Raw genomic sequence first — 55,959 nt, 5'->3', positions numbered from 1 at the left:
GCTCGTGCACCACCCCGTCGAACGGGATCGGCAGCTCCACCGCGGCCTTGGCCGTCTCGACCTCGCAGACCACCTGGCCGTCGGTGACGGTGTCACCGGGCTGGACGAACCACTTGAGGATCTCCGCCTCGGTCAGTCCCTCGCCCACGTCGGGCATCTTGAACTCACGGAAACGAGCAGACGTTTCGGTCATCGTCGTCACGACCCTCTCCTCAGTACGCCAGCGAGCGGTCGACGGCGTCGAGCACCCGGTCGAGACCCGGCAGGTACTCGTCCTCGAGCCGGGCCGGCGGATACGGGACGTGGTAGCCGCCGACCCGCAGCACGGGCGCTTCGAGGTGGTAGAAGCAGCGCTCGGTGATCCGGGCCGCGATCTCGGCCCCGGAGCCGTAGAACACGGGTGCCTCGTGGACCACCACCAGCCGGCCGGTCTTCTCGACCGAGGTCTGTACGGCGTCGAAGTCGATCGGGGACATCGACCGCAGGTCCAGGACCTCGACCGACTTGCCCTCCTCCTGCGCCGCGGCGGCCGCCTCCAGGCAGACCTTCACCATCGGGCCGTACGCGACGAGCGTGAGGTCGGATCCCTCGCGGGCCACGGCGGCCTTGTGCAGCGGGCCGGGGATGGACTCGGTGTCGAGCTCACCCTTGTCCCAGTAACGCCGCTTCGGCTCGAAGAAGATGATCGGATCGTCGCTCTGGACGGCCTGCTGCATCATCCAGTAGGCGTCGCTCGCATTGGACGGCGAGACGACCTTCAGGCCCGCCACATGCGCGAACAGCGCCTCGGGCGACTCGCTGTGGTGCTCGACGGCCCCGATGCCGCCGCCGTACGGGATGCGGATGACGACCGGCATCTTGACCTTGCCGAGCGCGCGGGCGTGCATCTTGGCGAGCTGCGTGACGATCTGGTCGTACGCGGGGAAGACGAAGCCGTCGAACTGGATCTCGACGACCGGGCGGTAACCGCGCAGGGCCAGGCCGATCGCCGTACCGACGATGCCGGACTCCGCGAGCGGGGTGTCGATGACCCGGCCCTCGCCGAAGTCCTTCTGGAGCCCGTCCGTGATGCGGAAGACTCCGCCCAGCTTGCCGACGTCCTCCCCCATGATGAGGACCTTGGGGTCGGTCTCGAGAGCCTTGCGCAGCGACTCGTTGAGCGCCTTCGCGATGGACATCTTCGTGGTGGCCATGGCTAGTTGCCCTCCTCGGCGAACGATGCCTGGTAGGCGGCGAACTGGGCGCGCTCCTCGTCGACGAGCGGACTTCCGTCGGCGTAGGCGTGGTCGAAGATCGCCAGCCGGTCCGGGTCGGGCATGGCCCGTACCGCTTCGCGCACCCGCTTGCCGAGGGCCTCGCTCTCCTCCTCCAGCGCGGTGAAGTACGCGGCGTCGGCGAGGTCCTGCTTCTCCAGATAGGTGCGCAGCCGCAGGATCGGGTCCTTGGCCTCCCAGGCCGCCCGCTCCTCGTCCGCCCGGTACTTGGTCGGGTCGTCGGAGGTGGTGTGGGCACCCATCCGGTAGGTGAACGCCTCGACGAGGGTGGGCCCCTCGCCCCGGCGGGCCCGCTCCAGCGCCGACCTGGTGACGGCCAGGCACGCGAGTACGTCGTTGCCGTCGACCCGTACGCCCGGGAAGCCGAAGCCCTGCGCGCGCTGGTAGAGCGGCACGCGCGTCTGCTTCTCGGTGGGCTCGGAGATCGCCCACTGGTTGTTCTGGCAGAAGAACACGACGGGGGCGTTGTAGACGGCGGAGAAGGTGAACGCCTCCGCGACGTCGCCCTGGCTGGAGGCGCCGTCGCCGAAGTACGCGACGACCGCCGAGTCCGCGCCGTCCTTGGCGACGCCCATGGCGTAGCCGGTGGCGTGCAGGGTCTGCGAGCCGATGACGATCGTGTACAGGTGGAAGTTGTTGCTGTTCGGGTCCCAGCCGCCGTGGTTCACCCCACGGAACATCCCGAGCAGATTGGTCGGGTCCACGCCCCGGCACCAGGCGACGCCGTGCTCCCGGTAGGTCGGGAAGACGTAGTCGTCGTCGCGCAGCGCCCGGCCGGAGCCGATCTGCGCGGCCTCCTGGCCCAGCAGCGAGGCCCACAGGCCCAGCTCGCCCTGGCGCTGCAGCGCGGTGGCCTCGGCGTCGAAGCGACGGGTCAGGACCATGTCCCGGTAGAGACCACGGAGCTCGTCCGCGCTCAGGTCGATCTCGAAGTCCGGATGCTCGACGCGCTCGCCCTCCGGCGTCAGCAGCTGAACCAGCTGGGGGCCGGAACTCTCGGGTGTCTTCGCGGGCGTCTTCGCGGCGCTTGTCCGCTTACTGCTGCGTCGCGGTTTGCTCGCGGCAGTGCTCTCCACGGTCACGTGCGTGCTCCTCCGTCGGTCCGGCCCCCGGGATGGCCGGGAACCAGTGCGGCTCGCCTGTGTCCGGACCCGTGCACGGGGTGGGTGCCGCTCGGCCGGGAACAGGCGTGACAGGTGCCCCGGCGAGCGTCCTGTCATACGCACGTTACCCAGTGCACCGCATAACTGCGAAACACCTTGTGACCTGCGATTTTGCTTGGATTTCCAAGTAAATCCAGAAAAGCGCGAACTCCCGCTGGTCACAGCACTGGTAACAGCCTGGCAGGCGGCCGGAACAACGGCACGTTATCCCGGCCGGGAGTCGCAGGGAAGGGCGGACGACAAAGGAGTGTGTGAGACTGCGAATGTGCGCGAAGAAGGAAAAATCACGGTATTCCTGCTCGATGATCACGAAGTTGTCCGGCGCGGCGTCCACGAGCTGCTCGCCGCCGAGGAAGGCATCGAGGTGGTCGGCGAAGCGGGCACGGCCGCGGACGCGCTCGCACGGATCCCGGCGACCCGGCCCGACGTCGCCGTCCTGGACGTGCGACTGCCGGACGGCAGCGGGGTGGAGGTCTGCCGGGAGGTCCGCTCGAAGGACGAGAGCATCAAATGCCTGATGCTCACGTCGTACGCCGATGACGAGGCCCTCTTCGACGCGATCATGGCGGGCGCCTCGGGGTACGTACTGAAGGCCATCCGCGGCAACGAGCTGATCGGCGCGGTACGCGACGTGGCGGCGGGCAAGTCCCTGCTGGACCCGGCGGCCACCGCCCGCGTGCTGGAACGGCTGCGCGAGGGCAAGGACGGCAAGGGCGACGACCGTCTCGCCGGGCTGACCGAGCAGGAGCGCAAGATCCTCGACCTGATCGGCGAGGGGCTGACGAACCGGGTGATCGGCGAGCGGCTGCACCTCGCCGAGAAGACCATCAAGAACTACGTCTCCAGCCTGCTCTCCAAGCTGGGCATGGAGCGGCGCTCGCAGGCGGCGGCGTACGTGGCGAGGCTGCAGGCCGAGAAGCGCTGAGAGCCGGAGAGCGCCGAGGGGGAGCGGGGCGGGGACTTTGGTCCCTGGCCGGTCGGGGCGGCGGACTCTTACACGGCCCCTACCTGTGACGGAGAGTGGAGCACATGCTTTCTCCCCGTCCCTCCGGCACCGGAACCGCGGAACGCGGCCCTTCCGGCTCCACCGGCTCCTTCAGCTCCTCCGTCGCCTCCGTCGCGGACAAGCTCCGGGCCATCGAGCTGCTCGCCAGCGTCCGCTACGGCCGGCTGGCCATGAGCATGCGGGCCCTGCCCTTCCTGGCGGTGGCCCGGCACCTGGTGATCGAGGGGCGGGTCGTCCTGCGGATGCACAGGGGGCTCGGCTTCCACGAGTCCTGCGACGGCAGCGTCGTCGCCTACGGGGCGGACAACTTCAACTCCCCCGCGCCCGGTGGCGTGGAGGACCTCTGGTCGGTGCAGTTCACCGGTCCCGCCGAGATCGTGCATCTGGCCTCCGACCAGCGGAAACGCTTCGGTGCGGGCCCGGCCGAGGTGAACGGCGAACACTTCGATCCGGTGTATCTGCGGCTCGATCCGCACCTCGCCCATATGCACACTCTGACCTTCGACGCAAGTCCGTAAAACCGGCCACTCAGCGTCACCTAACATGTGTCGCGTGCTGCGCTCATCTGTGACCCTCCCACCCGTCCCTCCGGTCGGCGAGGTCCTGCGCCGCTACCCGGACGCCGGTGAACCCCTCGCGTGCGAGCCCATCGGCAAGGGCCTGCTCAACCACGGTTACCGCGTGTCCACCACCCGAGGCTCGTACTTCCTCAAGCACCATCTCGACAAGCACCACCTCGACGACGCCAGCGGCGATCACGCCACGATCGTCCGGCAGCACCGGGCGACCCAGCAGCTGCACTCCCTCGGTGTGCCGGTGGCCCCGCCTCTTTCGGACACACAGGGTGACACGGTCACGGTGATCGACGGGCAGCGCTACGCCCTGCACCGGTGGGTGGACGGCCTCCACCGGGACGGCACCCAGCTGACGACCGCCCAGTCCCGCCGGCTCGGGGCGCTCCTCGGGGTCGTACACATGGGCCTGGAGCAGGTCATGGAGGCGGACCCGCCGCCTCCCGTACGGGGGCAGAGCCCTGATGCCGCCGACACGTTCACGCTGATCGACGAGCTCCTGACGGCCGCGCGGCGCTTGGGCCCCCGCGACGCGTTCGACGAGCTCGCCGTGCACCGTCTCGTCGAACGCCGTGCCCTGCTGGAGCAGCACGCGCACCGCCGCCCGCCCACGCCCGAGGGCTCTGCCCGGGGCTGGGTGCACGGCGACTTCCACCCGCTGAATCTGCTCTACCGGGGCGCCGACCCCGTCGCGATCGTGGACTGGGACCGGCTCGGCGTGCAGCCGCGCGCCGAGGAGGCCGTACGCGCGGCGGCGATCTTCTTCGTCCGGCCGGACGGGAAGCTGGCCCTGGAGAAGGTGCGGGCGTACGCCCGCGCCTACCGGCGGTCGGCGGGCGCCGGGGCGGCCGAGCTGGCGGCGGCGGTGCACCGGGTGTGGTGGGAGCGCCTCAACGACTTCTGGATACTGCGCTGGCGCTACCGCCTGCACGACCGCAGGGCCGACCCGCAGTTCCCTGCGGTGTCGGCCCTGGCAGTGTGGTGGACGCGCGAGTACGAGGCGGTCGGCGAGGCCTTCACGGGGTGAGGGCCGGGGCCGCTACCCGGTGGTGCCGGTCGCCCCTGCGGCGGTGCCGGCCGCGGCGCCGGCCGAGGTGCCGGCCGCGGTCCCCTCCGTCGTTGCCCCCTCGTCGTCGCCGGTGCCGCCGTCTTCGGTGCCGCCGTCGGTGGCGCCACCGTTGTCACCGGTTCCGCCGTCCGTAGTCGTGCTACCACCGTCGCTCGTGCCCGGGACAGGCGACGTGGGCGTGTCCGTCGGCTCCGTGGTCGGCTCGGTCGGCTCGGTCGTCGGGGTCCACGTGGGCTCCTTGGTGGGCCACGTCTGACCGCCCGAGGAGGTGTCGGGCTCCTCGGTCTCGTCCGTCTCCTCGTCCGTCGGCTCCGGTGAGGACGGGGTCGGCGAAGGGGAGACGCTGGTGGTGGGCGAGGTCGGGGACTTCTTGTTGCCGGCGTCGTTCGCCGCCTGGAGGGCGAACGCGACGCCCGCACCGATCGCGATCAGCGCGAGCAGGACGAACAGCCACATCTTGCCGCGGCCGCCGCCGTTGTGCTGACCGCCCGCGTACGCCCCGTCGTCGGGGTTCATGGGCGGCAGGATCGGGCCCTGCGAGGTGTCCCCGTGCATGGGGTGGCCCATGGCCGCCGTGCTGCCGCCGACGTTCATCGCCGCCGTGTGGCCGCCGTCCTGCACGTTGACCGGGCCGGTGTTCCACGTCCCCGTGTGCCCGCCCTGGACCTGCAGCATCTGCAGGCTGTACTGGACGAGGCCACGCATCTCCTCGGCGCTCTGGAACCGGTCGTCCGGGTCCTTCGCGAGGGAGCGCATGACGAGCCCGTCCAGCTCCGGCGGAACGGCCCCGACCTGGGAGGGCGGGACCGGGATGTCCTGGACGTGCTGATAGACGACGGAGAGCGGGGTCTCGCCCGTGAACGGGGGCCGCAGGGCCAGCAGTTCGTAGAGCAGGCAGCCCGTGGCGTACAGGTCCGAGCGGTGGTCGACCGCCTTGCCGAGGGCCTGCTCGGGGGAGAGGTACTGGGGCGTGCCCATGACCATGCCGGTCTGGGTCATCGTCGACTGGGCGCCGTGCAGCGCGCGGGCGATGCCGAAGTCCATCACCTTGACCGCGCCGGAGTGCGTGATGATCACGTTCGCCGGCTTGATGTCCCGGTGCACGATGCCGTGCTGGTGGGAGTAGGCCAGAGCCTCCAGGACGCCCGAGACGATGATCAGCGCCTGCTCGGGCGGCGGGGCCTCGGCCTCCAGCAGCAGGTCGCGGATGGTGTTGCCCTCGACGAGCTCCATCACGATGTACGGCACGGTCGACCCGCCCACGACGTCCTCGCCGGAGTCGTACACGGCGACGATCGCGTGGTGGTTGAGGCCCGCGACCGACTGTGCCTCGCGCGTGAACCGGGCCTTGGAGACCGGGTCTTCGGCAAGATCGGAACGGAGCAGCTTCACCGCCACCGTGCGCCCCAGACGGACGTCCTCCGCGGCGTAGACCTCGGCCATGCCGCCGCGGCCGAGCCGGTGGGTCATGCGGTAACGGCCGTCCCCGACCACACCGCCGACACCCCAGGAGTCGGTGCCATCCGAGACTCCGCCGCCGTTTGCTTCGGAATCGGGTGCCATCAGTCCTCGCCGTCGTATCTGTCCGCGCGTCCGCGGGTTCTCACGGTGCCTTGCTGCATTGCCACGTCACGCTACAGCCTCTGCCCGACACACCGGTTCACAGAGTGACCGGCCATCCAATCGGCTCGCGCGTCGTCCACGCAAATTCCATGCGCGTCCTGTAACGCTTCCGAGACGCTTCTTGTGCGTAGGGTCACGGAACGGGCACCCGGCTTGACGTGTCGTACCCCTCGGGCAGACTTGGCGCGTAATAGGGATGATCGCGTCCGTCGGGCGCCGAGGGGGATGCAGTCATGAGCCACGACGGCGCACAGGGGCGTTACGCGGGCGGTTCCGTGGCCGGCGGCCGCTACCAGCTGCGCGACCTGCTCGGTGAGGGCGGCATGGCGTCCGTCTACCTCGCGTACGACTCGGCTCTCGACCGCCAGGTCGCCATCAAGACGCTGCACACGGAGCTGGGGCGCGAGCAGTCCTTCCGCGAGCGCTTCCGGCGCGAGGCGCAGGCCGTCGCCAAGCTGCAGCACACCAACATCGTCTCGGTGTTCGACACCGGCGAGGACGAGCTCGGCGGCGCGCTGATGCCGTACATCGTCATGGAGTACGTCGAGGGGCAGCCCCTCGGCTCCGTGCTCCAGTCGGACATCCAGCAGTACGGCGCGATGCCGGCCGAGAAGGCGCTCAAGGTGACGGCCGACGTTCTCGCGGCCCTGGAGACCAGCCACGAGATGGGCCTGGTCCACCGCGACATCAAGCCCGGCAACGTGATGATGACCAAGCGCGGCGTCGTCAAGGTCATGGACTTCGGCATCGCACGGGCCATGCAGTCCGGCGTCACCTCGATGACCCAGACCGGCATGGTCGTCGGCACCCCGCAGTACCTCTCCCCCGAGCAGGCGCTCGGCCGCGGGGTCGACGCGCGCTCCGACCTGTATTCGGTCGGCATCATGCTCTTCCAGCTGCTCACGGGGCGCATCCCGTTCGACGCGGACTCCCCGCTCGCCATCGCGTACGCGCATGTGCAGGAGGAGCCGGTCGCCCCGTCGAGCATCAACCGGTCGATCACGCCGGCGATGGACGCCCTCGTCGCCCGCGCGCTGAAGAAGAACCCGAACGAGCGCTTCCCGAGCGCCGCGGCGATGCAGGACGAGATCACGCGCGTGCTGAGCGCGACCGGCCCCGCGGGCGCCCCGGTGATCATCGGCGGCGGCACCCCGGCGAACAGCGGCTCGGGCGTGGGCTCGGCGGTCTTCCCGCCCGTCGACCAGGCCACCCCGGCCCCGCACAGCGTGCAGACGCCGTACCAGCCGCACCCGCACCAGCCGGGCCCCTACGGCGTACCGACCCCCGCCCCCACGCCGGGCTACGGCTACCCGCAGGCGGCCCAGCCGTACGGGACCCCGGCGCACCTGGCGCACCAGACCCCGCCGCCATACACGATGTCGCCGCAGACGGCGACCAGCCCCAGCGGCTCCAGGCACAACATGCCGGTCGTCGTGGGCTCGATCGTGGTCGCCCTGGTCGCGATCGGCGGCCTGGTCGCCTTCCTGAACATGGACGACGACCCGGAGAACGGCAAGGGCGGCGACCCGGGCTCCAGCGATTCCGCCGTCGCGGGCGAGCACAAGCCGCCGGAGCGCAACCGGACGATGGAGACCACGAAGTGCACGGACGCCTCTGAGGACAGCAACGACCCGGCGAAGGTCCAGGCACCGAAGTTCGTCTACAAGGACATCCTTTCGGTGAAGGACTGCTTGAACGCCGCGGGTTGGACCGTCAAGGTCATCGACGAACCGGGCAACACCTACGCCGAGGGCCAGGTCGTCGGGCAGTTCCCCTCGGCGGGCACAGCCGTTTCGGAGACCGGAGCCCACTTCGAACTGCAGGTCTCCACGGGCGACCCGGCCTGATCGGCCGCTCCGGGACCGACCCCGCACGGATGAGGTGCGGCCTACGGACGCACTCGGAATGCCGGACATATCAGACCGTGTGACCCTGGTCCCATGCCTCCAGGACTCCCGGCTTCACGGTCGTCACGGTGTGTCGTCTGTCTGGTGATGGCGGCCGGGGTGGCACTCGGACCGCCCGCCTGGGCATACGGGGACGGCGGGCCCGCGGCGTACGCACATCCGGCGCAAGCGGCAGGACCGGCTCCGGCCCATCCGGCTCGGGCTCCGGCTGAGCCGTCGGGCTCCCCTTCCCCCGTCTCTTCCGCCGCTGAGTCACCCCTGGCCGGGCGGCAGGCAGGGGAGGGACGGGCGCGCCCGGGGCGGTCGCTGTCCCCCCTGGAGGACGCGGACTCCGACGCGGCGGCGGACGAGATGCCGCCGGAGCCCGATCCCGCGAAGGTGCCGGAGTTCACCCCGCCGCCCGAGGCGTTCCCGGAGCCCGGGGAAACGGCCCGGCAGCGGCGGGCGCTGGACGAGCCCGCCCTGAAGCAGGTGCGCGACGTGTCGCTGGGCAGCGGCATCGCCCTGGTCGGGCTGGGGCTGGCGTTTCTGGCGCTCCGTATGCGCCGCGCGAACTGACCCGGCCACCCCGGCCGACAGTTTTGTTCCCGTGCCCCTGAAAAGGGTGGATCATCCCTTTCCAGGGGCACCACCGTGATGTGTGCAGCAGGTGTGCGAGACAATGGCGACATGGAGATGCCGAGGAATGACCGGTCGCAGGAGCACCCACAAGTCCTCGTGGTGGGGCAGGACGGAATGGCTATCGGCGGTGGCGGTGACGACGAGTCGCGCGAGGTCCCGGTGACGGAGATGGTCGAGCAGCCCGCGAAGGTCATGCGCATCGGCAGCATGATCAAGCAGCTTCTGGAGGAGGTCAGGGCGGCTCCTCTCGACGAGGCGAGCCGGGTCAGGCTGAAGGAGATCCACGCGAGCTCGGTGAAGGAGCTCGAGGACGGTCTGGCGCCGGAGCTCGTGGAGGAGCTGGAGCGGCTCTCGCTGCCGTTCACCGAGGAGTCCGTCCCCTCCGAGGCCGAGCTTCGGATCGCACAGGCCCAGCTGGTCGGCTGGCTGGAGGGCCTCTTCCACGGCATCCAGACGGCGCTGTTCGCCCAGCAGATGGCGGCCCGTGCGCAGCTGGAGCAGATGCGCCGCGCCCTCCCTCCGGGCGTCGGTCATGAGGACGAGGAAGGCGGGATCGACCCGCACGGGCCGGCGCGCTCCGGTCCGTACCTCTGATGACCTGAGTCCACACCGACCGCGGTACGCACCGGGGCCCGGCACACGTCGTGTCGTCGTGTGTGCCGGGCCCCGCGTCCGTCCCCGCCGGTCGGCCGTGAGCGCGTCCCTGCCCTGCGCGTCAGGCCTTCGGCGCGGCCAGCAGGATCTTGCCGATGTGGCTGCTGGACTCCATCAGCCGGTGGGCTTCGGCCGCCTCCGGCATCGGCATCGTGCGGTCCACGACCGGGCGTACGACGCCGTCGGCGAGCAGTGGCCACACGTGCTCACGCACCGCCGCGATGATCGCGGACTTCTCCGCGAGCGGGCGGGCGCGCAGCGACGTCGCCGTGACGGCGGCCCGCTTGCTCAGCAGGGCGCTCAGGTTCAGCTCGCCCTTGGCGCCGCCCTGGAGGCCGATGATGGCGAGCCGGCCGTTCACCGCCAGTGCCCGTACGTTCCGGTCCAGGTACTTCGCGCCGACGATGTCGAGGATCACGTCCGCCCCCGCACCGTCCGTCGCCTGCCGCAGCTCCTCGACGAAGTCCTGTTCGCGGTAGTCGATGAGAATGTCGGCGCCGAGCTCCTGACAGCGTGCCAGCTTCTCGGGGCCTCCCGCCGTCACCGCGACACGGGCGCCGACGGCCTTGGCGAGCTGGATCGCCATCGTGCCGATACCGCTGGACCCGCCGTGGACCAGGAGGGTCTCACCGGGCCGCAGGTGGGCCACCATGAAGACGTTGGACCAGACCGTAGCCGCCACCTCGGGAAGTGCCGCGGCCTCGGCCAGGTCCACTCCGTCGGGCACGGGCAGCAGCTGACCGGTCGGCACGGCGACCTTCTCCGCGTATCCGCCGCCCGCGAGCAGTCCGCACACCTCGTCGCCCACGGACCACCCGGTCACCCCGGGGCCGAGCTCCACGATGCGGCCCGCGCACTCCAGGCCGGGGTAGGGCGAGGCGCCGGGCGGGGGGTTGTAGAAGCCCTGCCGCTGCAGGACGTCGGCCCGGTTGACCGCGCTGGACACGACCTCGACGAGAACTTCGCCCTCGCCTGGTACGGGATCGGGGACCTCGGCCCATACGAGCGCTTCGGGGCCGCCGGGTTCGGGGATCGTGATCGCATGCATGGCCGCGAGGCTACTCCGTGCGGAGTCCCGGACGGGTCCGGACGGGCCTGCGCCGCGTCCGGACCCTCGTCCCTAAGGCCACTGGTTGGGCTGCTGCGACGGGTTCACCGGCGGTGTGTAGGGCGGAGAGGCACGCACGATCGTGATCACCCGGTCCGTCAGCTGCAGCGGGCTGGCCGCCGGATCGTCGTAACCGAGCAGCCGATGACCACGCAGGACGGTGACCACCAGGTCGTCGGTCTCCCGGACGCTCTTGCCCACCTCGGCCTTTATCACCGGCCGTTCGACGAGATCCAGCCCGCTGCCCTGCTGGATGAGGTCCTCCATCACCGTGCCCGCGCTGGGACTGAGGACGGAGAGGCCGAGCAGCCGGCCCGCCGCGCTCGCGCTGGTGATCACGGCATCGGCACCGGACTGCCGCAGCAGAGGAGCGTTCTCCTCCTCGCGCACGGCGGCCACGATCTTCGCGCCCCGGTTGAGCTGACGCGCGGTCAGGGCGACCAGCACCGCGGTGTCGTCGCGCTGGGTGGCGATGATGATCTGACGGGCCTTCTGGACCTCGGCCCGCAACAGCACGTCGCTGCGCGTCGCGTCACCCAGCACACCCACGAACCCCTCGGCGTTGGCCGCTTCGATCACCTTGCTCGCCGGGTCGACGATGACGATCTGGTCCTTCTTCAGGCCGGTGGCACAGAGCGTCTGTATGGCCGAGCGGCCCTTCGTGCCGAAACCGACGACGACGGTGTGTTCACGCAAGTTGGTTCTCCAACGATTCAGCCGGAAGTCCTCCCGGGTCCGTTCCGTCAGGACCTCGAGGGTGGTGCCGACCAGGATGATCAGGAAGAGCACGCGCAACGGCGTCACCAGCACCACGTTGACGAGGCGCGCCGGATCGCTGTACGGGACGATATCGCCGTAGCCGGTCGTCGACAGGGTCACCGTCGCGTAGTAGACGGCGTCGAGGAAGTCGACCTTGCCGTCTGCGTTGTCGTGGTACCCGTCCCGGTCGGCCCAGACGATGAAGACCGTGGCGGCCAGCACCGTGAGAGCCATCGCCAGCCGCTTGGCCACCTGGCGCAGCGGTCTGTCGACCACCCGCCGCGGCAGAAGCACCCGGGTCGGCACGACATGTTCGTCGGCCCGCCGGGCCATCGCGTCGTGGCCGGGAAGTTTCACGTGAAACACCCTTCCGTCCACGGCGATGCCGAGGCCCACGGTAGATCGAGGATCTCCACCTCGGTGCCGGACCGTACCCCGCCGGGCGGGACCACGGCCAGCCCGTCCGCGGCGGCGATCCCCCGGAGCATGGCGGGGCCGTTGTAATGGAGCGGGACGACGCTGTCGTTCCGGTGGACCACGGGGATCAGCCGGGTGTCATGCGGATGTCCGTGCACCTCTTCGTGGACGGGCGCGCGGAAGCGGTCCAGGGCGGGCCGGCCGGCGATCCCCCGGAGCAGGGGCTCGGCCAGTGTCAGCAATCCGGATACCGCGGCGAGGGGGTTGCCGGGCAGGCCGACCAGGCAGGGGCCGCCCTCGGGGAGCCGCGCAAGCAGCATCGGATGGCCCGGACGTACAGCCACCCCGTCGACCAGCAGCTCGGCCCCGATGCCGGCCAGGACCGGGTGGACGTGGTCCACCGGGCCGGCGGCTGTCCCGCCCGTGGTGAGGATCAGATCGGCATCGGAGGTGACGAGGGCCTCACGGAGCGCGTCGGCGTCGTCTCCGATCCGCCTGGGCTCGGCGACTTCCGCGCCCAGGGAGCGGAGCCAGGGGGCGAGCATGGGGCCGAGGGCGTCCCGGATCAGCCCTTCGCGTGGAAGGCCCGCCGTGAGGAGCTCGTCACCGAGTACGAAGACGTCCACCCGGGGCCGGGGCACGGCGACGAGGGCGTCGTACCCGGCGGCTGCCGCCAGTCCGAGAACGGGCGGGGTCACCACGGTTCCCGCGGGCAGGAGCTCGTCGCCGGACCGGCATTCCTGGCCCCGGGGCCGGATGTCCTGGCCCGGCACGACTTCGCGGGTGGCGTGCAGCAGCCGCTTGGCCTCGTCGCAGTGCGCGTGCTCGCTGCGGATCACGGCGGTGGCATCCGCGGGGAGGCGCGCGCCTGTGGCGATCCGCAGGGCGTACCCGTCGGGGAGCGGCTCCGAGGATCCGCGTCCGGCGAGCAGCCCTTCCCCCTCCCGTACGGTCCAGGGGCCCGGGCCGGCGACGACCCAGCCGTCCATGGCGGAAGTGTCGAACGACGGCAGGTCGGTGAGCGCGACGACGGCCTCGGCCAGGACATGCCCGAGGGCACGGTCCAGGGGGAGCCGGTGGGCGGCCAGGGGAGCGGCGCGGCCGAGGCGCTCGGCCAGGGCACACGCCCGGTCCCAGGCAGCGGCCCGAGCGCGGTGGGCATGCGGGGAGGGCGGGGAGGACGAGGGGCCCGAGGCGGGGCCGGGGCTCGTGCCCTGACCTGCCGACGGCGGCGGCGAGGTGGTGGTGGCAGGGGAGGTGGAGGTGGAGGACGGACCCGCCGTATCGGGCCGGTCCGTTGCGGGGTGCGAGGCCCGCGGCTGATGCCCGACGAGAGCGAGAGCCTGTTCGACGGCCCGCTCCTCCTCGGCCGTCCGTTCTTCCTCGGCCGCCCGGGCATCGGCGGCCCGTGCATCGCCTCCGTGGGGGGTCATGGCGTACCGGGCCCGCTTCCCGCCGCCGTTTCCTCCTCCCACCGGAGCGCGAGGGCGGTGGCCTTACGGGAGGCTTCAGCCACTGCTTCGGCCGCGTCCTCCGGGCTCTTGCCGCTGCTCGCCAACGCCGCCGCGTACCCCACCAGGAAGGTTGTCAGCGGCGCGGCGGGCCGGGCCACGCCGTGCGCGGCATCACGGGCGAGGTCCAGCAGGACGCCGGTGTCGACGTCCAGCTCGATGCCCAGTTCGTTCTTGACTGCGGTGATCCATTCGTCCAGCACGGTCCCATGCTCCCTGATCCTCGCCCTGGCGGCAGCAATGTCTTCCCAGGTGTCGCAGTCGAACGAAGCCATCGGATCCGCAGGCACCCGGGCCAGGTCCAGTTCGGCGGTCAGCAAGCGCAGGGGAAGACCGGCGAGACTGCCGTGTTCGGTGGCGAGAAGGGCGAGTTCGCGGCGGAGCGGCTCGGCCCGGTAGACCGCGACCAGCGGCTGGTCCCGGCCGTCCTGGTCGGTGCACAGGGCACCCTCGCGGCCCGCCGGCTCCACGGCGGCCAGCAACGAGCGGACGGTCGCCTCCCCCAGGAACGGCAGATCCGCGGAGAGCACCAGAACGCGCTCCGCGACCGTGTGCCGCGCCCCGGCGCCGAGGGCCGCCAAGGGGCCGCCGCCCTCAGGCACTTCACGTGTCCAGGTGACCGGACGCACGGTGGGCCTGCGTCCGCCCACCACCACGGTGGACCCCGCGTCGGCGCACACGGCGAGCACCCGGTCGAGCAGCGCACGGCCGCCCACGCGGAGCCCGGGCTTGTCGGCTCCCCCGAGGCGCTTCGCAGCCCCTCCGGCCAGAACGATGGCGTCATACGCGGTCATGCCCCGAGTATGGGGGCCGCCCGCCCAGGACGGCCCCCCGGGGACCGAACTCACAGGCCGCCGGATCCGGGGGTGCCGGGCTTTCGCGATTACAGCGTGCGCAGCAGCACCGCCGGCTGTTCCACACAGTCGGCGACGTACCGCAGGAAGCCACCGGCCGTGCCACCGTCGCAGACCCGGTGGTCGAAGGTGAGCGAGAGCTGGACGACCTGGCGGACCGCCAGCTCCCCTTCGTGCACCCAGGGTTTGGGCACGATCCGGCCGATGCCGAGCATGGCCGCCTCCGGGTGATTGATGATGGGCGTCGAGCCGTCGACGCCGAACACCCCGTAGTTGTTCAGCGTGAACGTGCCTCCGGTGAGCTGCGCCGGGGTCAGCTTCCCGTCCCGGGCGGCCTCGGTCAGCCGGGCGATCTCCGCCCCGATCGACTCCGCGTTACGCGTATGCGCGTCCCGGACGACCGGAACGACCAGGCCTCGCTCCGTCTGGGCGGCGAAGCCCAGATGGACCCCGGGCAGCCGCACGATCTCCCGGGCCTCGGCGTCCACCGTCGAGTTGAGCTCGGGGAACCGCGCCAGGGCGGCCGTGCAGATGCGGGCCAGCAGTGCGAGCACCGAGACCTTCGGTCCGGCGGTGTTCATCGCGGCCCGGGCCGCCATCAGCTCGGTGGCGTCGGCATCGACCCAGCACGTGGCGTCGGGAATCTCCCGCCGGCTGCGCGACAGCTTCTCGGCGACGGCACCCCGGACCCCGCGCAGCGCGACCCGCTCGCCCGAGGCGTCCGGCTCCGGCCGGGCGGGCACGGACGTCCCGGCAGTGGCCTGCTCGTCCGTGGCTCTGATCGCTGACTCCACATCGGTGCGCAGAATCAGCCCGTCCCGACCCGAGCCGACGACCTGCCGGAGATCGAGACCGTGCTGCCGCGCCAGCTTCCGTACCAGAGGAGAGATGACGGCGACGGGCCCCTGAGGGTCCACCACCCCGAGTACCGGAACCGCGGTCGGAACCGGGGCTGAAGCCGGGGCCGGCGTCGGGCGCCCGGTTGTTGCGGGGACCTGCACCGAGACCGCTGCGGGCCTGACCCGGCGACGCCGCGCGGCCGGCGCGCCCGTGCCGTAGCCGACCAGCACATTGCCGGAAGCCTCACTCCCGGCGCCGTTGCCGGAGGGCTCGCCGGAGGCACCCCGGCTCTCCGTGGCCTCCACCGATCCGACGGCCACCGTCAGCAGCGGTGCGCCGACGGGAAGTTCCGCGCCCTCCTCACCGAAGCGCGCCGTCACCACACCCCCGTAGGGGCAGGGCACCTCCACCATGGCCTTGGCCGTCTCGACCTCGACGACCGGCTGGTCGACGGCGACGACATCGCCGACCTCCACCAGCCAGCGCACGACCTCGGCCTCGGTCAGTCCCTCGCCCAGGTCCGGCAGCTTGAATTCGAGCACCTGCGCCATCAGCTCTCGGCCTCCCACTGAAGACGGGCGACCGCGTCGAGCACCCGGTCCACACCCGGCAGATGGTGCCGCTCCTGCATCGGCGGCGGATAGGGGATGTCGAATCCGGCGACCCGCAGGACCGGCGCCTCCAGGTGGTGGAAGCACCGCTCGGTGACCCGTGCCGCGATCTCACCGCCCGGACCACCGAATCCGGAGGACTCGTGGACGACCACCGCACGCCCGGTGCGACGCACCGACGCGGCGACGGTCTCGTCGTCGAAGGGCACCAGCGAGCGCAGGTCGACCACCTCGAGGTCCCATCCCTCGGCCGTGGCGGCCTCGGCGGCCTCCAGGCACACCGGGAGGGACGGCCCGTAGGTGATCAGGGTCGCGCTGCGGCCGGGCCGACGGACCACGGCCCGCCCGATCGGCTCGACCGGGGCCGGTGCGTCCGGCGACCAGTCGGCCTTGGACCAGTAGAGCCTCTTCGGCTCCAGGAAGACCACGGGGTCGTCGGAGGCGATCGACTCCCTCAGCAGTCCGTACGCGTCCTCGACCGTGGCCGGCATGACGACGTGCAGGCCGGGGGTCGCCATGTAGTACGCCTCCGAGGAGTCGCTGTGGTGCTCGACCCCGCCGATCCCGCCGCCGTACGGCACCCGCACCGTGATCGGCAGGGGCATGGCGCCCCCGGTCCGGTTCCGCATCTTGGCGACATGGCTGATCAGCTGCTCGAACGCCGGGTACGCGAAGGCGTCGAACTGCATCTCCACCACGGGCCGCAGCCCGTACATCGCCATGCCGACGGCCGCTCCGAGGATGCCCGCCTCGGCCAGCGGTGTGTCCGTACAGCGGTCGTCGCCGAACTCCTTCGCCAGGCCATCGGTGACGCGGAAGACGCCGCCGAGCGTGCCGACGTCCTCCCCGAGGACGTGCACCGCCGGGTCCTCGGCCATAGCGTCACGCAGCGCCCGCCCGAGGGCCTGCGCCATGGTGGCCGGCCTGGTCCTGGCGGTGCGTTCACCGGCCGTCGCGGCAGCGGTGCTCATCGGCCCTCCTCGGCGGGGCTCTCGCCGTCCGCACCGTGCTCGGCGTCCAGTTCGGCCCGCAGGCTCGCCGCCTGCTCCCGCAGCTGGCCGGTCTGCTCCTCGTAGACATGGGCGAACAGATCCATCGGGTCGAGCACCGGGTCGGCGTTCATCTGCTCCCGCAGTCCCTCCGCCATCCGCTCGGCCGCCTCCCGCACCGTCCCGATGCCGTCCTCGTCCAGCAGCCCTCGCCCGGTCAGCTCCCGTTCGAGAAGGCTGATCGGGTCGTGCGCGCGCCAGGCCTCCACCTCGCCGTCCCCGCGGTAGCGGGTGGCGTCGTCGGCGTTCGTGTGAGCCTCCATGCGGTACGTGACGGCCTCGACCAGCGTCGGGCCCCCGCCCCGCCGGGCCCGGGCCACCGCCTCGCTCAGCACCTGGTGCATCGCGGCCGCGTCGTTCCCGTCGACCAGGCGGCCCGGCATCCCGTAACCCACGGCCTTGTGGGCCAGCGACGGCGCCGCGGTCTGCTTGGCGAGGGGCACCGAGATCGCGAAGCCGTTGTTCTGCACGAGGAACACCACCGGGGCCCGCCAGACGGCCGCGAAGTTCAGCGCCTCGTGGAAATCTCCCTCGCTGGTCCCGCCGTCGCCGACCATCGCGAGGGCCACCACGTCGTCGCCCTTGAGGCGCGCCGCGTGCGCCAGGCCCACGGCATGCGGCAACTGGGTGGCCAGCGGGGTGCAGAGCGGGGCGATGCGGTGCTCACGCGGGTCGTACCCGGTGTGCCGGTCGCCCCGGAGCAGGGTCAGCGCCTCGACCGGGTCCAGGCCACGCGCCACCGCGGCAAGGGTGTCGCGATAGCTGGGGAAGAGCCAGTCCCGGTCCTCCAGCACGAGCGCCGCCGCGACCTCGCAGGCCTCCTGGCCGGTGCTCGACGGATACACCGCGAGCCTGCCCTGCTTGGTCAGCGCGGTGGCCTGCGCGTTGTACCGACGGCCGCGCACCAGCTCGGCGTAGAGCCTCAGCAGCAGCTCGGGGTCCACGTCGGCCACGGCGTCCGTACCGAGCACGCGGTACGGCTCGGGGTCCGGGAGCAGCGGCGCGGGATCGGTGAGCGGCTTCCAGGCCGGGGGCGGCGTGGGCCGGTAGGCGGCTGCGCCGGGCAGCTCCTGAACCGTCATGACAAGCACCTCCTGGCATCGAGATATATCGAGGGTGTCGAAATCTGCAGGAATGTGGAGCGTGGGCAGGGCACGGGTGTGGTGTGCCTCACCTACCGATTGTTCGGTCGCGGGGGCAATTTGGCTACAGGCACCTTCAGCCTGTGGACAAACGGTTCTCCACAGCCTGGGATAGGGGCAGGTCGTCCACAACAGGGAGGCGCGGGCAGATGGCAGCTGAACAAATGGCCGACGGGGCCGGGGGCCCGGACCGCACTCCGCCCGCACGGCCGCTGGACTCCATCGACCGCGCCATCCTGCGCATCCTCCAGACGGACGGCCGCGCCTCGATACGGGCCGTCGCGGAGCGCGTCCACGTCTCGCGGGCCAATGCGTACGCCCGGATCAACCGGCTGGTCGAGGACGGGGTGATCCGCGGCTTCAGCGCGCGCGTGAATCACGAACGGGCAGGACAGGGGGCCTCCGCCTACATCACGCTCAAGATCGTCCAGAACTCCTGGCGCACCGTGCGCGAACAGCTCCAGGCGCTTCCCGGTGCCACCCACATCGCACTGGTCAGCGGCGACTTCGACGTCCTGCTCCTGGTGCACACCCCGGACAACCAGGCGCTGCGCGAGCTGGTCCTGACCAGGATCCAGGCCATACCCGAGGTGCTGTCCACCCGCACGCTGCTGGTGTTCGAGGAGACCGACCTGGGGCCGCGTCCGGACCGCCCCGCAGAGCTCGCCTAGGGCCTTGCGTCCGAGGTCAGGCGGCCCGCATCCCTTCGAAGGCGAGCTGGACGACCGTGTCGGCGAGCTGCTCGGCCTCCGCGGAGCCGCCCGGCTGCGGGCGGTACCACTCGACCAGCGAGTTCACCATGCCGAAGAGCAGCCGGGTCGCCAGGCGTATGTCCACGTCCGCGCGCAGGTCCCCGTCCGCCACCGCGGCCTTGAGCAGCTCGGACACCCTCTGGTCGAACTCGCGCCGGCGCTCCAGGGCCCAGCGCTCCGTCTTCGTGTTGCCGCGCACACGCAGCAGCAGCGTGACGTACGGCAGCTCCGCCATGAGCACCTCGACCGTCCGGCGCGTGACGTACTCGACCCGGGTGATCGCCCGCCCCTGCGTGGCCCCGGCCTCGTCGAGAATGCCGAAGAGCCCGTCGAGCGCCCGGCTCACCGCACGCCTCAGGAGCTCTTCCTTGCCCGCCACGTGGTGATAGATGGACGATTTGGAGATGCCCGCCGCCTTGGAGAGGTGCTCCATGGACGTGCCGTCGTATCCGCGTTCGTTGAAGACACGGACGGCGACGGTCAGGAGTGTCTCCGGGGTGTACGTGTCCCGCTTGGCCGTGGTCATGACCGCGATCCTCCCCCATGAGTTGTCCACAGGTTTCTCGGGGCCCTTGTCCCGACCGATCGTTCGGTTACTCTAACTCCGTCAGCACATCCCTGCCCGGCTCGACGAGGAGTTGGTCCGTCATGGCCGCCGAGCTTTCCCCCGAGAAGCTGTCCGAGATCCACCGCCCGACGCTCGACCAGGCCCTCGACGCGATCCGTACGCGCGCCTACTGGTCCCCGCACCCCGAGCACCCGAAGGCCTACGGCGAGGGAGGTCTCCCCGGCAGCCTCGGCGCAGCCGAGGGCAAGGCCGCGTTCGACGCCGTGCTCGGCACCAGGCTGGATCTCGGCCAGCCCGGCACCGACGGCTGGACCGGCGGAGAGGTCTCGCCGTACGGTCCGGAGCTCGGCGTCGAGTATCCGCACGCCGACCCGGAGGTCCTGCTCCCCACGATGGGTGCCGCCATGGGCTCCTGGCGCGCCGCGGGGCCGGAGACGCGGGCCCTGGTCTGTCTGGAGATCCTCGCCCGGATCAGCGCGCGTACGCACGAGCTGGCCCATGCCGTGATGCACACCAGCGGGCAGGCCTTCGTGATGGCCTTCCAGGCGGGCGGCCCGCACGCCCAGGACCGCGGCCTGGAGGCCGTGGCGTACGCCTACGAGGAACAGACGCGTACCCCGCGCAGCGCCGACTGGTCGAAGCCCCAGGGAAAGCGCGACCCGCTGCGGCTGCACAAGTCGTACACGGCGGCGGGACGCGGGATCTCCCTGCTGATCGGCTGCAACACGTTCCCCACGTGGAACGGCTACCCGGGCCTCTTCGCCTCGCTGGCGACCGGCAATCCCGTGCTGGTCAAGCCGCACCCGCGGGCGGTCCTCCCGCTCGCGCTGACCGTGCAGCTGGCGCGCGAGGTGCTGACCGAGGCGGGCTTCGACCCGAATCTCGTCGCGCTGGCGGCCGAGCGGCCCGGCGAGGGCATCGCCAAGACCCTGGCCATCCGCCCGGAAATCAAGATCATCGACTACACGGGCTCCACCGCCTTCGGAGACTGGCTGGAGACCAACGCCCGGCAGGCCCAGGTCTACACGGAGAAGGCGGGCGTCAACACGATCGTCATCGACTCCACCGACGACTACCGGGGCATGCTCTCCAACCTGGCCTTCTCGCTCTCCCTCTACAGCGGCCAGATGTGCACGACCCCGCAGAACCTGCTGATCCCGCGCGACGGCATCACGACGGACGCGGGCGCCAAGTCCTACGAGGACGTGGTGGCGGACATCGCCGAGGCGGTGAACGGGCTCCTCGGTGACGACGCCCGGGCCAACGGTCTGCTCGGCGCCCTGGTCAACCCGGACGTGAGGGCCCGGCTGGAAGGGGCCGCAGCCCTGGGCGACGTCGCACTCGCCTCGCGCCCGGTGGCCAACCCCGACTTCCCCGACGCCGTGGTCCGTACGCCGGTCCTCGTCAAGCTCGACGGCACCAAGCCCGACGATGGGGCGGCCTACCTCTCGGAGTGCTTCGGCCCGGTCTCGTTCGCGGTCGCCGTCGACTCGACCACCGACGCGCTGGACCTGCTGCGCCGCACGATCCGCGAGAAGGGTGCAATGACCGTCGGCGCGTACACCACCTCCCCCGAGGTGGAAAGCGCGGTGGAGGACGTCTGCTTCGACGAATCGGCCCAGCTCTCGCTGAATCTCACGGGCGGCGTGTTCGTCAACCAGACGGCGGCCTTCTCCGACTTCCACGGTTCGGGAGGCAATCCGGCCGCCAACGCGGCGCTCTGCGACGGCGCGTTCGTCTCCAACCGATTCCGGGTGGTGGAGGTCCGCCGCCAGGCCTGAGCGAGGACCGGCAGGCCTGAGCGAGGACCGGCCGGCCACATCCGGTGGTGCGGATGCCCATGTCCGGGCTTCCGCACCACCGGTCACGTGTCGCGTGGATCCGGGACGTCCGCGTAGCGCTGGACCCAGGCGTGCATCGCGATGGCGGCCGCCGCGCCGGCGTTGATCGACCGCGTCGAGCCGAACTGCGCGATCGAGCACACCATAGAGGCGTGCTTGCGCGCCTCCTCCGTCAGCCCGGGGCCCTCCTGCCCGAACAGCAGCACACACCGGCGCGGGAGCTCCGTCCGCTCCAGCGGTACAGCCCCGGGAAGGTTGTCGATCCCGATGATCGGCAGCCCCTCGGCCTCCGCCCAGGCGGTCAGGTCCGCGGTGTCCGGGTGGTGGCGTACGTGCTGGTAGCGGTCGGTGACCATGGCCCCCCGCCGGTTCCAGCGCCGCCGCCCCACGATGTGGATCTCCTTCGCGAGGAAGGCGTTGGCGGTGCGCACCACCGAGCCGATGTTGAAGTCGTGGCCCCAGTTCTCCACCGCCACGTGGAAGTCGTGCCGCCGCAGATCGAGATCGGCGACGATCGCCTCCCGCGTCCAGTACCGGTAGCCGTCGCCCACATTGCGCCGGTCACCGTGGGCGAGGAGCTCCGGGTCGTAGCGCTCGTCCTCGGGCCAGGGCAGCGGGTGCGGGCCGACCCCGATCACGCCGCCGTACCCGTCGTCGTACTGGATCGGTTCCTCGGACGGATCGGGCGCGGCTGCCGCCCGGGGCTCTTCTGTACTGCCGGTCTCGCTGGTCACCCGACGAGCGTATGGCCACCGCTGCCGCCGCTGCGCACGGAGTCCTCGTCGTCCGGCCCCGCCCGCCGCTGCCCAGGGAGCCGGAGCCTGCCCGCCCCCCGTGCGAACAGACGTCGCCGGCCGAGCGACACCCTGCGCTCCAGCCACACCAGGAAGACCGTGGGCAGGAAGACGGCGTCCGCGGCGATCATCGCCATGGAGAAGAAGGGCAGCCCCAGCAGGACGGAGATCCCTGCGTGCTCACCGATCATCAGGACCAGCAGGACGTTCTTGACGCGCCGGTTGAACAGCGTGAAGGGGAAGGCGACCTGCACGATGACCGTGACGTACGTCAGCAGCATGACCAGCAGCGCGCTGGACGCGACCAGGCCGGAGAGCCCGGTCCACGGGCTGAAGTACTCCAGCTTCAGCGGATAGTAGACGGCGGTGCCGTCCTGCCAGCGGGAACCCTGGATCTTGTACCAGCCGGCGGTCGCGTAGATCAGGCACACCTCGGCCATGATCACGAAGAGCGTGGCGTTGTGGGCGAGGTTGGCCAGGACGTCGAGGAGCGCGCGCAGCTCGTGGTCGGGCGCGCGCCGGCTCAGGGACCACCAGACGGCGTTCCCCAGCCACAGCACCCACAGGAGGGACGGCAGCCACCAGGTGCCGCCGAGTCCTCCCAAGAAGGTGGCGGGCAGCAGGACACAGCCGAGAACCACCCACAGGACCGGCCCCGCGACATCGCGGGCGGGCCGGCCTCCCTCCGCGAGGCACGCGGCCTCCCGCGACGCCCGGCGCGCGTCCAGGGACCAGACCCGCGCGCAGCGGGTCAGGACCAGGTAGACCGCCATCAGGTGGATGACGTTGTCGCCGCCGTCCCCCATGAAGATGCTGCGGTTCTGCAGGGAGAGCACTCCGGCCATGAACACGACGGACGTGGCCCGGGTCCGCCAGCCGGTCATCAGCAGCGCGGCCGACACCAGCGTGAGCGCGTACACGGTCTCGAACCAGGCCGTGCCGTCCGACCACATCAGGACGGTGAAGGCGTCGTTGTTGGTGATGAGCCGGCGCGCCATGTCCCAGCTCCACGGGCCGTCGGGACCGTAGAGCTCGTGGCGGTGCGGCAGTTCGCGCAGCAGGAACAGCAGACAGGTGGCGGAGACACCGATCCGGACGACGGCACTCTGGTAGGCACCGAGGGGCTCGGCCGTGACGCGCTGGACGGCGACCGCGAGCGAGCGGCCGATCGTCCCCGCACCCCCGGTGACCGGGGCGGGGGCGCTCACCTCTCCACCGTTCCGGCCGGCGGGGCCTGGTCCGTGGTGGCCGCCCCGGGGAGGTCCGACGGTGTGACGGTCCACCACGGGAGCTCCCTGTACTCCGGCTGCGTGCTGATCTTCTCGTCGCTCCACGCCGGGGCACCGACGGAACGTACGGCGGACCGCACCTGGATGCGCTCGACCGATCCGCCGTAGCCGTGCTCGGCGAGGCGCAGCATGACGATGCGGCGGATGTAGCGCTCGGACAGCTCACCGCGCAGGCCGTTGGGCCGGTTCTCGCTGTCGTGGGACCCGGTGTAGAAGTCCCAGGCGCGGCGCAGCTCGTTCTGGTCGACGTGACTGGGGAGGAGGTTGCCGCGTATCGCCTCGTAGTCGTCACGCGAGAGGTTCATCCAGCGCGTGACCTTGCTGCCGTCGGCACCGTCGTCGGCCACCTCGGCGCGTACGTGCACGGAGATGTTCTGCTGGAGCGGATTGGGGGCGAACAGCTTCCAGTTCTGCTCGAACTCGGGGAAGACCCAGTCGTCGACCACCTCGCCGTGCTGCTTCGTCAGCGTGTTCGACGGTGCGACGTACAGGAAGATCATGGCTATGTGTGCGCAGGCCAGCAGCCCCATGCCGGACAGCGCGAGCGCCGCGGCGATCTGGTACGGAAGCGAGAGCGCGGCCATACCGCGGCCCTGACGCCGCCCGTCCGGCCCGGGTAGGGGGGCGGGCCCAGAGCTGGGAGGGGGGCCGGTGCCCGCCGAGGACGCCGCGATGACCAGCCCTGGGGTGAGGCCGGCCGCGTCCGCTCCGGAATCCGGTATCTCCGCAGGTGAGGCCACGGTCCCAGCGTCCTGATCAGGGTCCTGACCGGCGCCCCGTCCCGCGTCCTGGTCCGCGTGCGGGCGGCTCGTCACGTCGGGCCAGGCGAGCTTCTTCTTGTCTCCGGTGCGCCCACCGTGGTCCGCATCCATCCTGCCCCGATCACCGTCGATCACCACTCAGTTATCCACAGGGTTGACACCCTACGGGCCTCCGACTCACCATTGAAGCCAAGGAACCGAACGATCGGTCGGTAGGGAGCCCGAAATGGCGGCAGTGGCTGCGGACCAGACGACGCAGGGGACAGCAGGCACGACGGACGACGCGGACGCGGAGCGTCTGGCGGTGTTCGACGCCGCGGTGGCGGCCGACGACCGGATCGAGCCGCGGGACTGGATGCCCGAGGCGTACCGGGCCTCGTTGATCCGCCAGATGGCCCAGCACGCCCATTCCGAGATCATCGGCATGCAGCCCGAGGCCAACTGGATCACGAGGGCGCCCTCACTCCGCCGCAAGGCGATCCTGATGGCGAAGGTGCAGGACGAAGCCGGGCACGGCCTCTACCTGTACAGCGCCGCGGAGACCCTGGGGACCAGCCGCGAGGAGCTGCTGGACAAGCTGCACGCCGGCCGCCAGCGCTATTCCTCGATCTTCAACTACCCCACGCTGACCTGGGCGGACGTCGGCGCGATCGGCTGGCTGGTGGACGGTGCCGCGATCACCAACCAGGTGCCGCTGTGCCGCTGCTCCTACGGCCCGTACGCACGGGCGATGGTGCGGGTCTGCAAGGAGGAGTCCTTCCACCAGCGCCAGGGGTACGAGCTGCTGCTCGCCCTCAGCCGGGGCACCCCCGCCCAGCACGAGATGGCGCAGGACGCGGTGAACCGCTGGTGGTGGCCCTCCCTGATGATGTTCGGTCCGCCCGACGACTCCTCGGCGCACTCGGCGCAGTCGATGGCCTGGAAGATCAAGCGGCACTCGAACGACGAACTGCGCCGGCGTTTCGTGGACATCTGTGTCCCGCAGGCGGAGGCGCTGGGGCTCACCCTCCCCGACCCCGACATCCGGTGGAACGAGGAGCTGGGGCAGCACGACTACGGAGCGATCGACTGGACGGAGTTCCAGGAGGTCCTCAAGGGCAACGGCCCCTGCAACGAACAGCGGCTCACCCAGCGGCGCACGGCCCACGAGGAGGGCGCCTGGGTCCGCGACGCGGCAGCGGCATACGCAGAGAAGCACGCGGCACGGCCCGGCACAGCCGGAGCGGCCGCCCAGCACGTGGAGGCGACCGCATGAGCAGCTCGACCGACTGGCCGCTGTGGGAGGTGTTCGTGCGCTCCCGGCGCGGACTGTCCCACACCCATGCGGGCAGCCTGCACGCGCCGGACGCCGAGATGGCCCTGCGCAACGCCCGCGATCTGTACACGCGCCGCTCGGAGGGCGTCTCCCTCTGGGTGGTCCCCTCGACGGAGATCACCGCTTCCTCGCCGGACGAGAAGGACTCGTTCTTCGAACCCGCCGGGGACAAGCCCTACCGCCACCCCACGTTCTACGAGATCCCCGAAGGGGTGAAGCACCTGTGACCGCGGCCCTCGCCCTCGGCGACGACGCGCTGGTGCTCTCGCACCGGCTGGGGGAGTGGGCGGGCCACGCTCCCGTGCTGGAGGAGGAGGTGGCCCTGGCCAACATCGCCCTGGACCTGCTGGGCCAGGCCAGGACACTGCTCTCGTTCGTGGGCGACGAGGACCAGCTTGCCTATCTCCGTGAGGAGCGCTCCTTCCGCAACATCCAGCTGGTGGAACAGCCGAACGGCGACTTCGCCCACACCATCGCCCGGCAGCTCTACTTCTCCGTCTACCAGCACCTGCTGTACGGCGAGCTGGCCGCCGGGGACGGCGAGTTCGCCGATCTCGCCGCCAAGGCCGTCAAGGAGGTCGCCTACCACCGGGACCACGCGGAGCAGTGGGTCCTGCGGCTCGGTGACGGCACCGCGGAAAGCCATGAGCGCATGCAGCGCGCACTGGAGGCCCTGTGGCGGTTCACCGGCGAGCTCTTCGAGCCGGTCGAGGGTGTCGACGTCGACCGGCACGCCCTGCGCGACAGCTGGCTGACCGCTGTCACCTCCGTGGTGGAGCGGGCCACCCTGTCACTCCCGGCGGGGCCGCAGTCCGGGGCCTGGACGGCCGGAGCCGGCCGACAGGGCCTGCACACGGAGCCGTTCGGGCGGATGCTCGCCGAGATGCAGCATCTGCACCGCAGTCACCCGGGGGCGTCATGGTGACGACCGAGACGCCTCTGGAAGCGGAGCTCCACAGGCTGGCGGGCTCCGTGCCCGACCCCGAGCTGCCGGTCCTCACGCTGGACGAGCTCGGCGTCCTCCGCGGTGTCCGGGTGGACGGGCCGGACAAGGTCACCGTGCGGCTCACCCCGACGTACACCGGCTGCCCGGCCATCGAGAGCATGTCCGCCGACATCGAGCGTGTGCTGCACGAGCACGGTGTCACGGAGGTGTCCGTGGTCACGGTCCTCGCCCCGGCCTGGTCGACCGATGACATCAGCGACGAAGGGCGCCGCAAGCTCGCGGAGTTCGGCATAGCGCCGCCGCGTCCGGGGGGCGGGCCCGGCGGGCCGGTGCCTCTGACGCTCTCGGTGCGCTGTCCGCACTGCGGTTCCACGGACACCGAGCTGCTGAGCAGGTTCTCCTCCACGGCGTGCAAGGCACTGCGCCGGTGTGTGGCCTGCCGCGAACCGTTCGACCACTTCAAGGAGTTGTAGATGTTCCATCCGCTCCGGGTCAGCGCGATCGAACGGATCACGGACGACGCGGTGGCCGTCACCTTCGCCGTGCCGTCCGAACTGCGCGAGACCTTCCGCCATACCCCCGGACAGCACCTGAACGTGCGCTACCGCGTCGACGGCGAGGAGATCCGGCGGTCGTACTCGATCTGCGCACCGGCCACCGAGCGGCCGGGCGACCCGTTGCTGCGGGTGGGCATCCGCATGGTCGACGGAGGCGCGTTTTCCACGTACGCCCTCAAGGAGCTGGCCGTGGGGGACCAGCTGGAGGCGATGGCCCCGATGGGCCGTTTCGTCCTCGCCCCGCGCCCCGGCCATTTCGCGGCGATCGTCGGCGGCAGCGGCATCACGCCGGTGCTGTCCATGGCGGCGACACTGCTGGCGCGGGAGCCCTCGGCGCGCTTCTGTCTGATCCGCAGCGACCGGACGGCCGCGTCGACGATGTTCCTGGACGAGGTGGCGGACCTCAAGGACCGCTATCCGGACCGCTTCCAGCTGGTGACCGTCCTGTCCCGGGAGGAACAGGCTGCCGGGCTTCCCTCGGGCCGCCTGGACCGCGAGCGGCTCACCGGGCTGCTGCCCGCGCTGCTGTCGGTGCCCGACGTGGACGGCTGGTTCCTCTGCGGGCCGCTCGGCCTGGTCAAGGGGGCGGAAGGAGCGCTGCGCGCGCTCGGAGCCGACCGGTCACGCATCCACCAGGAGATCTTCCACGTCGCCGACGAGGGGACGACTCTGCCGACAGCGGCCCGGGTGGCCGCCCCCTCGGAGAGCCGGCTCACGGTGACACTCGACGGACGGTCGGGCAGCTGGCCGGTCCAGGACGGCGAATCGCTGCTGGACACGGTGCTGCGGAGCCGAGCCGACGCCCCGTATGCCTGCAAGGGGGGAGTCTGCGGAACCTGCCGGGCGTTCCTGGTCTCCGGCGAAGTGCGGATGGACCGCAATTTCGCACTGGAACCGGAGGAGACCGGGGCCGGCTTCGTGCTGGCCTGCCAGTCCCACCCGGTCACCCCGGAGGTCGAGCTCGACTTCGACCGCTGACGACCGCACAAGGGCCCACCCGACGCCCACGGCTCCGTGGAGCCGCCGGAACTCCAAGGAGCCGCCGGAGCTCCGTGGAGTCGTCCTTCAGAGGACGAAAGCCGAGCTCCCGTTGTCCGTGACCATCGGGCGCCCGGCGCCGTCCCAGGCCAGCATGCCGCCATCGATGTTCACGGCGTCGAGACCTTGCTGCACCAGATACTGAGTGACCTGTGCGGACCGGCCTCCGACACGGCACATCACATGCACGCGCCGCCCGTCGTCCGCCGCCTCGGTCAGCTCACCGAAGCGGCCCACGAAGTCGCTCATGGGAATGTGCAGTGCGCCCTCGACGTGCCCGGCCGCCCACTCGTCGTCCTCCCGGACGTCCAGCACGAAGCCGTCCGACGGAACCGCCGCGGCATCCACCGAGGGCAGCGGAGCGAAATTCATGGGTAAGCCTTCTCTCGTACGTACGCACCAGGGTCATCCGGAACGCGCCGGAGTCATCCGGAACGCTACTGCACCAGCCCTGCCAGCTCGTCCTCACGCTTGGCCACATCGGCCAGAAGCTTCTCGCCGATGTCGTCCAGCAGACGGTCGGGGTCGTCCGGGGCCATCCGCAGCATCGAGCCGATCGCGCTCTCCTCCAGCTCCTGGGCCAGGACCGTCAGCAGTTCCTTGCGACGGCTGAGCCACTCCAGCCGCGCATAGAGCTCCTCGCTCTCGCTCAGCCGCAGCTCCGGCGTCACAGGCCCCGCCGCCCACTCGGCGGCCAGCTCCTTCAGCAACGCCACGTCGCCGCGCCCGTAGGCAGCGTTGACCCGGGCGATGAACTCGTCCCGCCGTGTCCGCTCCGTCTCGTCCGGTGCCAGATCGGGGTGGGCCTGACGGGCCAGCTCCCGGTAGAGCTTGCGCGCCTCCTCACTCGGCCTGACCCGCTTCGGCGGCCGGACGGGCTGCTCGGTGAGCATGGCCGAGGCCTCGGGCGAGAGGCCGTCCGAGTCCATCCAGTCGTGGAAGAGCTCGTCGACGCCCGGCATCGGCATGACGATGGCCCGAGCCTCCTGAGCCTTGCGCAGATCCTCCGGGTCGCCGGTCCTCGCGGCCCGCGCCTCCGCGATCTGCGCGTCGAGCTCGTCGAGGCGTGCGTACATCGGGCCGAGCTTCTGGTGATGCAGCCGGGAGAAGTTCTCCACCTCGACCCGGAAGGTCTCCACCGCGATCTCGAACTCGATCAACGCCTGCTCGGCCACCCGGACGGCCTTGGCGAGCCGCTCCTCGGGCCGCGGGGTACCGCTCGCACCCGCCGCCGCGTCACCGTCCCCCTCACCGGCCGCGCCACCGGCCGGCCCGCCGGCCGTGTCAGCGGCCGTGTCACCGGCCGTGTCACCGGCGGCGGGACCCGCCGCCTCCGACGCATGGTCCGGATCCGCTCGCAGGCTGTCCTCCTGCGCCTGCTGCGGCGCATCCTGCGCAGGCCGGGGCTCGTCCTGCCGGTCCTGGTTCTGCCGGTCTTCGTCGTTCCGGGTGGTCGGCACCCCGGCGGCTTCGTGGGTCACCCGTCCAGCGTATGGCCACGGCTCGCGCCCCGGAGACACGCGGGGGCCGCAGGACCCGCTCAGACGCCGAGCTCGGCGGCTATTCGCCCGCCTCGGACAGCCCGGACGAGCTCGGCGTGATCCGCCTCGGTCCGGTCCGCGTACGTCACGGCGAAATCGGCCACCGCGGCGTCCAGCTCGGCGTTCTTCCCGCAGTAACCCGCGAGCAGCCGGGGATCGGCACTGTGCGCGTGGGCCCGGGCCAGCAGTGCACCGGTCATCCGCCCGTAGTCGTCCACCTGGTCCGCCGCGAGCGCGGCCGGATCCACACTTCCCTTGCGGTTCCTGAACTGGCGTACCTGATAGGGCCGCCCCTCGACCTCGGCCCAGCCGAGCAGTATGTCGCTGACGACCTGCATCCGCTTCTGCCCGAGCACCACCCGGCGCCCCTCGTGCTCCACCTCGGGCACCTCGAAGCCGACCTGCCGCAGATGAGGGGAGAGCGCGGAGGGACGAGCCTCCTTCACCTGCAGGACCAGCGGCTCGCCACGGTGGTCGAGCAGCAGCACCACGTACGACCGGGTCCCCACACTTCCCGTGCCGACCACCCGGAACGCCACATCATGGATCGCATAGCGGGCCAGCAGCGGAACCCTGTCCTCCGAGATCGTCCCGAGATAGGCCTCCAGACCCGCCGCCACGGCCGCCGCCTCCGCGTCGGGGACGCGGCGCAGCACGGGCGGGGCGTCGACGAAGCGGCGACCGCCGTCCTCGCACTCCTCCGTGGACCTGGCGGCGAAACGGGCACTCGTGTTGTTCCGCGCCTTGGCGGAGACCCGCTCCAGCGTGCCGAGCAGGTCCCGCGCGTCGGTGTGCGAGACCAGTTCCTCGTCCGCGATGGCGTTCCACGCGTCGAGTGCGGGCAGTCCGGCCAGCAGACGCATCGTGCGCCGGTACGCGCCCACCGTGTCGTACGCGCCCTGGCGACAGGTGTCCTCGTCAGCGCCCGCCTCCCGGCCCGCGAGCACCAGCGAGGTGGCGAGCCGCTTGAGATCCCACTCCCACGGGCCGAACACGGTCTCGTCGAAGTCGTTGAGATCGATGACCAGGTTGCCGCGCGCATCGCCGTACAGCCCGAAGTTGGCCGCGTGCGCGTCACCGCAGAGCTGGGCGCCCACGCCCGTGACCGGGGTGCCCACCAGGTCGTGTGCCATCAGGCCGGCCGAACCGCGCAGAAACGCGAACGGCGTCGCCGCCATCCGTCCTACCCGTATGGGCGTCAGGCCGGGCACCCGGCCCTGGTTCGACTCCTCGACCGCCTGCACCGCGTCCGGCCTCCCGGCGGGCAGGGCCAGCGAACTGTGTGCGGACCGGGGCACCTTGAGCCTCAGCGCCTTGCCGGCCGCCTTCGGGGAGACCGCCCCGGCCCCTGACGGCCGCACCCCCGCGGCCACGCGCCGTGCGAAACCGGGAACGACCGGGATACGCCCGTCCCCCGCCGCCCGCTGTACCGGCACCATCGCCTCGACTTCGCCCATGGAGCGCCGCCTCCCCCGCCCTCGTCCAGCTGTTCCGTCCGTCCAACATCAACTGCGGACGACGGTACAACCGCCTCGCGACAATCGTCTGCCCCTGTGGACAACTCGGGATCCCGCCTGTGGAAAACCTCCCGCAGGAGAGGGCCACACACCCCCGCGCCCCCGTCATCCGGCACGTCATCGGCACGCCGTCCGGATCCCGGGCACCCGGCCGTCACACGCCGACAGCCTCTTCCATCTCCTCCTCGGCGCCGGCCGCCGTCCGCGCGACGGCCGCTGCCCGCGCCTTCTCCGCCTCCCCATGACGCCGCTTCGCCTCGGCCAGGCCGGCGCACCCCACGGCGACCAGCCCGGCCACCAGCCACAGAGCCAGTACCAGCAGGTGCCCGCCCAGGGCATGGCCCCCGAAGTACACGTGGCTGCGTACTCCTTCGACGAATCCCGCACCGTTCCAGAAGGAGTGCAGGGATCCGAAGAAGCCCGGCTGGAGTTCAGGCCGGAAAATGCCGCCGGAACTCGTGAAGTTGAGCATGACGAAGAGCAGCATCACGCCGAGCGTGGTCCACCGCTTGAGGAAGGTGTGCAGCCCTACTCCGATCAGCAGGATGCCCGCCGAGTAGAGCCACGCCATCGCCCAGAGCCCGCCGAGGCCGTGGTCCACCAGCCCGAACACCGGCCCGGCGAACGCGGCACCGATCAGACTCACCACGAACGAGGTGCCGATGGCCAGCGCAGCCCTGATCCGCAGGGCCAGCACCGCCCCCGCGCCGCCGAGCACCGCGACCGACGCGTACGACCCGATGCTGACCGCCACCAGCAGGAAGAAGATCCCCTGGCCGGTCGGATCGCCGTCCGCCGTGGGTGCCACGTCCGTCACCTCGAGCGGGGCACCCTGCCCGGCGGCGACTTCGGTGAAGACCTTCTGGACGACCGTGGCGCTGGTGTCCGACGAGGCGCCGGCCACCATGAGTTCGGGACTGCCGCCCGGCACGTACGCGCCGTAGCTCTGCTGCGTCTTCAGGTGGTTCACCGCGATGTCGCGGTCCGCTACGGTACGCACACTCAATGCCCCGTCGCCCTTGTCCTGCAGGGTCTGGGCAAGCACCTGCGCGCTTGCTCCCGAGCCGACGACGTCCACCCTCAGGTCGTGCGGTTCCGGGGAGTGAAAGGCCCCCAGATAGGCAAGCCCCATACCGATGCACATCAGCAGTGGCGTGACGAGATGGCTGAGCACATGACGCAGCGCACCGGCGGTTGAGCCGGAGGCGGAGCCCGGACCTGCGGACATTCGACCACTCCTGCAATGGTTGGCTTTTACAACTCCTACACTCGTTGTAGCATACAACTAAAGTTCGAGAAGGTGATTCACGTGGCAGACGCCCCCCGGGAACGCGAGGAGTCGCTGGACGTCATCCAGCGCGAGCTGACCGCTTTCGCCCGCCGTGCGCGATCGACCGCGGCACGACTCCACCCGGATCTGCCGCTGGTCTCGTACACACTGCTCGCCCACATCGACTACCGGCACGGGTGCCGCGCGACCGATCTGGCGGCGCATTACATGCTGGACAAGTCGACGGTCAGCCGACAGGTGGCGGCGCTGGAGAAGCTCGGCCTGGTGGAGCGGCACCCGGACCCGGACGACCAGCGCATCCAAGTGCTGCACCCCACCGCCGCCGGCACCCAGGCGCTCGCCTCGACCCAGGCCAGCCGACGCGCCGCCTACCGCGAACGCCTCGGCACATGGACGTCGGACGATCTCGAACAGTTCGCGGAGTACCTGCTGCGCTACAACGCGGCAGGCGAAGACACCCGGCCGCGGTAGGAGTCCGGTCGCCCATCCCCCTCGCGGCGCGGCGCGCGGGCGACGCGCGCGAAACACCTCTTTGGTGCGGATCCGACGTTTCACGTGAAACAGCAGCCGACTCCGGGTCACACTTCCGCACCAGATGCGGGCTTCATCACAGCCCTCGCCACGCGCACCCGGTCAAGCCGGCGCACAACGAAGAACCCCCGCACCGGATCTCTCCGGTGCGGGGGTTCTGTCGAACCAACCCGGCAATCGCAAGCGACTGCCCGTTGTGCGCGAGGGGGGATTTGAACCCCCACGTCCCTAAGGACACTGGCACCTGAAGCCAGCGCGTCTGCCGTTCCGCCACTCGCGCATGAGTGGTGTTTTCAGACTCTCTCACCGAGTGGTGTGAGCGCCTGGCGACATCCGAAGATTAGCACGCTGGACAGGGTGGATTCACATCCGTTGTTTCCCCCGACCCACGGGGGGAACCGGGAACGCGGAAAGCCTGGCCCCACTCCTCCTGAGTGCACCCGGAGTGCGGGACACTGTCAGGAGGCCACCTCTACGATCCGTGTGAGAGGTGACACTCATCCACTGTGCAGACAAGGGGAACCAGCCGATTTCCCGACGCGTGGATACGATCAGTAAGCAGTACAGGGATGACGACACCGGAGGAGGTGCCCCATGGGAGTCATGAAGCGTTTCGAGCAGCGTCTCGAAGGTCTGGTCAATGGCACCTTCGCCAAGGTCTTCAAGTCCGAGGTGCAGCCGGTCGAGATCGCCGGAGCCCTCCAGCGCGAGTGCGACAACAACGCATCGATCTGGAACCGCGAGCGGACCGTCGTGCCCAACGACTTCATCGTCGAGCTCAGCACCCCGGACTACGAGCGGCTCAGCCCGTACTCCGGTCAACTGGGGGACGAGCTGTCCGGCCTCGTACGTGACTACGCCAAGCAGCAGCGCTACACCTTCATGGGACCGATCAAGGTCCACCTGGAGAAGGCGGACGACCTCGACACGGGTCTCTACCGCGTACGCAGCCGAACCCTGGCGTCGAGTTCGTCACAGCAGGGCCAGCAGAGCGGCCCCGCTCCCCACGCCCAGCCGAACCGCCCCGCCGCCCCTCAGGGCCAGGGCGGTTACGGCTACCCGCCGGCTTCCGCCCCTCCCATGCCCCCGGCCCCGCCGCCGGGCGCCGGGCGCTCCGGAAGCCCTTCCAGCGACTGGCGCCCGCCCGCCGCGTCCGGCCCCATGCCGGACGCCCAGGTGCGGCGCTGGATCGAGATCAACGGCACCCGCCATCAGATCTCCCGCCCGACGTTGGTGATGGGACGAAGCACCGACGCCGACGTGCGGATCGACGACCCCGGCGTATCGCGCCGGCACTGTGAGATCCGGACCGGAACGCCCTCGACGATCCAGGATCTAGGGTCCACCAACGGCATCGTGGTGGACGGGCAGCACACCACCCGCGCTACGCTCCGCGACGGCTCGCGGATCGTCGTGGGCAGCACCACCATCGTTTACCGGCAAGCCGAAGGGTGAAGCGGGGGCAATGTCAGAGCTGACCCTGACGGTCATGCGGCTAGGTTTCCTGGCTGTTCTGTGGCTGTTCGTCATCGTGGCCGTCCAGGTCATTCGCAGCGACCTGTTCGGTACGCGTGTCACGCAGCGCGGCTCACGCCGTACTGCCGCTGACACCCGCCCGCAGCAGGGGCGTCAACAGCAAGCAGCGCCGCCTCAGCAGCGCCAGCAGTCCGGGCGCCAGCGCCGCGGGGCACCCACAAAGCTGGTCGTCTCCGAGGGCACGCTCACCGGCACCACCGTCGCGCTCCAGGGCCAGACCATCACCCTGGGCCGCGCGCACGATTCAACGATCGTGCTGGATGACGACTATGCGTCCAGCAGGCATGCCAGGATCTACCCGGACCGTGACGGCCAGTGGATCGTCGAGGATCTCGGGTCCACCAACGGCACCTATCTCGACCGGACCCGGCTCACCACCCCGACACCTGTTCCGCTGGGCGCGCCGATCCGCATCGGCAAGACCGTCATCGAGCTGCGGAAGTAGTACGACAATGAGCGAGCGGAGCGAGCGAGCCGCCGCGGTCCTCACGACGGACCCGGCCCGGCTCCCGACCGGAGGGTGGGCAGTGTGGCTCGAGACCGGCTGTACCCCGAGCCGACGGGCGAGGTGCGCATGAGCTTGTCCCTGCGCTTCGCCGCCGGATCGCACAAGGGCATGATCCGGGAAGGCAACGAGGACTCCGGCTACGCCGGCCCCCGCCTTCTCGCCATCGCCGACGGCATGGGCGGCCAGGCGGCCGGAGAGGTCGCCAGCTCCGAGGTGATCTCCACGCTCGTGCAGCTCGACGACGACGTCCCGGGCTCCGACATCCTCACCTCGCTCGGTACGGCGGTCCAGCGGGCCAACGACCAGCTGCGCCTGATGGTCGAGGAGGACCCCCAGCTGGAGGGCATGGGCACGACGCTCACCGCCCTGCTCTGGACCGGTCAGCGCCTCGGCCTCGTCCACGTCGGCGACTCGCGCGCCTACCTCCTGCGTGACGGCGTCCTGACGCAGATCACCCAGGACCACACCTGGGTGCAGCGGCTCGTCGACGAGGGCCGGATCACCGAGGAAGAGGCCACTACCCACCCGCAGCGCTCCCTGCTGATGCGGGCACTGGGCAGCGGCGACCACGTGGAACCCGATCTCTCCGTCCGGGAGGTCCGCGCGGGTGACCGCTATCTGATCTGCTCGGACGGCCTCTCCGGCGTCGTCTCCCACCAGACGATGGAAGAGACCCTGGCCAGCTACCAGGGCCCGCAGGAGACCATCCAGGACCTCATCCAGCTCGCCCTGCGCGGCGGCGGTCCCGACAACATCACCTGCATCGTCGCCGACGTCCTGGACGTCGACAGCAACGACACCCTGGCCGGGCAGCTCAACGACACCCCGGTCATCGTCGGAGCGGTCGCCGAGAACCAGGCCGCCCAGGCGAACGACGGCCGCGCCATGGAGACCCCGGCGGGCCGTGCGGCTGGCCTCGGCCGCCCCGTACCGCCGCCGGCCGGCGGCTTCGGCCCCCCCGGCAGCGGGGACGACATGGGCTACGGTTCCGGCCCCGACGGCGCGTTCAGCTCGTACACCGACGACGACTTCGTCAAGCCCCGCGGCCGCCGCAGGTGGCTGAAGCGGTCGTTTTACACCCTGCTCGCGCTGGCCGTCATCGGCGGTGGCGTCTACGGCGGATACCGCTGGACCCAGACGCAGTTCTACGTGGGCACGAAGGGCGACAACGTCGCGCTCTACCGCGGGATCAGCCAGGACCTCGCCTGGGTGTCCCTCTCGAAGGTCGAAGAGAACACCAAGATCGAACTGAAGTACCTCCCGCCTTACTGGCGCAAGCAGGTCGAGGCGACCATCTCCCGGGGCAGCCTCACCGACGCCCGCAAGAAGATCAGCGAGCTCGAAGCACAGGCCTCCGCCTGCAAGAAGGACGCGCAGCGCCGCGCGGCCGAGGCTGATGCCAATGCCGCCAAGGACAAGGCCAAGACCGGCAACGCCTCCGACAGCACGTCCGCAACGACTCCCGCCAAGGGGACCAAGACCGCGACTCCCACTCCCGGCCCCAGCCTCTCGGAGGAAGAGAAGAAGCTGGCCCTGCAGTGCGGTAAGCAGTAAGCCGTAGGGGGCCTTCAGCACATGAGCGTTGTCACCAACACGACCACCATCGGCGCGATCGACGCGCCGAGCCGCCGTAACACCGAGCTGGTGCTGGTCGCCTTCGCCGTCCTGATCTCGGTGTTCGCGTACGCCAACGTGGGCCTCGCCCTCAACGGCGAACTGCCCGCCGGCATGCTCGGCTACGGGCTGGGCCTCGCGCTGCTCGGTGGCGTGGCACACATCGCCGTACGGAGATTCGCTCCGTACGCGGACCCGCTGCTGCTGCCGCTGGCGACCCTGCTGAACGGGCTGGGGCTGGCCATCATCTGGCGGCTGGACCAGTCGGAACGCCTGCAGGACCTCCCGCAGTACGCGCCGGCCGCCTCCAAGCAGCTGATGTTCTCAGCGGTCGGCGTGGCCCTGATGGTCGGCGTCCTGATCGCCCTCAAGGACCACCGCATCCTGCAGCGCTACACCTACATCTCCATGCTGGTGGCGCTGTTCCTGCTGATCCTTCCGATGTTCTTCCCCGCCGTGAACGGCGCCAAGATCTGGATCAAGATCCCCGGGGTCGGCACGATCCAGCCCGGTGAGTTCGCGAAGATCATCATTGCGGTGTTCTTCGCGGGCTATCTCATGGTCAAGCGCGATGCCCTTGCCCTGGCCAGCCGTCGCTTCATGGGGCTCTACCTGCCCCGTGGCCGCGACCTCGGGCCGATCCTCATGGTCTGGGCGTTCTCGATCCTCATCCTGGTCTTCGAGACCGACCTCGGATCGTCACTGCTGTTCTTCGGCATGTTCGTCGTCATGCTGTACGTCGCCACCGAGCGGACCAGCTGGATCGTCTTCGGGCTCCTGATGTCCGGAGCGGGCGCAGTAGGCGTGGCCACGTTCGAGCCCCATGTCCAGCAGCGCGTCACCGCCTGGCTCGACCCGTTCGCGGGATGGGGCAAGCTGGCCGCCAGTGAGCAGATGGCCAAGTCCCTGATGGCCTTCGGCTCCGGCGGAACCCTGGGCACCGGCCTCGGCCAGGGCAACTCCGACCTGATCGGCTTCGCGGCCAACTCCGACTTCATCCTCGCCACCGTCGGTGAGGAGCTGGGGCTGGCCGGGATGATGGGGATCCTGCTCGTCTACGGCCTGATCGTCGAGCGTGGTGTCCGCACCGCCCTCGCCGCCCGCGACCCCTTCGGCAAACTCCTCGCGATCGGTCTGTCCGGCTCCTTCGCCATCCAGGTCTTCGTCGTCGCCGGCGGAGTCATGGGGCTCATCCCGCTGACCGGTATGACCATGCCGTTCCTCGCGGCCGGTGGTTCGTCCGTCATCGCGAACTGGGCGCTCATCGGGATCCTGATCAGAATCAGCGACACAGCCCGACGCCCGGCCCCGGCCCCCGCACCGTCCCCGGACGCCGAAATGACCCAGGTGGTCCGACCGTGAACAAGCCGCTCCGCAGGATCGCGATCTTCTGCGGCATCCTCGTCCTGGCCCTGCTGATCCGCACGAACTACATCCAGTACGTCCGTGCCGACGAGCTCAACGCGAACGAGCACAACCGCCGCGTCCAGATCGAGCGCTACGCCCACGAACGCGGCAACATCATCGTCGACGGCGAACCCGTCACGGGCTCCGTCGAGACCACGGACAGCGACTTCAAGTTCAAGCGGGTCTGGAAGGACGGCCCCATGTGGGCGCCCGTCACCGGCTACTCCTCGCAGGCCTTCGACTCCTCGCAGCTGGAGAGCCTCGAGGACGGCATCCTCACCGGCAACAGTGACGACCTGTTCTTCGACCGCACCCTGTCGATGTTCACCGGCGAGAAGAAGACCGGCGGGAACATCGTCACCACCCTCAACAGCGCCGCCCAGAAGGCCGCCTTCAAGGGGCTGGGCGACAAGAAGGGCGCCGTCGCCGCGCTCGACCCGCAGACCGGCGCCATCCTGGCCCTGGCCAGCACCCCCTCGTACGACCCCTCGGTCTTCGCAGGCAACTCCATGAAGGACTCCGACGCCCGGCAGAAGCTCCTGGAGGACAAGGACAAGCCGATGCTGAACAGGGCCCTGCGGGAGACCTACCCGCCCGGCTCGACGTTCAAGGTGGTCACCGCCGCCGCGGCGCTGGAGAACGGGCTCTACACCGACATCGACGCGAAGACCGACTCCCCTCTGCCCTGGCGGCTCCCGCAGTCGACCAACCTGCTGCAGAACGAGGGCAACATCCCCTGCAAGGACGCCTCGCTCCGGGTGGCCCTGCGCTACTCCTGCAACACCGTCTTCGGCAAGATGAGCGACGACCTCGGCAACGAGAAGATGATCGAACAGGCCGACAAGTTCGGCTTCAACGAGGAAGTCTTCACTCCCGTCCGGGCCGACGCCAGCGTCTACCCGAAGGACAACCGGCCGCAGAACGCCATGGCGGGCATCGGCCAGGCCTCCAACCGCACCACCCCGCTCCAGATGGCCATGGTGGCGTCCGCGATCGCCAACGACGGCAAGCTCATGCAGCCGTACATGGTCGCCCAGCGCCAGGCACCCAACCTGGACGTCATCTACACGCACGAGAAGGAGCAGCTCAGCGAGCCGCTCTCGGCGGAGAACGCCCAGAAGGTGCAGCAGATGATGGAGACCGTGGTCCAGGAGGGCACGGGAACCAACGCGCAGATCGACGGCGTCACCGTCGGTGGCAAGACCGGCACCGCGCAGCACGGCCTCAACAACAGCGAGAAGCCGTACGCCTGGTTCATCTCGTACGCCAAGACCGACAGCGGCTCCCCGGTCGCAGTCGCCGTGGTGGTCGAGGACGGCAACGCCAACCGGGACGACATCTCCGGTGGCGGTCTGGCCGCTCCGATCGCCAAGAACGTGATGAAGGCGGTACTCGACGGAAAGTAGTGACACCCGTCACAACTTCTGTCCACACCAGCACATTGGGATACCGGTCGGATATCAGCTGACGGGTGCGGGCCGATCACGCCGGGCGTGCCCGGTAGCGTATGCGCGAACAGCGCACCGCCGGACCACACACGGGTGCGGTCGGGACTGACGGAGAGGGCTGGATCAGTTATGGAAGAGCCGCGTCGCCTCGGCGGCCGGTACGAGCTGGGCTCGGTGCTCGGCCGTGGTGGCATGGCCGAGGTATACCTCGCGCATGACACCCGGCTCGGCCGCACCGTCGCTGTGAAGACGCTGCGGGCCGACCTCGCCCGCGATCCGTCCTTCCAGGCACGGTTCCGCCGTGAGGCCCAGTCGGCCGCCTCGCTCAACCACCCCGCGATCGTCGCCGTCTACGACACCGGCGAGGACTACGTCGACGGGGTCTCCATCCCGTACATCGTGATGGAGTACGTCGACGGGTCGACGCTCAGAGAGCTCCTGCACTCCGGCCGCAAGCTGCTGCCGGAGCGGACCCTCGAGATGACGGTCGGGATCCTCCAGGCACTGGAGTACTCGCACCGCGCCCAGATCGTCCACCGCGACATCAAGCCGGCGAACGTCATGCTGACGCGCACCGGCCAGGTCAAGGTCATGGACTTCGGCATCGCCCGCGCCATGGGCGACTCCGGCATGACGATGACCCAGACCGCCGCGGTCATCGGCACCGCCCAGTACCTCTCCCCGGAGCAGGCCAAGGGCGAGCAGGTCGACGCACGATCGGACCTCTACTCCACCGGCTGTCTGCTCTACGAACTGCTCGCGGTGCGGCCCCCGTTCGTCGGGGACTCGCCCGTCGCGGTCGCGTACCAGCACGTGCGTGAGGAGCCGCAGCCGCCGAGCAACTTCGACCCCGAGATCACGCCCGAGATGGACGCCATCGTCCTGAAGGCGCTGACCAAGGACCCCGACTACCGCTACCAGTCGGCCGACGAGATGCGTGCCGACATCGAGGCCTGCCTCGACGGCCAGCCGGTCGCGGCCAGGGCGGCGATGGGTGCGGCGGGCTACGGCGGATACGACGCCTACGGCAACGACCAGCCGACCACCGCCCTGCGGGCGACGGACCCGGGCGGCGCCCAGACGTCCATGCTGCCCCCGGTCAATCCGGACGACGGCGGCTACGGCTACGACGACCGCCCCGACCGTCGGCGCCAGAAGAAGAGCAACACCTCGACGATCCTCCTGGTCGTCGCGGGCATCCTGGTACTCATCGGCGCGATCCTGATCGGCCGTTACGTCTTCAGCTCCAGCGACAGCGGCGGCGACAAGGTCGACGTGCCGAACATGGTCGGCTCCACGGTCCAGCAGGCGCAGAAACTTGCGGACAATGCCGAGGTCACGCTGAAGGTCGGCTCCAAGGAGCCCTGCGAGACCCAGGAGAAGGACAAGATCTGCAGCCAGACCCCTGGCTCGGACGAGCAGATGGAGACGGGCGAGACCGTGACGGTCGTCGTCTCCACCGGCGCCCCCAAGATCGAGGTGCCGGACGTCCTGGAGAAGTCCGAGGACAGCGCCCGCAAGGCCCTGGAGGACAAGGGCTTCACGGTGAACGTCAAGACGGCCGAGTCCGAGAAGACGCTCAACTCGGTCATCTCGCAGGACCCCGAGGGCGGTTCGAAGGTCGAGAAGGACACCGAGGTCACGATCACCGTGGCCAAGGAGGCCACCGAGCCGATGCCCGACGTGCGTACCCGCTCCTACGACGCTGCCGTGGCGCAGCTGAATGCCCTCGGGTTCAGGAACGTCTCGAAGCAGGATGTCGACTCGGATGAGGCTGCCGGGACGGTCATCGAGCAGAGCCCGGCGGGCCCGAGCAAGCAGTCCAAGGACGTCCAGATCGTCCTGAAGGTCTCCAAGGGTCCGGCTCAGCCCGAGCAGGTCGCGGTCCCGGACCTGCAGAACAAGACGCTGGCCGAGGCGAAGGCCGCACTGGCCCAAGCGGGTCTGCAGCTCGGCAGTGTCACCGGGCAGAACGACGACAACGCCCGGGTGGTCGGCTTCCAGCCCCAGGCCAACCAGATGGTCGACAAGAACAGCGCGGTCAACGTGCAGACCTTGCCGGGCGCCGGGGACGGCAACCTCTTCGGCGGCCAGTCCGGCTAGCCGGGCCGAGCCCCCACGGACACAGCACAGGGCCCCGGTCACCTCCACGGTGACCGGGGCCCTTGCCTTCGCCGGGTGGGCCTACCGGAGCTCCTCCGGCTTCGTGCGGTCCCTGTCGACCTTCTCGGTCCGCACCAGCTCGCCCCACACGATGTAGCGGTACTTCGACGTGTAGACGGGGGTGCACGTGGTCAGCGTGATGTAGCGGCCGGCCTTCTTCACGCCCGACTCCTTGGGCACCGCGGCGATCGCGTCGACGTCGAACTTCGACGTCTCCGGCAGCTCCGCGAACACCTTGTAGATGTACCAGGTGTCCTGGGTCTCGAAGACGACCGCGTCGCCCTTCTTCACCTTGTCGATGTTGTGGAACTTGGCACCGTGCCCGTCCCGGTGCGCGGCGAGCGCGAAGTTGCCCTGCGCGTCCGAGGGGAGCGCCGACTTCACGGGCTCCGTGTAGTAGCCGGCGATGCCGTTGTTGAGCGTCTCGGTGTCGGTGCCCTTCTTGACCAGCACCTCGCCGTTCTTCATGGCGGGTACGTGGAGGAAGCCGATGCCGTCCCTGGTGTCCAGCGCTCCCGGCCCGCCCGCCCAGCGGTCGCGGACGGTGTTGCCCTGCTTGTCCGCCTCACGGTCGGCCAGCACGTTCGTCCACCACAGCGAGTAGACGACGAACAGGCCCAGCACCAGCCCCGCGGTGATGAGCAGTTCGCCGAAGAAACTCACCGCCGTGGCGACGGGATGGCGGCTCCTGCTCCGCACCGGGGCCGCCGGCTCGTCGGTGCGCTCTTCGTGCTCGGTCCTCGCTGCCACCGCACCCGTCCCTGTCGTGATGTCGTCCAGCCCGCGTCAGCCGACGAGCGCGTCGGGCTTCCCCTTGCTGCGCGGCCGTTCGTCGACCATTTTGCCCCACACGATCATTCGGTACGTACTCGTGAATTCCGGGGTGCACGTCGTCAGCGTGATGTACCTGCCCGGGCCGGTGAAGCCGGAACCCGTGGGCACTTCGTCGATCACGGCCACATTGGACGGCGACGTCTGCGGAAGGATGCTGGTCATCTCGTACGTGTAGTAGGCGTCCTGCGTCTCGACCACGATCGGGTCGCCCGGCTTCAGCTTGTTGATGTAGCGGAAGGGCTCACCGTGGGTGTTGCGGTGACCCGCCACCGCGAAGTTCCCCTGCTTCGCCGAGGGCATCGCGGTCTTCAGCTTGCCCTCGCCGTAGTGACCGACCATGCCGCGGTCGAGGACCTTCTCCTTGCTGATGCCCTCGGCGATCGGCGCGACCACGTCCAGCTTGGGGATGTGCATGATGGCGAAGCCCTGGCCCGGCTCGAAGGCCCCCGGGCTGCGCTCGCCGTGGGCCCAGTTGTCCTGGATCTTGTTCGTCTCGCGGCCGGCGATCTGGTCGGCGCGGACGTTCGTCCACCACAGCTGGTACGTGACGAACAGGAGCATCAGCACGCCGAAGGTGATGAACACTTCGCCGACGACCCGGCTGGCGACCACGGCCGGGCTGTCCTTGGCGGCACGGGCCGCCCGCCGGGCCTCCAGCCGTGACATCGGGACCGCGGGCTCCGCCGCCGCCTCCGGCTCCGTGGCGCGCCGTGGCTCGCTCCTACGTCTCCCGCGCCCCTTGGCCGCACGCCGGCGCTCGGCCCGGCCCCCCGTCGGCGGCGCCTCGGAGGCGGACTCCGAGGTACCGGTTCCGGTGGTCCGCGACGCTCTCCGCGTATCGGCGGTCCGCAGGGCGACGGTCTCGTCGCTCAGGACCGGCAGGACCGGCACGACGGGCAGGACATCGGTGACGGGCTCCACGGGCTCCGGGCGGGCCTCGGAAGGGACCTGCACGGGGGCGGGTTCGGGTGCCGCCTGCACCGGCGGGGGCGCACCGTGGCCGGATACGACCGCCGTCCCCCGGACGGTGCCTGCCGCGGGAGCCGTTCCCGGCCCCTGCTGCCCGTACCAGTCCCTCCGGTACCCCTCCGGGTCGTACCACTCACCCTGGGGCTCCGCGGGCGCCTGAGCCGCAGCCTGGGGCATCTGCGGAGCCCCGCCGTCGGGCTGGGCGTCCTCCGCCCGGAACCAGGGCGAGGTGTGCCGCCCCGGCAGCGGGTCGTTCAACGGGTCCGCGAGCTGTCCCGGCAGCGGGTCGTTCAGCGGGTCCGCGAGCTGTTCCACCGCCGCCTCGAACGTGCCGTCGGGCTCGTACGCTCCCTGCGCGTACGGGCCTTCCTGCCCGGCGTCGGGGCGGAGTGAGGTCACGCGGCGGCCTTGCCCACCACCGGGGCGAGCCCCGCCGATCTCTCGACCGCACCCTTGTCACCGCACTGCTCCAGCCAGTTGGCGAGCATCAGGTGGCCGTGCTCCGTGAGCACCGATTCGGGGTGGAACTGCACGCCCTCCACCGCCTGTTCACGGTGGCGCAGCCCCATGATGATGCCGTCGGCGGTACGTGCGGTGACTTCGAGCTCGGGCGGAACGGTCGCCGGTTCGGCGGCGAGCGAGTGGTACCGCGTCGCGGTGAACGGCGACGGCAGACCGGCGAACACGCCCTTGCCCTCGTGCAGTACGGGGGAGGTCTTGCCGTGCAGCAGCTCCGGCGCGCGGTCCACCACACCGCCGTAGGCGACGGCCATCGACTGCATCCCCAGGCAGACGCCGAAGACGGGAACCCCGCTCGCCGCGCAGTGGTGCACCATCTCGATGCAGACGCCCGCCTGCTCGGGAGTGCCCGGCCCGGGCGACAGCAGGACCCCGTCGAAGCCGTCGTCGGCGTGCGCCGTGGTCACCTCGTCGTTGCGCACCACCTCGCACTCCGCGCCGAGCTGGTAGAGGTACTGGACGAGGTTGAAGACGAAGCTGTCGTAGTTGTCGACGACGAGAATGCGTGCGCTCACTGGCCGGACCCCGCTCCGCTGGTGCCTTCGCCGTCCACCGTCACATCACCGAACGGGAGCAGCGGCTCCGCCCAGGGGAAGACGTACTGGAAGAGCGCGTAGACAACGGCCAGGGCCAGCACGAGCGAGATGAAGCCCCGCACCCATGCGTTGCCCGGCAGGTGCCGCCAGATCCAGCCGTACATGCTGTTGCCTCCATTCGGTACGGCACCAGACTAAACGGCCGGGGCACAGGCGTGGGTCAGCTGTGGAAAGCCGCTTGCCGGGGCGTCCGTCACAGTCCTGCGCGCGCCGCACAGAGGTGTCGCCCCCGGGGCCTCGCGCGCTACTCCACAGGCTGTGCGTAGTGGAGGTCGACGGTGCCCGAATAACCGGGAAGCGTCAGCCTGTCGTCCTCCTCGACCTTCCAGCCCAGCCCGTACGCCTTCACGTACAGCTGGTAGTTCTGGATCGCCGTGGAGTCGTTGAGCGCCTGCCTCAGCTTCCCCCGGTCGCCGACGGCGGTGACCTTGTACGGAGGCGAGTAGACCCGCCCCTGGAGGATCAGCGTGTTGCCGACGCAGCGCACCGCGCTGGTGGAGATCAGCCGCTGGTCCATCACCTGGATCCCACGGGCTCCGCCCTCCCAGAGGGCGTTGACGACGGCCTGCAGGTCCTGCTGGTGGATGACCAGGTCGTTGGGCTGCGGATCCGGGTAGCCGGGGTTGGCGGTGGCGTTCGCCGGGGCGTCGTTCAGCGTGACGGAGAGCGCCTCACCGGTGATCTCCGTGGTGCCCGCGGCCTTCTCCAGCGCGTCGAGCTTCGCGTCCTCGGCACGGGTGCTCCCGTCGTCACGGCGGGCGAGGGTGTCGATGTCCGCGCGCACGGAGGCGGTCGATTCGTCCAGCTCCGCGTTCTTCTCGCTGCGCTGCTGGATGAGGTCGGAGAGCTTCAGCAGGGAGGAGTCGGTCCGGATATCGGTCCCCTTGGCCGTATTGGCGCTGGTGACGAAGATCAGTCCGGCCAGTGCGAAGACGGCAGCGGTGAGGCCCTGGACCGGCCACCTGGACATGCGCCGGGCAGGGCCTCGAGGAGAGTCGGCAGAATTGCTCAACGTACCCTTATCTCCTTAGGCGCCACGGAAGCACTACGCTAACGGACGCCCCGGGGAGGCAGCATTCCCCCTCGCGCCCCGGCGCCAGCCACAGATCCCTGCGCGGTCACGCAGCGCATCGACAGGAGAGTCCCTCGTGCCGAAGTCACGTATCCGCAAGAAGGCAGACTTCACGCCTCCGCCGGCGAAGCAGTCGACGAGCATCAAGCTGACCAACCGCAGTTGGGTGGCGCCGGTGATGCTGGCGCTCTTCCTGATCGGTCTGGCCTGGATCGTGGTCTTCTACGTCACCGAGGGCGATCTGCCGATCGACGCTCTCGGCAACTGGAACATCGTCGTGGGCTTCGGCTTCATCGCCGGTGGCTTCGGTGTCTCCACGCAGTGGAAGTAGCTCTGCCCTGAAGTTACCCACAGAGTTATCCACAGGCGGGGGACAAGGTCAGACGATCTGTGGATAACTTCCCTCGAAGTTGACGCCGGTGTGACTACACACTTACGCATCGCGAGGGGCCGTGCCCCTTGTCCTGGCTGGAAAAACCCAGTTCAGCGACAAGGGGCACACCTGTTCCCCACGTCATGCACAAGATCCGGCACCCTCTGTGGACAACCACACCCCTGGAGCAACGGATTCCGGTCAGGTGAGCGCAGCCGTCCTGAGGAGGACGGCCACGACGATCACCAGGAGGACCAGCCCGCAGGCGCCGTACTGCACGAGATTCCGGCGCTCGCGCGGTGCGTGGACCATGGCGATCGCGATCAGCGCCCCGGCGACCAGTCCACCGACGTGCGCCTGCCAGGCGATCCCGCTCCAGGTGAAGGTGAAGACCAGGTTCACCGCGAGGAGCGCGATCACCGGCCGCATGTCGTAGTTCATCCGGCGCATCAGCACGGCGGTCGCACCCAGCAGACCGAAGACGGCACCCGACGCGCCGAGCGTCCCCTGCGCGGGGTCGGCGATCCAGTAGGTGAGCGCGCTGCCGGCGAGCCCCGAGAGCAGGTAGAGCACCAGATAGCGGATCCTGCCGAGCGCGGCCTCCAGCGGCCCGCCGAGCCACCACAGCCCCAGCATGTTGAACGCGATGTGCAGCAGCTCCTGGTGCAGGAACATCGACGTCACCAGCCGGTACCACTGGCCCTCCGCCACGCCCTCGACGCCGACGGACGGATCGCCCGAGTAGGCGCGGCCGAACAGCAGCAGATCGTCCAGGAGCCACCGGCCGGCGACCGAGACCGCGATGAAGACGGCGAGGTTGATGCCGAGCAGGATCTTGGTGACCAGTCTGGGATCGGCGGCCACGCTTCCGCCCGCCAGGGTCCGCGGCCGGTTCGCCGCGGGGTGGTGGCCCGTGCCGGACCCTTCGCGGACGCATTCCGGGCAGTGGAAGCCCACCGACGCTTCGATCATGCAGTCCGTGCAGATCGGCCTCTCGCACCGCGTGCAGCGGATTCCCGTCTCCCTGCCCGGATGCCGGTAACAAGTGAGCTGCCCGCCCGCGGCCGCGGACCCGTCCTGGTCTTCCGGCGGCTGCTGGTCCATCGGTCACGGCCCCTTCGGTCCTCGTCCGTGCAGGGGGCAGACATGCGACCGCCCCGCTCGCCCGTTATGTATCAGTACGGACGAGCGGGGCGGTTGGTTCCCACAGCGGCGGCCGCCTGTCACGTCAGGGGCCCGGCACATCAGCGCCTGTCGGGTCAGCGGCCCGACGGCTCAGCGGCGCACGCAGGGCCGGTAGCCCCCGGGGTCAGCGCGTCTCGATGACGACCGACTCGATCACCACGTCCTGGAGCGGACGGTCGGTGCGCGGGTTGGTCGGCGCGCCGGCGATGGCGTCCACGACCCTCCTGCCCGCATCGCCGGTGACCTCACCGAAGATCGTGTGCTTCCCGGTCAGCCAGGCGGTGGGCGACACGGTCACGAAGAACTGCGAACCGTTGGTGCCCGGCCCGGCATTGGCCATCGCCAGCAGGTACGACTTGTCGAACGCGAGATCGGGGTGGAACTCGTCGCCGAACTCGTACCCGGGGCCGCCCGTGCCGTTGCCCAGCGGGTCGCCGCCCTGAATCATGAAACCGTCGATGACGCGGTGGAAGACAGTGCCGTCGTACAGCTTGTCGGTGGACTTCCGGCCGGTCTCCGGGTTGGTCCACTCCCGCTCGCCCGTGGCGAGCTCGACGAAGTTCTTGACCGTCCTGGGCGCGTGGTTCGGCAGCAGCCGGATCTCGATGTCGCCCAGGTTGGTCTTCAAAGTGGCGTAAAGCTGCTCGGCCACGGTCTGCCTTCCGTAAGTCTTCGCTGACGACCACCGATCCTCGCACGGGGCAGCGGTCCCACAGCGCGGTCACAGCGCCAGGAAGGACGGCACTCACCTCGTTGCCCGCTTTCCTGCACCTTTCCCACACTTCCTGCGGGATAAATGCGGCCAAGTGCCCGACGACACGGAGCGCGTCGGCACGAAGCGTGGCATCGTCGGCGGCACGCTCCCCTTGCACCGTATTGCCCAGGAATATTGCCCAAGAATGATGTTCATGACCCGGATGCCCGTCCCGCATGGCGTTCCAGGCGCCGACGGGCATGATTTCGAGTTGGGTGGATAGGCGGAGTACCTACCCGCCACCAATGAGGAGGATCCCGTGACCCGCATCGACAGCGTGCGCGCCGCAACCTACTCGGCGAAGGACAGCGCGCAGCACGCCGCGGAAGTGGTGGCGCCTTACGCCGACACGGCCAAGGAACAGGCCACGTACTACGCGAACGAGGCTCGCGCACGGCTCGCGCCCAAGGTGTCGAAGGCAGCCGCGCAGGCCCGCGTCCAGTACGGCGCCTATCTCGCGCCGCGTATCGAACAGGCACTGACCCATGTGCCGCCCAAGGTCGACGAGGCCGCGCAGCGGGCCGCCATCCGGACGCGCAGCGCCGCGCGCACCGCGGCGGACTACACCGTGCCGCGCGTCGAGTACGCCGTCGCCGCGACCCGGCCCGTGGCCGAGGAGGCCACGGCCCGCAGCACGGCCGCGCTGGCAGCCCTCCGCGGCCAGGTGACGGCCAAGGAGATCCAGAAGCTCGTCAGGAAGCACGAGCGACGGGCCAGGGCGGGCCGCGCGGTCAAGGGGCTCCTCGTGCTGGGCGCCCTGGCCGGCGGAGCCTTCGCCGCCTGGAAGTGGTGGGACAAGCAGGCCAACCCCGACTGGCTGGTCGAGCCGCCCGCCCCGACCGAGGTGTCCGACGACCGTGCGCCCCTGACCTCGGTCGACGGCAGCGGCTCGACCGTGCTCGACCCCGAGGTCCGCGCCAAGCAGGACGAGGCCGGAACGGACACGACGGAGGGCGACGAGCGCCGCTGAGCGGCCCCTGAGCAACCGGCGTACGGCGTACGACGCGGAAGAGGGGCGCCGGAGGACTTCACAGTCCCTCCGGCGCCCCTCTTCCCGTGCGCCGCCGGACCCCTGTCCGAGCCGACGAAAAAGTCCCTCTGTCCTGCGTTTCCGGAGCAGAGCGCAGTTTGCCCTGAATGCCCTCACAGTCGCCGCAGCCACCCGTCCGTGTAGCTCGCCAAGAACACGGTGAGCCGAAGCCAGGTCACCGACGCCGTCCCCGTTCCGCCCTGCGCTGCCTACACTGGGCGCGGGAGGTATGTGGTGACCATCACTGAGGACCGGCCACAGATGCTGGCCGAGGAGTTCGAGCGCATCGCTGCCGCCGCCGAGCGTGAAGGCGTCCGGATGGAGTTCATCCACGGCAGGCTGGGAGTCAAAGCGGTGCCCGACGGCGACCACGACGAGATCATCCGCTGGCTGATGAAGCACTGCATGCAGCACCAGCCCGACCTGTGGCTTTACCCCGAACGCGGCCTGCGCATCGAGCGCTACCGCAAAGGCAACGCCAAACCGGACGGTGCTCTCGCCCCTGAAGGCAGCTTCGCCGGACAAGGCGAGTGGGCTGACCCCGGGCAGGTCGTCATGGTCGTCGAGGTCACCTCGTACGACAGCGACACCGACAAGCGCGACCGCGAGGAGAAGCCGGCCGCGTACGCCCAGACCGGCATCCCCGTCTACCTGCTGATCGACCGCGACACCTGCGAAACCCTCGTCTACAGCGAACCCGACGGCGACACCTACGCCAGCCTGCTGCGCCGCCCCTTCGGCCGCACCGTCGAACTTCCCGCCCCGCTCGGCTTCGCCCTCGACACCGAACCGCTCAAGAACTGGGTCCGCTGACCGTTCAAGCCGCTCGGCCCGCCGCCACATCTTGCCGGGGGCAGGCAATTCGCCGGGGGAACGGGCGGTGCCGTCATGCCCATCACGCGGTCCACGTCGATCTCACCCCCTGTACCCATGTAATCCCCGAATATAAAGATCATCTTGTCGACCATGTGTAGGGCCTCCCTGTAGCACTAGGGTTTTCGGGACGGCCGGAGCGGCACGCCGCCGAGCAGAGAGACGGATGCCACCATGGGGCAAGAAGCACGGAAGCGACTCGCGGAGCTGCTCGACGGCTCGGAGCGGCACGGGGACTTCAGTACTCGCATCGAGATGCCCGCTCGGGCGCTGCGCATCGAGGTCGACGGTGTCGGCGAGCTGCCCCTGCCGTTGCGCGCCCCTGTCACCAAGAAGCTGATCGCCCAGGCCCGGCAGGCCCGCTTCGGCCGCGGTGAGCAGACCCTGGCCGACACCGGCGTGCGCGACACCTGGGAGATCACTGCGGACCGGTTCACCCTGGGCGGCCCCGACTGGGACCGCACGCTGAGCAGCGTCCTCGACGGGGTTCGTGCCGCGCTCGGCCTGCCGCCCACCACCGTCCTGCGCGCCGAACCGCACGCGCTGCTCGTCTACGGCAAGGGGCAGTTCTTCCTACCGCACCAGGACTCTGAGAAGGACGACTCCATGGTGGGCAGCCTCGTCGTCTCGCTGCCCTCGCACCACACCGGCGGCGAACTCGTTGTCGAACACGCTGGCCGCAGCGTCACGTACCAGGCGTCCCGGGAGCGGCTGGCCTTCGCCGCCTTCTACGCGGACTGCCGTCACGAGGTCAAGCCCGTCAACTCCGGGTACCGCATCACCCTCACCATGAACCTTCTCGCCGAGCCCGTCCGGCCGGCCGACGCGGCAGGCAGCGGCCCGGTGGCCGACCTGGCCCACTGCCTGAACGAGCACTTCGCCCGGCCTGCCGAGGACCGCTACGGCTACGGCCGTCCCAAGGCCACGCGGCCCAACCGACTCGTCTACCTCCTCGACCACGAGTACACCCAGCGCGGATTGGACTGGGACCGCCTCAAGGGCGTGGACGCCACCCGCGCCGTGCTGCTCCGCAAGGCCGCCGGGCAGGCAGACTGCGAAGCGGTCCTCGCGCTGGCGGAGGTGAAGGAGACCTGGGACGCCGTACCGCCCCACGACCGTTACGACTACTACGGCGAGACCGAGCACTTCGACGGCTGCGAGGACGAGGAATGCGAGGGCGACTGCCTCCTCGACCCTGACGGCGAGCCCGGAGCCGAGCGCCGCCGCAGCGGAGACTTCTTCGACTACGAACTCAACGACCTGATCGACGACGAGATCACCCTCGGCTGGTGGACCCGCCCCGACGGCACCAGCGGTGAGCAGATCTCCCTGCCCGTCCCGTACGCCGAGGTGTGCGCCACCACCGAGAACAAGGACCTCACGCCCTACCAGTCCGAGTACGAAGGCTACATGGGCAACTACGGCAACACCCTGGACCGCTGGTACCGGCGGGCCGCAGTGGTGCTCTGGCCCCGGCAGCGTTCGTTCGAAGCACGCGCCGAAGCGGGCTCCGAGGGAGCCCTGCGCGAGCTCCAGGGCCACCTGGACACCGGCCGGTTGGAGCTCGCACGCACGCTCGCCCGGTCGCTCGCCCCGATCTGGAAGCACCACGGTTCGGGCCCGGCCGCCGCCCCGCTCTTCGCCGCCGCCCTGAGCGTCGCGGTGGGTGTGGGGGAGGCTGACACCGCCGTGATGCTCCTCGCGCCGTTCGGGGTGGAGACCTTGAGCGAGGACCACGCCCCCGACCTGGCACAAGCGGCCGCACGGTACGGACCGACGTGGGCACGCGAGACCGTCGCCAGCTGGTTCGGCCCGACCGGCGCCTACACCGGGGCCGACCGCGCGGCATGGCTCGCATCCCTACCCGATCTCTGTGCCGCGCTGCGGAGCGCCGACGGTGACGGGGAAGCGGTGGCCACACCGCTGGCCGAAGGGGCCTGGCAAGCGACCGAGCAGCAGCTCACCGGCTGGCTGGACGTCGGCCGGGAGCCCGAACGCCGCCCGGCCATGGAGCGAATCGGCACCACACTCGCCCACATCGTGCAAGCAGCCGGCCCCCGGACCACCGACACGATCACCACCACCCTGCGCGGGCTGCCGGACACCGCCCTGGAATGCCTGCTCCCGGCCCTGCACGCTGCGGCACGCCACCCGGCCGCCGTACACGGCGGCACCCCCGCAGGCGGCGCCTTCCAGTCGCTCGCCGACCACTGTCAGGCCCGGCTGACCGCAGCCATCGCCCTCCCTGTACGAGCTGCGGACGACTGGTCCCTCGCCCCCACCGGTACCTGCAGCTCCAGCTGCAACCTCTGCCCCGACCTGGACGCCTTCCTCGCCTCCCGCGCCCGCCAGGTCATGGAGTGGCCGCTCGCGAAGGACAAGCGCCAGCACATCCACAGCCGTATCGACCTGGCCGGCCTGCCCGTTTCTCACACCACCCGGCGCCAGGGACGCCCCTACACCCTGGTCCTGACCAAGACGGACGCGGTGTTCACCAGCGAGCAGACGGCCCGCGCCCGCGCCGAAACCGATCTGGCCTGGCTCCGGGAGAAATGGCCCCAGCCACGCGGCTGAAAGATCACCGGAACCTGCAGTCGGCACACCTGAAAGAGGCCGCCCGCACCTGGGGCGCGGTCACCGGCGCCCAGGGCTGCCCCGTCGCCTGAAGCCTCGCGCACCCGCCCCAGCGGACCTGCTCGACTTCGGTGCGCACCGTCATCGCGACCCGGCCAGGACGAACCCGGTCTCCTCACCGAACCGATAGGGCACGGCCGAGGTGTACTCGTCGGCTGCCCCGGTCAGCGGTTGAGGTCGAAGGCCATACCCCATGACACCCAGGAGAGCCGCCAGGAGAGCCAGCAGCGGAACAACCCTTGAAAAGACTGGGCTCACGAGCCTCACGTCAGCACCACCGCGCTGACACGTCAGCACGGAAAATCGCGACAAAAACACCCCACTGACCGCTTATCCGCAGGTCAGAGGGGTGTATCCAGGTGGAGCCTAGGAGATTCGAACTCCTGACATCTGCCTTGCAAAGGCAGCGCTCTACCAACTGAGCTAAGGCCCCAAAAACCGGACACCACAGGACATAACCATGCCGCGACGTCCGTCGCAGAACAGAGTACCGGGTGACCCCCCGAATCCTGCAAAAGGATTGGGGCTCCCGGCCCGCAACGGCTCTCCGTAAGATGCACGACGAGGTTCGCAGCAGCGAAGCCGCAGCGAAGGGGAGACGCAATGGACGCAGCGCAGCAAGAGGCGACGGCTAGAGCCCGGGAGCTCCAGCGCAGCTGGTACGGAGAGCCGCTGGGGGCGCTCTTCCGCAGGCTGATCGACGATCTCGGCCTCAACCAGGCACGCCTCGCGGCGGTGCTCGGGCTGTCCGCGCCCATGCTGTCCCAGCTGATGAGCGGGCAGCGGGCGAAGATCGGCAACCCCGCGGTCGTCCAGCGGGTCCAGGCCCTTCAGGAGCTCGCCAGCCAGGTGGCGGATGGCAGTGTCAGCGCGGGAGAGGCCACCGACCGGATGGAAGAGATCAAGAAGTCGCAGGGTGGCTCCGTCCTGACCAACACCGGCCAGACGTCCACCACGGGCGGTGCCCCCACCGTGCGGCGTGTGGTGCGCGAGATCCAGTCGCTGCTGCGGTCGGTCGCGGCGGCCGGCGACATCATCGATGCGGCGGACTCCCTCGCCCCGGCCCACCCGGAGCTGGCAGAGTTCCTCAGGGTGTACGGAGCGGGGCGCACCGCTGACGCGGTCGCGCACTACGAAGGCCACCAGAGCTAGCACGGAGTCCAGGGCCCGGGGCCGCCCCGCGACGGCGGAGCCGTGGCAGTATCCCGACAGCCGGGGCACGAACCGAAACGGGAACGGGAGCGGGCGCAGCGCAATGGGTGAGGTCTTCGCTGGTCGGTACGAGCTGGTCGATCCGATCGGACGTGGTGGGGTCGGCGCCGTCTGGCGCGCATGGGACCACCGGCGCCGCAGGTATGTGGCGGCCAAGGTCCTGCAGCAGAGCGACGCGCACACGCTGCTGCGCTTCGTCCGCGAGCAGGCCCTGCGGATCGAGCATCCACATGTCCTCGCTCCGGCCAGCTGGGCCGCCGACGACGACAAGGTCCTCTTCACGATGGACCTGGTCAGCGGCGGCTCGCTGGCCCATGTCATCGGCGACTACGGCCCGTTGCCCCCGCGCTTCGTCTGTCTCCTGCTCGATCAGCTGCTGTCCGGCCTGTCCACGGTGCACGCCGAGGGGGTCGTGCACCGGGACATCAAGCCGGCCAACATCCTGATGGAGGCCACCGGTACGGGCCGGCCGCATCTGCGGCTCTCCGACTTCGGCATCTCGATGCGGAAGGGTGAGCCGCGGCTGACGGAGACCAACTACGTGGTGGGTACGCCCGGTTACTTCGCCCCCGAGCAGATGATGGGGGCGGAGCCCGATTTCCCGGCGGACCTGTTCGCCGTCGGTCTCGTCGCGCTCTATCTCCTGCAGGGCCAAAAGCCGGACGCCAAGGCGCTGATCGAGTACTTCGCCGCGCACGGCACCCCGAGTGCGCCCCAGGGCGTGCCGGAGCCTCTGTGGCAGGTCCTCGCCGGCCTGCTGCAGCCGGACCCGCACGCCCGTTTCCGTACGGCCACGGGGGCGCGCAAGGCGCTGACGGCGGCGGTCGAGATGCTTCCGGACCCCGGTCCGGACGACGAGCGGGTGGAGGTCTTCGACCAGATCGGCCCGCTGCCCGCGGGCTTCGGACCCGAGGGTCCGGCCACCGGCCCCGAGACACCCGACCACGGGCCACAGGCGCCCGCTCAGGCCGCCAACTCCACGCCGCCCGCCCCTCGGTCGTCGCAGCAGCCGTACGCGCCGCAGGGCCCCGGCCAGCAGCCTTACGCGGCCCCGCAGGGCACTCCGGGGCAGCAGCCGTACGCGCCGCCCGCCTCGTCGATGTCGGAGACGGGCAGCTTCCATCTCGCGCCGCCGCCCGCGCAGGTTCCCCACCCGGCGCAGCCGCAGGCGCAGTCCCCGCTTCCGGCCCACGCCGGGCCCCCCTACGCCTCCGACGCGGCCCCGGACCTCGCCCAGGCACCCACGTCCGCGGTGCCCTACGGGACGGCGCCCACCCGCGCCTACACGGCCCAGCACCCTCAATCCCCTCAGACCCCCCAGAACACAGCGCATCCCGCGCCGCTGCCGGTCCCCGCCAAGCGGCCGGGACCGTCCCCGAAGGTGGCGGTCCCGGTGCTGGTGGTGGCGTTGATCTGCTTCGCGGTGGGGATCTGGGCGCTCACCCAGGCCTGAGCCGTCTACCAGGCCTGAGCGTCTACCAGGCCCGCGGCGGACCACCGAGCGGCGGACCACCGGGCAGCTGTCCGCCCGCGCCCGGCGGAGCGGCGGCGGGAACGGCCCCGCGCCTGGCCAGCAGCACCCAGGCGCCGAGCCCCAGCACCAGCACGGAGCCCGCCCCGATGCCCGCCGCGGCGACCATCTTCATCGTGTCGCTCTCACCGGCCTCGGGGGCGCTCTGCCCGCTCCTGGCCATGTCCCTGTCGTCGTCCGTGACCCCGAAGATCCCGGCGTCCCCCTGATAGGGCGACTTCCCGCCGTCGTTGACGACCTTCACCTTGAGCGTCAGCCCGAGGGGTTCGTCCCCGTAGTGCTCGGCCACCTGGGGCGAGAGCGTCACCGACAGGTAGTACCAGCCCGCGAAGCGCATGGCACTGACGTCGGCCCCCGCGTCGTAGCGGTTCTCGTACGCCACCGGGGGAAGCGGGTCCAGGGCCACCGAGTTGGGCGTCCCCGAGTACGACAGCGTCGCGTCGTCCACATGACCGCGTGCCGGGTTGTCCAGCGCCAGCGCCAGGGCGTTGCCGAGGAACTCCGTCGACTTCGCGCTGTTGCTCAGCGCGGCCGTGGCGAAGATCTGCTGCCCCCAGTCCACGGGGACCCGGTAGAAGCGGGTCTGCCCCGGCGCGATGGTGTCCACCCATTCACCGGTTTCCAGGCTGGTGGCGTCGTAGAAGCCGCTGCCGCCGGTCCGCTTCTGCTTGCCGGCGGGCGGCGTCGGCGATGCGGAGGGCCAGTTCTCCGGCGCCTCGGTCGGCATCGAAGCGTCGTCCTTCAGCGCCGGCTCGTTCTCGAAGCGCAGCTCCAGGTCCC

53 protein-coding genes and 2 tRNA genes (2 of these 55 running past the window's edge) are annotated in these 55,959 nt (G+C 70.3%); 26 read left to right on the top strand and 29 right to left on the bottom strand.

What is annotated here, in order from left to right:
* The 3 genes in view from ACIRD8_RS21855 to pdhA (ACIRD8_RS21845) are tightly spaced (at most 10 nt apart) and all read right to left on the bottom strand, a layout consistent with a single transcriptional unit that may run on beyond the window.
* Positions 1-202 carry the start of a dihydrolipoamide acetyltransferase family protein gene (locus tag ACIRD8_RS21855; RefSeq protein WP_403993882.1) on the bottom strand. 1,190 nt of this gene lie to the left of the window's left edge, so the window shows 202 of its 1,392 coding nt (coding positions 1-202); its start codon is at positions 200-202; the stop codon falls past the left edge of the window.
* A 10-nt stretch (positions 203-212) separates the two neighbouring features.
* Positions 213-1,193, bottom strand: coding sequence for an alpha-ketoacid dehydrogenase subunit beta (locus tag ACIRD8_RS21850; RefSeq protein ID WP_403993879.1), 981 nt, complete (start codon positions 1,191-1,193; stop codon positions 213-215).
* 2 nt (positions 1,194-1,195) lie between these two features.
* Positions 1,196-2,356, bottom strand: a complete 1,161-nt coding sequence (gene pdhA, locus ACIRD8_RS21845) for a pyruvate dehydrogenase (acetyl-transferring) E1 component subunit alpha (protein ID WP_403993876.1) — start codon at positions 2,354-2,356, stop codon at positions 1,196-1,198.
* 346 nt (positions 2,357-2,702) lie between these two features.
* On the opposite strand from pdhA (ACIRD8_RS21845), the gene ACIRD8_RS21840 reads away from it, so the two are divergent.
* The 3 genes from ACIRD8_RS21840 (at position 2,703) to ACIRD8_RS21830 (ending at position 5,042) form a co-directional block, all read left to right on the top strand.
* On the top strand, positions 2,703-3,362 hold the full coding sequence (locus ACIRD8_RS21840; protein WP_403993874.1) for a response regulator: 660 nt from the start codon (positions 2,703-2,705) through the stop codon (positions 3,360-3,362).
* 104 nt (positions 3,363-3,466) lie between these two features.
* Positions 3,467-3,961, top strand: a complete 495-nt coding sequence (locus ACIRD8_RS21835) for a pyridoxamine 5'-phosphate oxidase family protein (protein WP_403993871.1) — start codon at positions 3,467-3,469, stop codon at positions 3,959-3,961.
* Between the two features lie 25 nt (positions 3,962-3,986).
* A complete protein-coding gene (locus ACIRD8_RS21830) occupies positions 3,987-5,042 on the top strand; it encodes a phosphotransferase (RefSeq protein WP_403993868.1) in 1,056 nt (351 codons plus the stop codon).
* A 12-nt stretch (positions 5,043-5,054) separates the two neighbouring features.
* Here the strand turns inward: ACIRD8_RS21830 and ACIRD8_RS21825 are convergent, their stop codons facing one another.
* Positions 5,055-6,647: a protein kinase gene (locus ACIRD8_RS21825; RefSeq protein WP_403993865.1), complete on the bottom strand. Its 1,593-nt coding sequence runs from the start codon at positions 6,645-6,647 to the stop codon at positions 5,055-5,057.
* A gap of 293 nt (positions 6,648-6,940) precedes the next feature.
* On the opposite strand from ACIRD8_RS21825, the gene ACIRD8_RS21820 reads away from it, so the two are divergent.
* The 3 genes from ACIRD8_RS21820 (at position 6,941) to ACIRD8_RS21810 (ending at position 9,829) form a co-directional block, all read left to right on the top strand.
* A complete protein-coding gene (locus tag ACIRD8_RS21820) occupies positions 6,941-8,554 on the top strand; it encodes a protein kinase (RefSeq protein WP_403993862.1) in 1,614 nt (537 codons plus the stop codon).
* Between the two features lie 411 nt (positions 8,555-8,965).
* Positions 8,966-9,172 carry a hypothetical protein gene (locus ACIRD8_RS21815; RefSeq protein ID WP_403993859.1) on the top strand — a complete coding sequence of 69 codons (207 nt, stop codon included), beginning with the start codon at positions 8,966-8,968 and terminating at the stop codon, positions 9,170-9,172.
* 111 nt (positions 9,173-9,283) lie between these two features.
* Positions 9,284-9,829, top strand: a complete 546-nt coding sequence (locus ACIRD8_RS21810) for a bacterial proteasome activator family protein (RefSeq protein WP_403993856.1) — start codon at positions 9,284-9,286, stop codon at positions 9,827-9,829.
* 121 nt (positions 9,830-9,950) lie between these two features.
* On the opposite strand, the gene ACIRD8_RS21805 is transcribed toward ACIRD8_RS21810, so the two are convergent.
* The 7 genes from ACIRD8_RS21805 to pdhA (ACIRD8_RS21775) all read right to left on the bottom strand — a co-directional run bounded on the left by ACIRD8_RS21805 (position 9,951) and on the right by pdhA (ACIRD8_RS21775) (position 18,120).
* The gene (locus tag ACIRD8_RS21805; RefSeq protein WP_403993853.1) at positions 9,951-10,937 is read right to left on the bottom strand and encodes an NAD(P)H-quinone oxidoreductase; all 987 of its coding nucleotides are present in this window, start codon (positions 10,935-10,937) and stop codon (positions 9,951-9,953) included.
* A 72-nt stretch (positions 10,938-11,009) separates the two neighbouring features.
* Positions 11,010-12,152: a potassium channel family protein gene (locus tag ACIRD8_RS21800; protein ID WP_403993851.1), complete on the bottom strand. Its 1,143-nt coding sequence runs from the start codon at positions 12,150-12,152 to the stop codon at positions 11,010-11,012.
* Positions 12,110-13,606: a molybdopterin molybdotransferase MoeA gene (locus ACIRD8_RS21795; RefSeq protein WP_403993848.1), complete on the bottom strand. Its 1,497-nt coding sequence runs from the start codon at positions 13,604-13,606 to the stop codon at positions 12,110-12,112. The genes ACIRD8_RS21800 and ACIRD8_RS21795 overlap by 43 nt, the downstream gene beginning before the upstream one ends.
* On the bottom strand, positions 13,603-14,478 hold the full coding sequence (locus ACIRD8_RS21790; protein WP_403993845.1) for an NTP transferase domain-containing protein: 876 nt from the start codon (positions 14,476-14,478) through the stop codon (positions 13,603-13,605). The genes ACIRD8_RS21795 and ACIRD8_RS21790 overlap by 4 nt, the downstream gene beginning before the upstream one ends.
* Positions 14,479-14,567: 89 nt before the next feature.
* Entirely contained in the window at positions 14,568-15,929 is a 1,362-nt protein-coding gene (locus tag ACIRD8_RS21785; RefSeq protein ID WP_403993842.1) for a dihydrolipoamide acetyltransferase family protein, read from the bottom strand.
* On the bottom strand, positions 15,929-16,960 hold the full coding sequence (locus tag ACIRD8_RS21780) for an alpha-ketoacid dehydrogenase subunit beta (RefSeq protein WP_403993839.1): 1,032 nt from the start codon (positions 16,958-16,960) through the stop codon (positions 15,929-15,931). Before ACIRD8_RS21780 ends, ACIRD8_RS21785 begins: the two co-directional genes overlap by 1 nt.
* Positions 16,957-18,120 carry a pyruvate dehydrogenase (acetyl-transferring) E1 component subunit alpha gene (pdhA, locus tag ACIRD8_RS21775; RefSeq protein ID WP_403993837.1) on the bottom strand — a complete coding sequence of 388 codons (1,164 nt, stop codon included), beginning with the start codon at positions 18,118-18,120 and terminating at the stop codon, positions 16,957-16,959. Before pdhA (ACIRD8_RS21775) ends, ACIRD8_RS21780 begins: the two co-directional genes overlap by 4 nt.
* Before the next feature lie 224 nt (positions 18,121-18,344).
* Here pdhA (ACIRD8_RS21775) and ACIRD8_RS21770 point away from each other — a divergent pair, with 224 nt between their 5' ends.
* Positions 18,345-18,851: an Lrp/AsnC family transcriptional regulator gene (locus ACIRD8_RS21770; protein ID WP_403994163.1), complete on the top strand. Its 507-nt coding sequence runs from the start codon at positions 18,345-18,347 to the stop codon at positions 18,849-18,851.
* 16 nt (positions 18,852-18,867) lie between these two features.
* Here ACIRD8_RS21770 and ACIRD8_RS21765 read toward each other — a convergent pair whose 3' ends face one another.
* Entirely contained in the window at positions 18,868-19,458 is a 591-nt protein-coding gene (locus ACIRD8_RS21765; RefSeq protein WP_403993834.1) for a TetR/AcrR family transcriptional regulator, read from the bottom strand.
* A gap of 122 nt (positions 19,459-19,580) precedes the next feature.
* Here ACIRD8_RS21765 and paaN point away from each other — a divergent pair, with 122 nt between their 5' ends.
* A complete protein-coding gene (gene paaN, locus ACIRD8_RS21760; protein WP_403993831.1) occupies positions 19,581-21,281 on the top strand; it encodes a phenylacetic acid degradation protein PaaN in 1,701 nt (566 codons plus the stop codon).
* An 83-nt stretch (positions 21,282-21,364) separates the two neighbouring features.
* On the opposite strand, the gene ACIRD8_RS21755 is transcribed toward paaN, so the two are convergent.
* The 3 genes from ACIRD8_RS21755 to ACIRD8_RS21745 are packed head-to-tail and all read right to left on the bottom strand — an operon-like array spanning position 21,365 to position 24,296.
* Complete coding sequence (locus ACIRD8_RS21755; RefSeq protein WP_403993828.1) at positions 21,365-22,075, bottom strand: TrmH family RNA methyltransferase; 711 nt, start codon at positions 22,073-22,075, stop codon at positions 21,365-21,367.
* Complete coding sequence (locus ACIRD8_RS21750; protein ID WP_403993825.1) at positions 22,072-23,343, bottom strand: HTTM domain-containing protein; 1,272 nt, start codon at positions 23,341-23,343, stop codon at positions 22,072-22,074. Before ACIRD8_RS21750 ends, ACIRD8_RS21755 begins: the two co-directional genes overlap by 4 nt.
* Positions 23,340-24,296 (bottom strand): DUF5819 family protein, encoded by a 957-nt coding sequence (locus ACIRD8_RS21745; protein ID WP_403993822.1) that lies wholly within the window; start codon positions 24,294-24,296, stop codon positions 23,340-23,342. Before ACIRD8_RS21745 ends, ACIRD8_RS21750 begins: the two co-directional genes overlap by 4 nt.
* Before the next feature lie 115 nt (positions 24,297-24,411).
* Here ACIRD8_RS21745 and paaA point away from each other — a divergent pair, with 115 nt between their 5' ends.
* From paaA to ACIRD8_RS21720, 5 genes are read left to right on the top strand one after another with little or no spacing between them, the layout of a single operon-like run.
* On the top strand, positions 24,412-25,440 hold the full coding sequence (paaA, locus tag ACIRD8_RS21740) for a 1,2-phenylacetyl-CoA epoxidase subunit PaaA (protein ID WP_403993819.1): 1,029 nt from the start codon (positions 24,412-24,414) through the stop codon (positions 25,438-25,440).
* Positions 25,437-25,727, top strand: coding sequence for a 1,2-phenylacetyl-CoA epoxidase subunit PaaB (gene paaB, locus ACIRD8_RS21735; protein WP_031090474.1), 291 nt, complete (start codon positions 25,437-25,439; stop codon positions 25,725-25,727). The genes paaA and paaB overlap by 4 nt, the downstream gene beginning before the upstream one ends.
* Positions 25,724-26,425 (top strand): 1,2-phenylacetyl-CoA epoxidase subunit PaaC, encoded by a 702-nt coding sequence (gene paaC, locus ACIRD8_RS21730; RefSeq protein WP_403993816.1) that lies wholly within the window; start codon positions 25,724-25,726, stop codon positions 26,423-26,425. Before paaB ends, paaC begins: the two co-directional genes overlap by 4 nt.
* On the top strand, positions 26,419-26,919 hold the full coding sequence (paaD, locus tag ACIRD8_RS21725; protein WP_403993813.1) for a 1,2-phenylacetyl-CoA epoxidase subunit PaaD: 501 nt from the start codon (positions 26,419-26,421) through the stop codon (positions 26,917-26,919). Before paaC ends, paaD begins: the two co-directional genes overlap by 7 nt.
* Positions 26,920-27,981 carry a 2Fe-2S iron-sulfur cluster-binding protein gene (locus ACIRD8_RS21720; RefSeq protein ID WP_403993810.1) on the top strand — a complete coding sequence of 354 codons (1,062 nt, stop codon included), beginning with the start codon at positions 26,920-26,922 and terminating at the stop codon, positions 27,979-27,981.
* A gap of 87 nt (positions 27,982-28,068) precedes the next feature.
* On the opposite strand, the gene ACIRD8_RS21715 is transcribed toward ACIRD8_RS21720, so the two are convergent.
* The 4 genes from ACIRD8_RS21715 to ACIRD8_RS21700 all read right to left on the bottom strand — a co-directional run bounded on the left by ACIRD8_RS21715 (position 28,069) and on the right by ACIRD8_RS21700 (position 32,327).
* The gene (locus ACIRD8_RS21715) at positions 28,069-28,413 is read right to left on the bottom strand and encodes a rhodanese-like domain-containing protein (RefSeq protein WP_099173306.1); all 345 of its coding nucleotides are present in this window, start codon (positions 28,411-28,413) and stop codon (positions 28,069-28,071) included.
* Positions 28,414-28,478: 65 nt separating this feature from the next.
* Entirely contained in the window at positions 28,479-29,522 is a 1,044-nt protein-coding gene (locus tag ACIRD8_RS21710; RefSeq protein ID WP_403993807.1) for a J domain-containing protein, read from the bottom strand.
* A 59-nt stretch (positions 29,523-29,581) separates the two neighbouring features.
* Positions 29,582-31,039 (bottom strand): DUF2252 domain-containing protein, encoded by a 1,458-nt coding sequence (locus ACIRD8_RS21705; RefSeq protein WP_403993805.1) that lies wholly within the window; start codon positions 31,037-31,039, stop codon positions 29,582-29,584.
* A 214-nt stretch (positions 31,040-31,253) separates the two neighbouring features.
* Positions 31,254-32,327 (bottom strand): hypothetical protein, encoded by a 1,074-nt coding sequence (locus ACIRD8_RS21700; RefSeq protein WP_403993802.1) that lies wholly within the window; start codon positions 32,325-32,327, stop codon positions 31,254-31,256.
* 81 nt (positions 32,328-32,408) lie between these two features.
* Between ACIRD8_RS21700 and ACIRD8_RS21695 the strand changes: the two genes are divergently transcribed.
* Positions 32,409-32,861: a MarR family winged helix-turn-helix transcriptional regulator gene (locus ACIRD8_RS21695; RefSeq protein WP_403993799.1), complete on the top strand. Its 453-nt coding sequence runs from the start codon at positions 32,409-32,411 to the stop codon at positions 32,859-32,861.
* 257 nt (positions 32,862-33,118) lie between these two features.
* Here ACIRD8_RS21695 and ACIRD8_RS21690 read toward each other — a convergent pair.
* Positions 33,119-33,201: transfer RNA gene (locus ACIRD8_RS21690), tRNA-Leu, on the bottom strand.
* Between the two features lie 314 nt (positions 33,202-33,515).
* On the opposite strand from ACIRD8_RS21690, the gene ACIRD8_RS21685 reads away from it, so the two are divergent.
* The 6 genes from ACIRD8_RS21685 to pknB all read left to right on the top strand — a co-directional run bounded on the left by ACIRD8_RS21685 (position 33,516) and on the right by pknB (position 41,537).
* Positions 33,516-34,376 (top strand): FhaA domain-containing protein, encoded by an 861-nt coding sequence (locus ACIRD8_RS21685; protein ID WP_403993796.1) that lies wholly within the window; start codon positions 33,516-33,518, stop codon positions 34,374-34,376.
* A 10-nt stretch (positions 34,377-34,386) separates the two neighbouring features.
* Positions 34,387-34,902 (top strand): FHA domain-containing protein, encoded by a 516-nt coding sequence (locus ACIRD8_RS21680; RefSeq protein WP_099173299.1) that lies wholly within the window; start codon positions 34,387-34,389, stop codon positions 34,900-34,902.
* Positions 34,903-35,031: 129 nt separating this feature from the next.
* Complete coding sequence (locus tag ACIRD8_RS21675) at positions 35,032-36,519, top strand: Stp1/IreP family PP2C-type Ser/Thr phosphatase (protein ID WP_403993793.1); 1,488 nt, start codon at positions 35,032-35,034, stop codon at positions 36,517-36,519.
* Between the two features lie 21 nt (positions 36,520-36,540).
* The gene (locus ACIRD8_RS21670; protein ID WP_403993790.1) at positions 36,541-37,941 is read left to right on the top strand and encodes an FtsW/RodA/SpoVE family cell cycle protein; all 1,401 of its coding nucleotides are present in this window, start codon (positions 36,541-36,543) and stop codon (positions 37,939-37,941) included.
* Complete coding sequence (locus ACIRD8_RS21665; protein WP_403993787.1) at positions 37,938-39,392, top strand: peptidoglycan D,D-transpeptidase FtsI family protein; 1,455 nt, start codon at positions 37,938-37,940, stop codon at positions 39,390-39,392. The genes ACIRD8_RS21670 and ACIRD8_RS21665 overlap by 4 nt, the downstream gene beginning before the upstream one ends.
* Positions 39,393-39,563: 171 nt before the next feature.
* The gene (gene pknB / locus ACIRD8_RS21660; protein ID WP_403993784.1) at positions 39,564-41,537 is read left to right on the top strand and encodes a Stk1 family PASTA domain-containing Ser/Thr kinase; all 1,974 of its coding nucleotides are present in this window, start codon (positions 39,564-39,566) and stop codon (positions 41,535-41,537) included.
* Between the two features lie 81 nt (positions 41,538-41,618).
* On the opposite strand, the gene ACIRD8_RS21655 is transcribed toward pknB, so the two are convergent.
* The 5 genes from ACIRD8_RS21655 to ACIRD8_RS21635 all read right to left on the bottom strand — a co-directional run bounded on the left by ACIRD8_RS21655 (position 41,619) and on the right by ACIRD8_RS21635 (position 45,485).
* On the bottom strand, positions 41,619-42,347 hold the full coding sequence (locus ACIRD8_RS21655; RefSeq protein ID WP_403993781.1) for a class E sortase: 729 nt from the start codon (positions 42,345-42,347) through the stop codon (positions 41,619-41,621).
* A gap of 36 nt (positions 42,348-42,383) precedes the next feature.
* Positions 42,384-43,799, bottom strand: a complete 1,416-nt coding sequence (locus tag ACIRD8_RS21650; RefSeq protein WP_403993778.1) for a class E sortase — start codon at positions 43,797-43,799, stop codon at positions 42,384-42,386.
* Entirely contained in the window at positions 43,796-44,434 is a 639-nt protein-coding gene (locus ACIRD8_RS21645) for an aminodeoxychorismate/anthranilate synthase component II (RefSeq protein WP_403993775.1), read from the bottom strand. The genes ACIRD8_RS21650 and ACIRD8_RS21645 overlap by 4 nt, the downstream gene beginning before the upstream one ends.
* Entirely contained in the window at positions 44,431-44,619 is a 189-nt protein-coding gene (locus ACIRD8_RS21640) for a hypothetical protein (protein WP_124277875.1), read from the bottom strand. Before ACIRD8_RS21640 ends, ACIRD8_RS21645 begins: the two co-directional genes overlap by 4 nt.
* Before the next feature lie 140 nt (positions 44,620-44,759).
* Positions 44,760-45,485 carry a DUF881 domain-containing protein gene (locus ACIRD8_RS21635; RefSeq protein WP_403993772.1) on the bottom strand — a complete coding sequence of 242 codons (726 nt, stop codon included), beginning with the start codon at positions 45,483-45,485 and terminating at the stop codon, positions 44,760-44,762.
* 178 nt (positions 45,486-45,663) lie between these two features.
* On the opposite strand from ACIRD8_RS21635, the gene crgA reads away from it, so the two are divergent.
* The gene (crgA, locus tag ACIRD8_RS21630; RefSeq protein ID WP_031090433.1) at positions 45,664-45,918 is read left to right on the top strand and encodes a cell division protein CrgA; all 255 of its coding nucleotides are present in this window, start codon (positions 45,664-45,666) and stop codon (positions 45,916-45,918) included.
* A gap of 243 nt (positions 45,919-46,161) precedes the next feature.
* On the opposite strand, the gene ACIRD8_RS21625 is transcribed toward crgA, so the two are convergent.
* Both ACIRD8_RS21625 and ACIRD8_RS21620 read right to left on the bottom strand, forming a co-directional pair.
* The gene (locus ACIRD8_RS21625) at positions 46,162-47,064 is read right to left on the bottom strand and encodes a rhomboid family intramembrane serine protease (RefSeq protein ID WP_403993769.1); all 903 of its coding nucleotides are present in this window, start codon (positions 47,062-47,064) and stop codon (positions 46,162-46,164) included.
* Between the two features lie 205 nt (positions 47,065-47,269).
* Positions 47,270-47,797: a peptidylprolyl isomerase gene (locus ACIRD8_RS21620; RefSeq protein WP_403993766.1), complete on the bottom strand. Its 528-nt coding sequence runs from the start codon at positions 47,795-47,797 to the stop codon at positions 47,270-47,272.
* A gap of 361 nt (positions 47,798-48,158) precedes the next feature.
* Here ACIRD8_RS21620 and ACIRD8_RS21615 point away from each other — a divergent pair, with 361 nt between their 5' ends.
* From ACIRD8_RS21615 to ACIRD8_RS21605, 3 genes are all read left to right on the top strand, one after another.
* The gene (locus ACIRD8_RS21615) at positions 48,159-48,869 is read left to right on the top strand and encodes a DUF5324 family protein (protein WP_403993763.1); all 711 of its coding nucleotides are present in this window, start codon (positions 48,159-48,161) and stop codon (positions 48,867-48,869) included.
* A 321-nt stretch (positions 48,870-49,190) separates the two neighbouring features.
* A complete protein-coding gene (locus ACIRD8_RS21610) occupies positions 49,191-49,742 on the top strand; it encodes a Uma2 family endonuclease (RefSeq protein WP_327372031.1) in 552 nt (183 codons plus the stop codon).
* 234 nt (positions 49,743-49,976) lie between these two features.
* Positions 49,977-52,376 carry a 2OG-Fe(II) oxygenase gene (locus ACIRD8_RS21605; protein ID WP_403993760.1) on the top strand — a complete coding sequence of 800 codons (2,400 nt, stop codon included), beginning with the start codon at positions 49,977-49,979 and terminating at the stop codon, positions 52,374-52,376.
* A 420-nt stretch (positions 52,377-52,796) separates the two neighbouring features.
* Here ACIRD8_RS21605 and ACIRD8_RS21600 read toward each other — a convergent pair.
* Positions 52,797-52,869: transfer RNA gene (locus ACIRD8_RS21600), tRNA-Ala, on the bottom strand.
* A gap of 170 nt (positions 52,870-53,039) precedes the next feature.
* On the opposite strand from ACIRD8_RS21600, the gene ACIRD8_RS21595 reads away from it, so the two are divergent.
* On the top strand, positions 53,040-53,588 hold the full coding sequence (locus ACIRD8_RS21595) for a DNA-binding protein (protein ID WP_103760647.1): 549 nt from the start codon (positions 53,040-53,042) through the stop codon (positions 53,586-53,588).
* A 103-nt stretch (positions 53,589-53,691) separates the two neighbouring features.
* The gene (locus ACIRD8_RS21590; protein ID WP_403993757.1) at positions 53,692-55,101 is read left to right on the top strand and encodes a serine/threonine protein kinase; all 1,410 of its coding nucleotides are present in this window, start codon (positions 53,692-53,694) and stop codon (positions 55,099-55,101) included.
* 22 nt (positions 55,102-55,123) lie between these two features.
* On the opposite strand, the gene ACIRD8_RS21585 is transcribed toward ACIRD8_RS21590, so the two are convergent.
* A protein-coding gene (locus ACIRD8_RS21585) for a hypothetical protein (protein ID WP_403993754.1) crosses the window boundary here: on the bottom strand, positions 55,124-55,959 show its 3' portion. Its footprint extends 514 nt past the window's final position; only the last 836 of its 1,350 coding nucleotides appear in the window; its start codon lies beyond the right edge, outside the window; the stop codon is at positions 55,124-55,126.

This window comes from Streptomyces sp. NPDC102451, assembly GCF_044765485.1.
In the GTDB taxonomy this organism is placed as follows: domain Bacteria; phylum Actinomycetota; class Actinomycetes; order Streptomycetales; family Streptomycetaceae; genus Streptomyces.
The sequence above is the reverse complement of the archived record's forward strand: the minus strand, read 5'-3'. Positions and strand labels throughout refer to the sequence as shown.

Coding starts and splice junctions, on each gene's coding strand:
- ACIRD8_RS21850 (WP_403993879.1), bottom strand. CDS start 1,193: ATGGCCACCACGAAGATGTCCATCGCGAAGGCGCTCAACGAGTCGCTG.
- ACIRD8_RS21835 (WP_403993871.1), top strand. CDS start 3,467: ATGCTTTCTCCCCGTCCCTCCGGCACCGGAACCGCGGAACGCGGCCCT.
- ACIRD8_RS21830 (WP_403993868.1), top strand. CDS start 3,987: ATGTGTCGCGTGCTGCGCTCATCTGTGACCCTCCCACCCGTCCCTCCG.
- ACIRD8_RS21825 (WP_403993865.1), bottom strand. CDS start 6,647: ATGGCACCCGATTCCGAAGCAAACGGCGGCGGAGTCTCGGATGGCACC.
- ACIRD8_RS21820 (WP_403993862.1), top strand. CDS start 6,941: ATGAGCCACGACGGCGCACAGGGGCGTTACGCGGGCGGTTCCGTGGCC.
- ACIRD8_RS21815 (WP_403993859.1), top strand. CDS start 8,966: ATGCCGCCGGAGCCCGATCCCGCGAAGGTGCCGGAGTTCACCCCGCCG.
- ACIRD8_RS21810 (WP_403993856.1), top strand. CDS start 9,284: ATGGAGATGCCGAGGAATGACCGGTCGCAGGAGCACCCACAAGTCCTC.
- ACIRD8_RS21805 (WP_403993853.1), bottom strand. CDS start 10,937: ATGCATGCGATCACGATCCCCGAACCCGGCGGCCCCGAAGCGCTCGTA.
- ACIRD8_RS21795 (WP_403993848.1), bottom strand. CDS start 13,606: ATGACCCCCCACGGAGGCGATGCACGGGCCGCCGATGCCCGGGCGGCC.
- ACIRD8_RS21790 (WP_403993845.1), bottom strand. CDS start 14,478: ATGACCGCGTATGACGCCATCGTTCTGGCCGGAGGGGCTGCGAAGCGC.
- ACIRD8_RS21785 (WP_403993842.1), bottom strand. CDS start 15,929: ATGGCGCAGGTGCTCGAATTCAAGCTGCCGGACCTGGGCGAGGGACTG.
- ACIRD8_RS21780 (WP_403993839.1), bottom strand. CDS start 16,960: ATGAGCACCGCTGCCGCGACGGCCGGTGAACGCACCGCCAGGACCAGG.
- pdhA (WP_403993837.1), bottom strand. CDS start 18,120: ATGACGGTTCAGGAGCTGCCCGGCGCAGCCGCCTACCGGCCCACGCCG.
- ACIRD8_RS21770 (WP_403994163.1), top strand. CDS start 18,345: ATGGCCGACGGGGCCGGGGGCCCGGACCGCACTCCGCCCGCACGGCCG.
- ACIRD8_RS21765 (WP_403993834.1), bottom strand. CDS start 19,458: ATGACCACGGCCAAGCGGGACACGTACACCCCGGAGACACTCCTGACC.
- paaN (WP_403993831.1), top strand. CDS start 19,581: ATGGCCGCCGAGCTTTCCCCCGAGAAGCTGTCCGAGATCCACCGCCCG.
- ACIRD8_RS21745 (WP_403993822.1), bottom strand. CDS start 24,296: ATGGATGCGGACCACGGTGGGCGCACCGGAGACAAGAAGAAGCTCGCC.
- paaA (WP_403993819.1), top strand. CDS start 24,412: ATGGCGGCAGTGGCTGCGGACCAGACGACGCAGGGGACAGCAGGCACG.
- paaB (WP_031090474.1), top strand. CDS start 25,437: ATGAGCAGCTCGACCGACTGGCCGCTGTGGGAGGTGTTCGTGCGCTCC.
- paaD (WP_403993813.1), top strand. CDS start 26,419: ATGGTGACGACCGAGACGCCTCTGGAAGCGGAGCTCCACAGGCTGGCG.
- ACIRD8_RS21720 (WP_403993810.1), top strand. CDS start 26,920: ATGTTCCATCCGCTCCGGGTCAGCGCGATCGAACGGATCACGGACGAC.
- ACIRD8_RS21715 (WP_099173306.1), bottom strand. CDS start 28,413: ATGAATTTCGCTCCGCTGCCCTCGGTGGATGCCGCGGCGGTTCCGTCG.
- ACIRD8_RS21705 (WP_403993805.1), bottom strand. CDS start 31,039: ATGGGCGAAGTCGAGGCGATGGTGCCGGTACAGCGGGCGGCGGGGGAC.
- ACIRD8_RS21700 (WP_403993802.1), bottom strand. CDS start 32,327: ATGTCCGCAGGTCCGGGCTCCGCCTCCGGCTCAACCGCCGGTGCGCTG.
- ACIRD8_RS21685 (WP_403993796.1), top strand. CDS start 33,516: ATGGGAGTCATGAAGCGTTTCGAGCAGCGTCTCGAAGGTCTGGTCAAT.
- ACIRD8_RS21680 (WP_099173299.1), top strand. CDS start 34,387: ATGTCAGAGCTGACCCTGACGGTCATGCGGCTAGGTTTCCTGGCTGTT.
- ACIRD8_RS21675 (WP_403993793.1), top strand. CDS start 35,032: ATGAGCTTGTCCCTGCGCTTCGCCGCCGGATCGCACAAGGGCATGATC.
- ACIRD8_RS21670 (WP_403993790.1), top strand. CDS start 36,541: ATGAGCGTTGTCACCAACACGACCACCATCGGCGCGATCGACGCGCCG.
- pknB (WP_403993784.1), top strand. CDS start 39,564: ATGGAAGAGCCGCGTCGCCTCGGCGGCCGGTACGAGCTGGGCTCGGTG.
- ACIRD8_RS21640 (WP_124277875.1), bottom strand. CDS start 44,619: ATGTACGGCTGGATCTGGCGGCACCTGCCGGGCAACGCATGGGTGCGG.
- ACIRD8_RS21635 (WP_403993772.1), bottom strand. CDS start 45,485: ATGTCCAGGTGGCCGGTCCAGGGCCTCACCGCTGCCGTCTTCGCACTG.
- ACIRD8_RS21625 (WP_403993769.1), bottom strand. CDS start 47,064: ATGGACCAGCAGCCGCCGGAAGACCAGGACGGGTCCGCGGCCGCGGGC.
- ACIRD8_RS21610 (WP_327372031.1), top strand. CDS start 49,191: ATGCTGGCCGAGGAGTTCGAGCGCATCGCTGCCGCCGCCGAGCGTGAA.
- ACIRD8_RS21605 (WP_403993760.1), top strand. CDS start 49,977: ATGGGGCAAGAAGCACGGAAGCGACTCGCGGAGCTGCTCGACGGCTCG.
- ACIRD8_RS21595 (WP_103760647.1), top strand. CDS start 53,040: ATGGACGCAGCGCAGCAAGAGGCGACGGCTAGAGCCCGGGAGCTCCAG.
- ACIRD8_RS21590 (WP_403993757.1), top strand. CDS start 53,692: ATGGGTGAGGTCTTCGCTGGTCGGTACGAGCTGGTCGATCCGATCGGA.